This window comes from Roseomonas aeriglobus, assembly GCA_016937575.1.
Lineage (GTDB): Bacteria > Pseudomonadota > Alphaproteobacteria > Sphingomonadales > Sphingomonadaceae > Sphingomonas > Sphingomonas aerigloba.
Genome location: JAFHKN010000002.1, coordinates 2611385 through 2666905 on the forward strand (window position 1 = coordinate 2611385; position 55521 = coordinate 2666905).

At 68.2% G+C, this 55521-nt stretch carries 60 protein-coding genes and 1 pseudogene (2 of these 61 only partly in view); 24 read left to right on the forward strand and 37 right to left on the reverse strand.

Annotation, left to right across the window (positions count from 1 at the left end; translation table 11 throughout):
• Both cobS and JW805_12920 read right to left on the reverse strand, forming a co-directional pair.
• Positions 1–37, reverse strand: partial view of a cobaltochelatase subunit CobS gene (gene cobS / locus JW805_12915; protein MBN2972918.1) — the start only. 968 nt of this gene lie to the left of the window's left edge; the window shows 37 of its 1005 coding nt (coding positions 1–37); it begins with the start codon at positions 35–37; its stop codon lies off the left edge, out of view.
• 45 nt (positions 38–82) lie between these two features.
• On the reverse strand, positions 83–757 hold the full coding sequence (locus tag JW805_12920; protein MBN2972919.1) for a helix-turn-helix transcriptional regulator: 675 nt from the start codon (positions 755–757) through the stop codon (positions 83–85).
• A gap of 90 nt (positions 758–847) precedes the next feature.
• Between JW805_12920 and JW805_12925 the strand changes: the two genes are divergently transcribed.
• From JW805_12925 to JW805_12955, 7 genes and pseudogenes are all read left to right on the forward strand, one after another.
• On the forward strand, positions 848–1270 hold the full coding sequence (locus JW805_12925; GenBank protein MBN2972920.1) for a hypothetical protein: 423 nt from the start codon (positions 848–850) through the stop codon (positions 1268–1270).
• Positions 1271–1277: 7 nt separating this feature from the next.
• Positions 1278–1982, forward strand: a complete 705-nt coding sequence (locus JW805_12930; protein ID MBN2972921.1) for a glutathione S-transferase family protein — start codon at positions 1278–1280, stop codon at positions 1980–1982.
• Positions 1979–2326: pseudogene (locus tag JW805_12935) on the forward strand (DUF1428 domain-containing protein). Before JW805_12930 ends, JW805_12935 begins: the two are co-directional and overlap by 4 nt.
• On the forward strand, positions 2300–2692 hold the full coding sequence (locus JW805_12940; GenBank protein MBN2972922.1) for a DUF1428 domain-containing protein: 393 nt from the start codon (positions 2300–2302) through the stop codon (positions 2690–2692). Before JW805_12935 ends, JW805_12940 begins: the two are co-directional and overlap by 27 nt.
• A 14-nt stretch (positions 2693–2706) precedes the next feature.
• Positions 2707–3525 carry a VOC family protein gene (locus JW805_12945; protein MBN2972923.1) on the forward strand — a complete coding sequence of 273 codons (819 nt, stop codon included), beginning with the start codon at positions 2707–2709 and terminating at the stop codon, positions 3523–3525.
• Position 3526: 1 nt separating this feature from the next.
• Positions 3527–4012, forward strand: coding sequence for a VOC family protein (locus tag JW805_12950; GenBank protein MBN2972924.1), 486 nt, complete (start codon positions 3527–3529; stop codon positions 4010–4012).
• Positions 4009–4479, forward strand: coding sequence for an SRPBCC family protein (locus JW805_12955; protein MBN2972925.1), 471 nt, complete (start codon positions 4009–4011; stop codon positions 4477–4479). Before JW805_12950 ends, JW805_12955 begins: the two co-directional genes overlap by 4 nt.
• Before the next feature lie 83 nt (positions 4480–4562).
• Here the strand turns inward: JW805_12955 and pyrC are convergent, their stop codons facing one another.
• Positions 4563–5600, reverse strand: coding sequence for a dihydroorotase (pyrC, locus tag JW805_12960; GenBank protein MBN2972926.1), 1038 nt, complete (start codon positions 5598–5600; stop codon positions 4563–4565).
• A 48-nt stretch (positions 5601–5648) separates the two neighbouring features.
• Between pyrC and JW805_12965 the strand changes: the two genes are divergently transcribed.
• Positions 5649–6374: a folate-binding protein gene (locus JW805_12965; GenBank protein MBN2972927.1), complete on the forward strand. Its 726-nt coding sequence runs from the start codon at positions 5649–5651 to the stop codon at positions 6372–6374.
• A gap of 471 nt (positions 6375–6845) precedes the next feature.
• On the opposite strand, the gene JW805_12970 is transcribed toward JW805_12965, so the two are convergent.
• From JW805_12970 to JW805_13070, 21 genes are all read right to left on the reverse strand, one after another.
• Positions 6846–7994 (reverse strand): OmpA family protein, encoded by a 1149-nt coding sequence (locus JW805_12970; protein MBN2972928.1) that lies wholly within the window; start codon positions 7992–7994, stop codon positions 6846–6848.
• A 107-nt stretch (positions 7995–8101) separates the two neighbouring features.
• On the reverse strand, positions 8102–8554 hold the full coding sequence (locus JW805_12975) for a DUF2793 domain-containing protein (protein ID MBN2972929.1): 453 nt from the start codon (positions 8552–8554) through the stop codon (positions 8102–8104).
• 17 nt (positions 8555–8571) lie between these two features.
• Positions 8572–10695, reverse strand: coding sequence for a hypothetical protein (locus JW805_12980; GenBank protein MBN2972930.1), 2124 nt, complete (start codon positions 10693–10695; stop codon positions 8572–8574).
• Between the two features lies 1 nt (position 10696).
• Entirely contained in the window at positions 10697–11056 is a 360-nt protein-coding gene (locus tag JW805_12985; GenBank protein MBN2972931.1) for a hypothetical protein, read from the reverse strand.
• Positions 11057–11073: 17 nt separating this feature from the next.
• Positions 11074–11883, reverse strand: a complete 810-nt coding sequence (locus tag JW805_12990) for a DUF2163 domain-containing protein (protein MBN2972932.1) — start codon at positions 11881–11883, stop codon at positions 11074–11076.
• Positions 11880–14156: a DUF2460 domain-containing protein gene (locus JW805_12995; protein MBN2972933.1), complete on the reverse strand. Its 2277-nt coding sequence runs from the start codon at positions 14154–14156 to the stop codon at positions 11880–11882. Before JW805_12995 ends, JW805_12990 begins: the two co-directional genes overlap by 4 nt.
• Entirely contained in the window at positions 14156–14728 is a 573-nt protein-coding gene (locus JW805_13000) for a hypothetical protein (GenBank protein ID MBN2972934.1), read from the reverse strand. Before JW805_13000 ends, JW805_12995 begins: the two co-directional genes overlap by 1 nt.
• Complete coding sequence (locus tag JW805_13005) at positions 14721–14888, reverse strand: phage tail assembly chaperone (GenBank protein MBN2972935.1); 168 nt, start codon at positions 14886–14888, stop codon at positions 14721–14723. Before JW805_13005 ends, JW805_13000 begins: the two co-directional genes overlap by 8 nt.
• Before the next feature lie 152 nt (positions 14889–15040).
• On the reverse strand, positions 15041–15364 hold the full coding sequence (locus tag JW805_13010; protein MBN2972936.1) for a gene transfer agent family protein: 324 nt from the start codon (positions 15362–15364) through the stop codon (positions 15041–15043).
• Positions 15361–15768, reverse strand: coding sequence for a phage major tail protein, TP901-1 family (locus JW805_13015; protein ID MBN2972937.1), 408 nt, complete (start codon positions 15766–15768; stop codon positions 15361–15363). Before JW805_13015 ends, JW805_13010 begins: the two co-directional genes overlap by 4 nt.
• A gap of 99 nt (positions 15769–15867) precedes the next feature.
• Positions 15868–16269, reverse strand: a complete 402-nt coding sequence (locus JW805_13020) for a DUF3168 domain-containing protein (protein ID MBN2972938.1) — start codon at positions 16267–16269, stop codon at positions 15868–15870.
• Positions 16266–16442 carry a hypothetical protein gene (locus tag JW805_13025; GenBank protein MBN2972939.1) on the reverse strand — a complete coding sequence of 59 codons (177 nt, stop codon included), beginning with the start codon at positions 16440–16442 and terminating at the stop codon, positions 16266–16268. The genes JW805_13020 and JW805_13025 overlap by 4 nt, the downstream gene beginning before the upstream one ends.
• On the reverse strand, positions 16439–16924 hold the full coding sequence (locus JW805_13030) for a phage gp6-like head-tail connector protein (protein MBN2972940.1): 486 nt from the start codon (positions 16922–16924) through the stop codon (positions 16439–16441). Before JW805_13030 ends, JW805_13025 begins: the two co-directional genes overlap by 4 nt.
• Before the next feature lie 11 nt (positions 16925–16935).
• Positions 16936–17460 (reverse strand): hypothetical protein, encoded by a 525-nt coding sequence (locus JW805_13035; GenBank protein MBN2972941.1) that lies wholly within the window; start codon positions 17458–17460, stop codon positions 16936–16938.
• Positions 17460–17723, reverse strand: coding sequence for a hypothetical protein (locus JW805_13040; protein MBN2972942.1), 264 nt, complete (start codon positions 17721–17723; stop codon positions 17460–17462). Before JW805_13040 ends, JW805_13035 begins: the two co-directional genes overlap by 1 nt.
• A gap of 126 nt (positions 17724–17849) precedes the next feature.
• Positions 17850–18893 (reverse strand): phage major capsid protein, encoded by a 1044-nt coding sequence (locus JW805_13045; GenBank protein MBN2972943.1) that lies wholly within the window; start codon positions 18891–18893, stop codon positions 17850–17852.
• Positions 18894–18963: 70 nt separating this feature from the next.
• Positions 18964–19335, reverse strand: coding sequence for an HK97 family phage prohead protease (locus JW805_13050; protein ID MBN2972944.1), 372 nt, complete (start codon positions 19333–19335; stop codon positions 18964–18966).
• Positions 19323–19583 carry a hypothetical protein gene (locus JW805_13055; protein MBN2972945.1) on the reverse strand — a complete coding sequence of 87 codons (261 nt, stop codon included), beginning with the start codon at positions 19581–19583 and terminating at the stop codon, positions 19323–19325. The genes JW805_13050 and JW805_13055 overlap by 13 nt, the downstream gene beginning before the upstream one ends.
• Entirely contained in the window at positions 19580–20671 is a 1092-nt protein-coding gene (locus JW805_13060; protein MBN2972946.1) for a phage portal protein, read from the reverse strand. Before JW805_13060 ends, JW805_13055 begins: the two co-directional genes overlap by 4 nt.
• A gap of 148 nt (positions 20672–20819) precedes the next feature.
• Positions 20820–22151, reverse strand: a complete 1332-nt coding sequence (locus JW805_13065; protein ID MBN2972947.1) for a DNA-packaging protein — start codon at positions 22149–22151, stop codon at positions 20820–20822.
• Positions 22148–22627: a hypothetical protein gene (locus JW805_13070; GenBank protein MBN2972948.1), complete on the reverse strand. Its 480-nt coding sequence runs from the start codon at positions 22625–22627 to the stop codon at positions 22148–22150. Before JW805_13070 ends, JW805_13065 begins: the two co-directional genes overlap by 4 nt.
• Before the next feature lie 242 nt (positions 22628–22869).
• Between JW805_13070 and JW805_13075 the strand changes: the two genes are divergently transcribed.
• Positions 22870–23487 (forward strand): DUF4375 domain-containing protein, encoded by a 618-nt coding sequence (locus JW805_13075; GenBank protein MBN2972949.1) that lies wholly within the window; start codon positions 22870–22872, stop codon positions 23485–23487.
• Between the two features lie 27 nt (positions 23488–23514).
• On the opposite strand, the gene dapF is transcribed toward JW805_13075, so the two are convergent.
• A complete protein-coding gene (gene dapF / locus JW805_13080) occupies positions 23515–24471 on the reverse strand; it encodes a diaminopimelate epimerase (protein MBN2972950.1) in 957 nt (318 codons plus the stop codon).
• A 254-nt stretch (positions 24472–24725) separates the two neighbouring features.
• On the opposite strand from dapF, the gene JW805_13085 reads away from it, so the two are divergent.
• Positions 24726–27233 (forward strand): DUF2339 domain-containing protein, encoded by a 2508-nt coding sequence (locus JW805_13085; GenBank protein MBN2972951.1) that lies wholly within the window; start codon positions 24726–24728, stop codon positions 27231–27233.
• Here the strand turns inward: JW805_13085 and JW805_13090 are convergent.
• Positions 27218–27679, reverse strand: coding sequence for a hypothetical protein (locus JW805_13090; protein MBN2972952.1), 462 nt, complete (start codon positions 27677–27679; stop codon positions 27218–27220). The genes JW805_13085 and JW805_13090 overlap by 16 nt on opposite strands.
• Positions 27680–27770: 91 nt before the next feature.
• Here JW805_13090 and JW805_13095 point away from each other — a divergent pair, with 91 nt between their 5' ends.
• Together JW805_13095 and JW805_13100 are read left to right on the forward strand one after the other, a co-directional pair.
• Positions 27771–28334 carry a helix-turn-helix transcriptional regulator gene (locus JW805_13095; protein MBN2972953.1) on the forward strand — a complete coding sequence of 188 codons (564 nt, stop codon included), beginning with the start codon at positions 27771–27773 and terminating at the stop codon, positions 28332–28334.
• A 2-nt stretch (positions 28335–28336) separates the two neighbouring features.
• Positions 28337–29179 carry an endonuclease/exonuclease/phosphatase family protein gene (locus JW805_13100; protein MBN2972954.1) on the forward strand — a complete coding sequence of 281 codons (843 nt, stop codon included), beginning with the start codon at positions 28337–28339 and terminating at the stop codon, positions 29177–29179.
• A 213-nt stretch (positions 29180–29392) separates the two neighbouring features.
• Here JW805_13100 and bglX read toward each other — a convergent pair whose 3' ends face one another.
• Positions 29393–31741, reverse strand: coding sequence for a beta-glucosidase BglX (gene bglX / locus JW805_13105; protein ID MBN2972955.1), 2349 nt, complete (start codon positions 31739–31741; stop codon positions 29393–29395).
• Between the two features lie 174 nt (positions 31742–31915).
• Here bglX and JW805_13110 point away from each other — a divergent pair, with 174 nt between their 5' ends.
• Together JW805_13110 and JW805_13115 are read left to right on the forward strand one after the other, a co-directional pair.
• Positions 31916–34972 carry a TonB-dependent receptor gene (locus JW805_13110; GenBank protein MBN2972956.1) on the forward strand — a complete coding sequence of 1019 codons (3057 nt, stop codon included), beginning with the start codon at positions 31916–31918 and terminating at the stop codon, positions 34970–34972.
• Positions 34973–35037: 65 nt separating this feature from the next.
• Positions 35038–36516: a Tat pathway signal protein gene (locus JW805_13115; protein ID MBN2972957.1), complete on the forward strand. Its 1479-nt coding sequence runs from the start codon at positions 35038–35040 to the stop codon at positions 36514–36516.
• Positions 36517–36626: 110 nt separating this feature from the next.
• On the opposite strand, the gene JW805_13120 is transcribed toward JW805_13115, so the two are convergent.
• The 7 genes from JW805_13120 to JW805_13150 all read right to left on the reverse strand — a co-directional run bounded on the left by JW805_13120 (position 36627) and on the right by JW805_13150 (position 44432).
• Entirely contained in the window at positions 36627–37973 is a 1347-nt protein-coding gene (locus tag JW805_13120; protein ID MBN2972958.1) for a beta-glucosidase, read from the reverse strand.
• A 36-nt stretch (positions 37974–38009) separates the two neighbouring features.
• Positions 38010–38810, reverse strand: a complete 801-nt coding sequence (locus tag JW805_13125; GenBank protein MBN2972959.1) for a carbohydrate ABC transporter permease — start codon at positions 38808–38810, stop codon at positions 38010–38012.
• A 5-nt stretch (positions 38811–38815) separates the two neighbouring features.
• Complete coding sequence (locus JW805_13130; GenBank protein MBN2972960.1) at positions 38816–39697, reverse strand: sugar ABC transporter permease; 882 nt, start codon at positions 39695–39697, stop codon at positions 38816–38818.
• Positions 39698–39857: 160 nt separating this feature from the next.
• Positions 39858–41123, reverse strand: coding sequence for an extracellular solute-binding protein (locus JW805_13135; GenBank protein ID MBN2972961.1), 1266 nt, complete (start codon positions 41121–41123; stop codon positions 39858–39860).
• Positions 41123–42133, reverse strand: coding sequence for a LacI family DNA-binding transcriptional regulator (locus JW805_13140; GenBank protein ID MBN2972962.1), 1011 nt, complete (start codon positions 42131–42133; stop codon positions 41123–41125). Before JW805_13140 ends, JW805_13135 begins: the two co-directional genes overlap by 1 nt.
• A 63-nt stretch (positions 42134–42196) precedes the next feature.
• Complete coding sequence (gene ugpC, locus JW805_13145; protein ID MBN2972963.1) at positions 42197–43300, reverse strand: sn-glycerol-3-phosphate ABC transporter ATP-binding protein UgpC; 1104 nt, start codon at positions 43298–43300, stop codon at positions 42197–42199.
• 37 nt (positions 43301–43337) lie between these two features.
• Positions 43338–44432 carry a GNAT family N-acetyltransferase gene (locus JW805_13150; GenBank protein ID MBN2972964.1) on the reverse strand — a complete coding sequence of 365 codons (1095 nt, stop codon included), beginning with the start codon at positions 44430–44432 and terminating at the stop codon, positions 43338–43340.
• An 81-nt stretch (positions 44433–44513) separates the two neighbouring features.
• On the opposite strand from JW805_13150, the gene JW805_13155 reads away from it, so the two are divergent.
• The 3 genes from JW805_13155 (at position 44514) to JW805_13165 (ending at position 46005) form a co-directional block, all read left to right on the forward strand.
• A complete protein-coding gene (locus tag JW805_13155) occupies positions 44514–44975 on the forward strand; it encodes a DUF2721 domain-containing protein (GenBank protein MBN2972965.1) in 462 nt (153 codons plus the stop codon).
• On the forward strand, positions 44972–45406 hold the full coding sequence (locus JW805_13160) for a DUF4345 domain-containing protein (GenBank protein MBN2972966.1): 435 nt from the start codon (positions 44972–44974) through the stop codon (positions 45404–45406). Before JW805_13155 ends, JW805_13160 begins: the two co-directional genes overlap by 4 nt.
• A gap of 74 nt (positions 45407–45480) precedes the next feature.
• Positions 45481–46005, forward strand: a complete 525-nt coding sequence (locus tag JW805_13165) for a methylated-DNA--[protein]-cysteine S-methyltransferase (protein ID MBN2972967.1) — start codon at positions 45481–45483, stop codon at positions 46003–46005.
• Here JW805_13165 and JW805_13170 read toward each other — a convergent pair.
• The gene (locus JW805_13170) at positions 45933–47507 is read right to left on the reverse strand and encodes an amidase (protein MBN2972968.1); all 1575 of its coding nucleotides are present in this window, start codon (positions 47505–47507) and stop codon (positions 45933–45935) included. The genes JW805_13165 and JW805_13170 overlap by 73 nt on opposite strands.
• 459 nt (positions 47508–47966) lie before the next feature.
• Here JW805_13170 and JW805_13175 point away from each other — a divergent pair, with 459 nt between their 5' ends.
• Together JW805_13175 and JW805_13180 are read left to right on the forward strand one after the other, a co-directional pair.
• On the forward strand, positions 47967–49889 hold the full coding sequence (locus JW805_13175) for a ribonucleoside-diphosphate reductase subunit alpha (protein MBN2972969.1): 1923 nt from the start codon (positions 47967–47969) through the stop codon (positions 49887–49889).
• A gap of 148 nt (positions 49890–50037) precedes the next feature.
• On the forward strand, positions 50038–50373 hold the full coding sequence (locus JW805_13180; GenBank protein MBN2972970.1) for a DUF559 domain-containing protein: 336 nt from the start codon (positions 50038–50040) through the stop codon (positions 50371–50373).
• A 69-nt stretch (positions 50374–50442) separates the two neighbouring features.
• On the opposite strand, the gene JW805_13185 is transcribed toward JW805_13180, so the two are convergent.
• Positions 50443–50712 (reverse strand): DUF2171 domain-containing protein, encoded by a 270-nt coding sequence (locus JW805_13185; protein MBN2972971.1) that lies wholly within the window; start codon positions 50710–50712, stop codon positions 50443–50445.
• A 56-nt stretch (positions 50713–50768) separates the two neighbouring features.
• Here JW805_13185 and JW805_13190 point away from each other — a divergent pair, with 56 nt between their 5' ends.
• The 3 genes from JW805_13190 (at position 50769) to JW805_13200 (ending at position 52672) form a co-directional block, all read left to right on the forward strand.
• A complete protein-coding gene (locus tag JW805_13190; protein MBN2972972.1) occupies positions 50769–51068 on the forward strand; it encodes a hypothetical protein in 300 nt (99 codons plus the stop codon).
• A gap of 136 nt (positions 51069–51204) precedes the next feature.
• Complete coding sequence (locus tag JW805_13195) at positions 51205–51405, forward strand: hypothetical protein (protein ID MBN2972973.1); 201 nt, start codon at positions 51205–51207, stop codon at positions 51403–51405.
• Positions 51406–51610: 205 nt separating this feature from the next.
• Entirely contained in the window at positions 51611–52672 is a 1062-nt protein-coding gene (locus tag JW805_13200; GenBank protein ID MBN2972974.1) for a ribonucleotide-diphosphate reductase subunit beta, read from the forward strand.
• 664 nt (positions 52673–53336) lie between these two features.
• Here the strand turns inward: JW805_13200 and JW805_13205 are convergent.
• Positions 53337–54125, reverse strand: a complete 789-nt coding sequence (locus tag JW805_13205) for an SDR family oxidoreductase (GenBank protein MBN2972975.1) — start codon at positions 54123–54125, stop codon at positions 53337–53339.
• A 52-nt stretch (positions 54126–54177) separates the two neighbouring features.
• Here JW805_13205 and JW805_13210 point away from each other — a divergent pair, with 52 nt between their 5' ends.
• Both JW805_13210 and JW805_13215 read left to right on the forward strand, forming a co-directional pair.
• Entirely contained in the window at positions 54178–54933 is a 756-nt protein-coding gene (locus JW805_13210; GenBank protein MBN2972976.1) for an ATP-binding cassette domain-containing protein, read from the forward strand.
• Positions 54930–55521, forward strand: partial view of an ABC transporter permease subunit gene (locus JW805_13215; GenBank protein ID MBN2972977.1) — the beginning only. 917 nt of this gene lie beyond the right edge of the window; only the first 592 of its 1509 coding nucleotides appear in the window; it begins with the start codon at positions 54930–54932; the stop codon falls past the right edge of the window. Before JW805_13210 ends, JW805_13215 begins: the two co-directional genes overlap by 4 nt.

Below are 55521 nucleotides of genomic sequence, written 5' to 3' on the forward strand. Positions count from 1 at the left end.
CGCGGCTGTCGGGCTGGGTATTGGGAATGTCGGTCATGGGAAGCCTTTCGCGCACGGCCCTACAGGAAGCGCTAGAACGCGTTCAAGTGATCCTGGCCTTCTGAGGCATCGGAAAAAATTGCCCGAGCCGCGCGGCAAGCGCGCGATCGCCCTCGACGGTGATCAGGCCGTCGGCTTCCAACGCCTCCAGCGGCACGCCGGCATAGATCAGCGCGGCGACGCCGCCCGTCTCTCCACCGAAGACGATGTGTGGATCGATCGGCAGTCCGCGGCCGAGCGACACCACGCCGTGGTCGATCGTCCAGTGAAAGGCTTCCTCGCCATAGCGAAAGCCCAGCCGCGCGACCAGGTCACCCGCTGCCGCGGTATCGACCATCGTTCGGAGCGACAGCATCAGCGACACGGGGCTGAACGGCTTGGTCGGATCATGCAGCGGCGAGCGTGCCGCCCAGCGCCCCAGTACCTGGAACACCGGCCCCGCCTGCTGCCCCCATTCGGTCAGGCCATAGACCTGGACGCTGGCCGGCGGCGGCAGCTTCTCGCGCCGGACGATTCCTGCCGCCTCCAGATCGCCCAGACGTTGGGTGAGGACGTTGGCGCTGATCGCCGGCAGGCTCTTGCGCAATTCCCCGAACCGCCGCGGCCCCAGCATCAGCTCGCGCATGATCGGCAACGCCCAGCGTTCGCCGATGATGTCCATGCCGTGGGTTGCGGCACAGGCATCGTCGTAGCGGCGTTTGGCAGCGTCTTGTCGCATGTTAGTTACTATTCCTAACTGCGCAGTTGCATTTTCTAACCATAACGTTCAGCTAGGTTGTCAACGAGTCGGGATCAAGGGAGAGGACCTGTGCCGAAGACGATTTTCGTAAACCTGCCGGTGGCCGACGCGGCGAAGGCGACCGCCTTCTACGAAGCGATCGGTTTCACGAAGAACGAGATGTTCTCGAACGCGAAGGGGTCCGCGATGGTGTGGTCGGACACGATCACCGTCATGCTGCTGGAGCGCGATTTCTACGCGACCTTCACGACCAAGCCGATCATCGATGCGAAGACGATGAGCGGAGTTCTGCTCGCGCTCAATTTCGACAGCCGCGCGGATGTGGATGCGACCACCGAAGCCGCGCTCGCGGCCGGCGGGCGCGAACTGCACGATCCGGAGGACGAGGGCTTCATGTACAGCCGCGCGTTCGAGGATCTCGACGGCCATGGCTGGGGTCCGTTCACCATGGACATGGCGGCGGCGCAGGCGCAGTTTTCGGATTCGGAGTAGGCCTGCCATGCGACCGATCATCACCGCGTTCGACTGGGTACCCGATTTCGCGCGAGGCCAGGTCCGCGATTTGCGCGTGCGCTGGGCGCTCGAGGAGGTCGGCCAGGCCTATGACGTCGTCTTCCTGTCGCAGGGCGAGCAGAAGGCCGCACCCCACCGCAGTCGCCAGCCGTTCGGACAGGTGCCGACCTATGAAGTCGGCGACCTCGTCCTGTTCGAATCCGGCGCGATCGTCCAGCATATCGCCGACACGCACGACGGGCTGTTCCCCGCCGACCCGAACGGCCGCGCCCGCGCGATCGAATGGATGTACGCCGCGCTCAACACGGTCGAACCGCCGATCATGGATCATGCCATCGCGACCCTGTTCGAAGCCGACAGGCCATGGTCGAAACCGCGCCTGCCGTCGGTGATGCAGCGCATCGACGCGCGCTTCGGGGAGCTCAGCGATCGGCTCGGCGACAGGCGCTGGCTCGATGGCGACGTCTTCACCGCCGGCGACCTGCTGATGATCGCGGTGCTGCGGATCATGGAGGGCGACGCCGTGCTCGCCGCCTATCCGAACCTCGTCGCCTATGTCGCGCGCGGGACCAACCGCCCGGCATTCGCCCGCGCGCTGGAGGCGCAGATGGCGGGCTTCACCGGCACCCCGCCGCCCGCCGTGCTTGCATGGCTCGAAAGGCAAAAGGCTCAGCAGGGAGAGACGGCATGACCTATATCGAAGGCTTTCTGACGCCGGTGCCGACCGCGAACCGCGACCGCTATCTGGAGCACGCTCGCACCGCGGTCCCGATGTTCAAGGACTTCGGCGCCGTGCGCATGGTCGAAAGCTGGGGCGACGACGTGCCGCGCGGCAAGGTCAACGATCTGTGGGCGGCGGTCGCCGCGAGCGAGGACGAGACGGTCGTCTTCTCCTGGTTCGAATATCCCGACAAGGCGACGCGCGATGCGGCGAACGCGAAGATGATGGCCGACCCGCGCCTGGCCGACATGATGCAGGACATGCCGTTCGACGGCAGCCGCATGGTGATGGGCGGGTTCGAGAGCGTCAGCGACGCTGGCGACGGCAGCGGCAGCGGGTACGTCGACGGCATCGTCCTGCCGCTGAAAACAGCCGACCGCGAGGCGTTCGGCACCTTCGCGCGATCGGTCGCTGCCCCGTTCCTGGAACATGGTGCGCTCAGGGTCATCGACACGGTCGCCGACGACGTACATCCCGGCAAGCAGACCGACTTCTTCCGCGCCATCCTGGCCGGAGATGACGAGCAGCCCTCGTTCGGCTTCGTCGAATGGCCCGACAAGGCGACCCGCGACGCCGGCTGGGCGGCGGTCATGGCCGACCCGCGCATGCAGGGTGACGATGCGCCCTTCGATGGCAAGCGCATGATCTTCGGCGGGTTCACGATCATCATCGACGCCTGAGCGGGAGAAAGACGATGGCCAATCGCAACGGCACGCCGATCTGGTTCGAACTCAACACGCCCGATGCCGCGGCGGCGGCCGACTTCTACGCCGCGGTGACCGGATGGCGGGTCACCCCCTCCCCCATGGCAGAGCACGGCGGCTATCGCCTCGCCAGCACGGCGGGAGGAGACGCGATCGCCGGCATCATGACTCCGCCGCCCCAGGCTCCGGCCCATGGCGGCTGGTCGATCTATTTCGCGGTCGACGACGTCGATGCCCATGCCGCACGCATTCGGGCGTTGGGCGGGTCGGTCAGCTTCGGCCCGATGGACATCCCGCACGTCGGCCGCTTCGCCGTCGTCGCCGATCCCCAGGGCGTCGTGTTCTTCATCATGAAGGGCGCCAGCCCCGATGACAGCCAGGCCTTCCGCCAGTCGGGCAGCGGCGACACGATGGGGCACGGCGTATGGATCGAACTCGCGACCCCCGATCCGGACGCGGCCTTCGCCTTTTACGGCGCGCTGTTCGGTTGGGAAAAGTCGGGTGCGATGCCGATGGGCCCGATGGGCGACTATGCCTTTATCGGCGGTACCGCGGCCGGCCCCGAATGCGCGGCCGGAGAGACGACGGCACCGGGCGCGATCATGTCGAGCGCCCTGACCGGTGCTCCGCCGCGTTGGAACTGGTACGTCCACGTGCCCGACATCGACGCCGCCATTGCGACAACGCAGAACCACGGCGGCACCCTGCTGCACGGTCCGAACCAGGTCCCCGGCGGCGACTATACCGCCACCATCGCCGACCCGCACGGCAGCCAGATCGGCCTGGTCGGCCCGCGCCAGGAGCGTTGAGATGGACAAGCTGACGACCGTGCTGTGGTTCGACCACGGCGAAGCGCGCAAGGCGGCGGAATTCTATGCCGCGACCTTTCCCGACAGCCATGTCGGCCCGGCCGCCGACGCCCCGACCGACTTCCCCGGCGGCTCTGCCGGCGCGGAGATCACCGTCGCCTTCACCGTGCTCGGCCGATCCTTTTCGGGGCTGAACGGCGGGCCGAACTTCACGCCCAACGAAGCGGTCAGCTTCATGGTGGTGACCGAGGATCAGGCGGAGACCGATCGGTATTGGGACGCGATCGTCGGCAACGGCGGGCAGGAGAGCGCCTGCGGGTGGTGCAAGGATCGCTGGGGCTTTTCCTGGCAGATCACACCCCGCACTCTGCTCGATGCGCTGCAGGCCGGCGGGGCGGAGGCCCAGCGCGCCTTTACCGCCATGATGACCATGCACCGGATCGACGTCGCCGCGATCGATGCCGCCCGACGGGGAGGCGTCGCTTGACCGACACACACGAACTCCGCATCGACCGCACGATCGACGCCCCCGTCGAGGCGGTCTGGCGCGCCTGGACCGACCATAGCGGCGAATGGTTCTGCCCCCACCCCTGGCGTGCGGAGGTCGTCGAACAGACTCTGCGCCCCGGCGGTCGATCGGCCATGGTGATGCGCGGACCCAACGGCGAAGAGAACGCGATCGAGGGCATCATCCTCGACGTCGTGCCTGGGCGCCGGATCGTCTCGACCGACGCCTTCACCGCCGGTTGGGTGCCGGCCGGCCCGTTCATGGTGCGAATCGACCTGTTCGAACCCGATCCATCCGATCCGGGCCGCACCCGCTACAGCGCCATCGCGCGGCACTGGACGGCCGAGGCTGCCGAGCAGCACAAGGCGATGGGTTTCGAAGCGGGTTGGTCAGCGTCGGCCGATCAGCTGGAAGCGGTCGCCAAGCGGTTGGCAGCCAGCGCGTAAAGCGACCATGTGGTAGCAGACAGTCGCTATCACTGCTCTCCCCTCCCCTTCAGGGGAGGGACTAAGCTCGCGTCTAGCTCAGCCTAGTCCACCATCCGCCAGCGCAGCGTCTCGCCCGCGCGGAACGGGACGACGTGGCTCTCACCCGCTGAAAACACCGGAGGCACCGGCAGGTCCACCCGTTCAAGCGTCACGCTACCCTCGTTGAGCGGCAGGCCGTAGAAGCGCGGGCCGTTCTCGCTGGCGAAGGCTTCGAACCGGTCGATCGCGCCATCCTCGTCGAACACTTCGAGATAGAGTTCGAGTGCGGTCAGCGCGCTGAAGATGCCCGCGCATCCACAGGACGATTCCTTCGCCTCGACCATGTGCGGCGCAGTGTCGGTACCCAGGAAGATGTTGGGCGCTCCACCCGTCACGGCCCTGCGCACGGCCACGCGGTGCGTTTCGCGCTTGGCGACCGGCAGGCAATAGGCGTGCGGGCGCAGCCCCCCGGCGAAGATGGCGTTGCGATTGATGACCAGATGCTGCGGCGTCACCGTCGCACCGATTCGCTCCGGATGACTGACGACGAAGGCCGCGGCTTCCGCGGTCGTGATATGCTCCAGAACGACCTTGAGCGCCGGAAAATCGGCCAGCAGCGGGATCAGGACACGGTCGATGAACACCGCCTCCCGGTCGAAGATATCGATTGCGGGGTCGGTGACTTCGCCGTGGACCAGCAAGGGCATGCCGATCGCCTGCATCGCCTCCAGCACCGGGGCGATATGCGCAATGCTGGTGACCCCGTGCGCCGAATTGGTCGTGGCGTGGGCGGGGTAGAGCTTGCAGGCGGTGAACACGCCCTGCTCGAACCCGCGCCGCACCTCGGTCGGGTCGGTCGCATCCGTCAGATAGCAGGTCATCAGCGGCGTGAAGTCGCCGCCCTCGGGCAAGGCCGCCATGATGCGGGTGCGATAGGCTTCCGCCGCGGCGACATCGGTCACCGGGGGCGACAGGTTCGGCATGACGATCGCGCGCGCGAACTGACGCGCGGTCGGCGGAGCGACTGCGGCCAGCATCGCGCCGTCGCGCAAATGGACGTGCCAATCGTCGGGGCGGCGGATGGTCAGACGGTCGCGCATCGGTCAGGTCCCGCTTGGAAATGATCGTGGGCCGCTTACCTAGATCGCATGACCGACACCACCCTTGCCGACCGTCGTGTGTTTCGCGTGGCGGGAGACGATCCGCGCGGCTTCCTCCAGGGTCTGGTGACGCAGGATGTCGCTACCGTGACCACGGACGCACCGCGCTGGAGCGGGCTGTTGACCCCGCAGGGGAAGGCGCTGTTCGATTTTCTGCTGTGGGATGATGGCGAGGGTGGGGTCCTGATCGATTGCGAAGCGTCCCAGAGCGATGCGCTGATGCGGCGCCTGACGCTGTATCGACTGCGCCGTGCGATCGAGATCGCGCCGGTCGACACGGCCGTTCATTGGTCGATCGATAGCGATACTGGCGCCCCGGATCCGCGCCTGGCCGAACTCGGGCGCCGTTGGCTGGGTCCCGCGACGCCCGGCGATGCCGCCGCGCGGTGGCGCGCGCACCGATTGTCGCTGGGCGTGACCGAGGGGGTCGGCGAGCTCGGCAGCGAAGCCACTCTCTGGCTGGAATGCAATGCGCGTGAACTGAACGGCGTCAGCTTCACCAAAGGCTGCTATGTCGGGCAGGAGAACACCGCCCGCATGCACCACCGCTCCAAGGTCAACCGCCGACTGGTCGTAGCGCCCCTTGGTGACGATGGCGATCGCGTGCGGGCGCGCTATCCCGAATTGAATGTGATGGTCGAGCTGCGCCGCGTCGAGGCGTTGGGCGACGCACTCCGTCCGGCATGGCTGGAAGCGGCGCTGGCCGACGCCTGAGGCGCACCTGACGAGGCGTATACGCTGCAATTCGAGCGTTGCGCCCGCGTCGCGTCCTTGTCGCACACAAGACCTCTTCAGAGGCCTTGTCGCCGCGGCGTCGATGAGAAACAGCAAGGCCTGGACGCACTCGATCCCGGCCACCCGGCGCGGCGAGGATGATACCGCGTGCGAGTTTTTCCAGAGGCTTGGCGTGGGAAGCGACCGGCAGGCTAGCCCCACTGGAACGATTAAACCTCGGTACGCGGAACGACCACGCAACCGGTACGAACCACGCCGGCGGTACAACCGGTATGTTGCAAGCGCGTCCCGACCGCGACGCCAACCAGACAGCGCGTCTTGCGAGCCTCGCCGATGCCCCGACGGAGCACTGCGTAGCATCACGCCGTGCTTCTTACCGATCGTCAAAAGAAAAGGGAGGTCGGACTACTCCGACCTCCCCGATCTTTGTCCGAAAACCGGACGAGTGGATTACATCCCGGCGCCAGGGCCGTAGGTGATTTCCACACGACGGTTCTGGAGCTCGCGGACGCCATCGGCAGTCTCGACGCGCGGGCGGCTTTCGCCGAACGCTTCGGTCGAGATCACGCCATCGCTGATCCCGCGGCCGGTCATGTACGCACGGACCGAGTCCGCACGGCGCTGCGACAGGCCGACGTTGTAGCTCGCCGATCCCGAACGGTCGGCGTGGCCGGCCAGCATGACGCGTGCGTTGCCGCAGGTCGAGTAGGCCGAGATGGCGTTGTCCAGAATGCCCGCTGCTTCCGGCGTGATGTCCGAGCGATCCCACTCGAAGAACACGATGTACGGCCCAGGCGTGCACACCGGCGCCGGCGGAGGCGGCGGCGGGGGCGGCGGGGGCGGCGGCGGCGGGGGAGGCGGCGGCGGCGGCGGCGGCGGCGGCGGAGCTTCCGCACCACCGAAGTTGTAGGTCAGACCGCCGAGCAGGCTGTGCGACCGGAACCGGCCGTCAAAGCTGCGACCCGACACGTCGACCAGACGCACGTCGTCCGCGTTGAAGAAGCGATACTTCAGCGTCGCATCCAGACGGTCGCCGAGCGGAGCGCGAACGCCCGCCAGAGCCTGCCACGCGAACACGGTGTCCGAGTCGTCGAGGAACGCGCCACGCGTGTTCAGCGCATAGCTGTCCGCCTTGACGCGAGCGACACCGACGCCGCCGCCGACGAAGCCCTGAACGCCATCGTCTTCACCGAAGTCGAGCAGGCCGTTGACCATGAAGCTCAGCGCCGACGTGCGGCCACCGGCATAGTCGAAGTTGCCCGCAGCAGCCGAGCCGAGCGCACCGGTCGGACCGTAGACCGGAGTGGTCACGCTCGAGCGGTAGCCATCGACGTTCGCCTGGCGATAGCCGACTTCGGCTTCGGCACGGAACATACCGAAGTCGTAACCGATGACGCCATCGACGTCCCAGCCATATTTGTGGTCGACGGTAGCAGCGTTGGTGGTGGTCACACCAGCAGCGGTTCGAATGTCGAAGTCAATGTCTTCGACGATCATCGCACCGCCCTCAACACCCACGTACCACGAATCATCGCGGGCGAGGGCGGGAGTGGCCAGCGCGGTAGATGCAAGCGCCAATACGACGGCAAGCTTCCGCATAAGTTCCCCTTTCTTGGTTGTCACTACGGACAGCGCAAACTCACTAAACTGCGGATAGTTTCCACGCAAGCCGACAAAAAGCGCGGGTAGTTGCAGAAACGTCACATTTATTCGGGGAGCAGGCGAAGACCCCGAAGCGCCGCCAGCAATTGGCCGATCGCGGTTCTGGCTTGCGTATCAATGACATCCCCGCCGGACGGCATGGCGATGGCGGTCGCGGGCAGCTCGACGTGCCAGCCTGTATCCAGAAAGACGGCTCGGCGGCCGGTTTCACCGATGGTGACGGCGAAGCCCGGATGCGGCGCAACGAATCGCCAGCCGCCGATGGTCCAGCCGGCGACCGCATCGGCATGCCCGGTCCAGGCGCCGGTCGGCGTGGCGCCGACCACCCAGCAGTCGCCAAGGGCCGGATCGGTCGGCGGTGTGTTCACGCCGACAGCGGTGACGCTTGCCTGCACCGCCATCGCCAGCAGTGCGAGCGCTTCGTTGTGCGTCATTTCCTTCTGCGCCTGCCCGGGTACGAGCATCGGCAGCGCGAGGCGCGCGGTCGTATCGTTCATCAGCTGTCCTTTCGGTTTCAGAGTGTCCGTCGTGCGGCGCGGGAGCGGGCGACGGTGCCGATCTGCCGGACCTCGGCCGTCGGCGTGCCGCGTGGCCCGAGGGCTTCCGGCTGCGAGACGACCTGCGCCCCGCGTGCGTCATCGCCCAAGGTGACGAGATACATCTCGCTTTCCTCGGCGAGCGGCGTCGCGATGCCATCCGTCCAGTGCCAGCCGGCACGGCTGCGGCGGACCCAGGTGAGGCGTGCCACATCGCCGTCGTGCCGGACCGCGAGATGCACCGGCGCCGGCGGGGCGACCGATGCGCCGCCGATCGGCGCCGACGCGCCTATCGCCGCACCGACATCGCCGACCCCGCTTGCCATCACCTGCACTTCCGTACCGATCGTCGTGACCGGCAGGTCGAGCGTCACAAGAGTATCGGGTTCGAGGAGCACGAAGCGGTCGCCGGCCACTGACCGCCCGATCGCGCCTTCGGTACCTCGGCGGCCGCGCCACAAGGTCGTCAGGCGCCACCGCGTCGCGTCGATCCGCTCCGCCGACCCGAACTGCACGAGTTCGTCGCCGACCAGCGCGAGGTTGGCCCCTCGGGCCAGGCTCGTCGTATCGGCATCGGCAAGTGTCATCTCGGCATGAGCCAGAGCCACGACGACCGCGCCGGCCCGGTCCTCGAGCGTCGATGCCCCCGCCCCCGGCGGAGTGACGACCGTGCCCAGAACGGCGGGACCGGCCGTCATGCCCTGCGGCAACCAGCTCGTCCCGCCGTCCAGGCTCAGCTGGAGTGCCGCGCTGCGCCAGCCGGGGCTTGCGCCCGCCGCGGCAATTGTCAGTCGAGGCGTGGTCAGCACCGCGTCGTCGAACGGCGGAATCTCGAAGGCATGAACGATCGTCGGACCGACGACCCGATCGGGCGCCGCCGCCACGCTGCCCGAGGTTGCCGGAGCGGCGACGGGGCGGCGGACGACGCGGATGAGCTCCACCGTCAGTACCATCGCCTCCAGCGTCGCCTCGACCACCCGCCACAGGCCCGGTTCGCCGGCGATCGTCACGCGGTCGCCGGGCACCAGCGCAAGCGACCGCCAGTCGAGCGACACCGTCCGGCGCTCGCGCTCGATGTCGATCCGGGAGAGTGCCGCCGCCGCCAGCCTCTTCGCCGCTGCGGCATCGATCGCAGCGGGCAGCTCGATCGCCAGCTCCCGCGCCCCGGCGCCCGCCCGGCGGATGCGCTGCAGCCCGACCTGATAGTCGCGCGCGGGGTCGTGGTGCTGTAGCGTGATCGCGCGCGGCGCGCTGTCGGCCGCGGCAAAACTGCGCGCCCGCCGTGCCCCCCGCCCGGCGCCGGTGTCGCCGATCGTCACGCTCGTCCCCGGCCCCGATCGCGCCTCCAGTCGCGCGCCATCGCTCCGCAGCCACGCGCCGCTCACCTGGAGCATCGCGTCGCTCGGCCCGCGCACGGTGTCGCCATAGCCGGAATAGCCCGACAGCAGCGTGCCCGTCGCCCCGTCGATGACACCCCCGGACAATCCGCGCAGGATCTCGGCGGCATCGACCGGCCCGGCGTCGGCGGTCACTTCGAAGGTCAGCGACGGGATGCGATTGCCGAAATCCGCCAGCGCCAGATCCTCGAACACCGCATAGGCCAGCCCGCGGAACGCCGGCGTCGTCCCGGCCCCTTGCGCCGACACGATCAGCGGATCGACCGCCTGCGCCTCGCCGCCCGGATGCCACCGGAACTGCGTCGCCGATTTGAAGTCCCCCGCCGTCCCGCGCAGCAGCTTGCCGTCCGCCCAGATCCGCCCGATCGACAGGATCGGCCGCGCCGACAAGGCGACGGCGAAGGAGGCGGAATAGGAATAGCGCGTGCTTCCCGCCCTTCCCTTGCCGCCGCCGTCGCGCGCGACATGTTCGATCAGCTCGGTCGACCAGATGACGGTCCCAGCGACGCGCATCGTCCCGAAGATCCTGGGGATCGGCGTGCCGTAGGACGAGCTCTGCACGGCCAGGTCGGTCAGCCGCGGCCCGTCGCGCCCCGTGCCGCGGAACACCCGCTGGTCGATCGCCTGCCCCGCCATCGCGCCCAGCGCCCCGCCGATCGGCCCGCCCAGCGCCGTGCCGACCGCGGTCAGAATTACCGTCGCCATGTCACTTCTCCCCTCGCCAGCGCGCCAGCACCGGCCACGGCGGCACGCCGGGCCGCTCGACGACGCGGCGCAGGCCAGCGTCGGCGTGGATCAGCCCCGCCCCGCTATCGATCCCCAGATGCAGCTGGCCGGGCCCGGTCGCGACCAGCACGACGTCGCCCGCCCGCGCCACATCGACCGCAACCAGGCCCAGCGCTGCCGCTCCCCGCACCACCACCGCCGGGTCGCCCGTCCGCAGCCGGTATCCGGTCGGCACCGGCAGCCCCCATGCCAGCGCCACGAGCCCCACGCAGTCGAGCCCGCGCGCGTCGCGCCCGTGCAGCCGGAACGGCGTCCCCACCGCCGCCCGCGCCCGGGCCACGGCGTCGTCCCCCGCGCTCATGCCGAGGGATAGCGCGTCAGCAGGTCGATCCCCGGCAGGAACGGCTCGCCGCGAAAGTTCACCGCATTGCCGAACCGCCCCGCACAGGTTGCCAGGCTCTTGTCGCACCCTTCGATCATCTCGCACCGGTCCCCCGGCACGATCGGATAGCGCGCCACGCCGGCGATCCGCACGACCGCGCCCTCCGCGGTCGCCACGACATCCTCCAGCCCGCTGTTCGCCCCGTCGAGACAGCGCAGCCGCCCGCCGGCCCAGCCACCCGCGACCGCCGGCCCGGCATCGAGCGTCACCGCATCGTCGACGACTCCCAGAACCCGCGCGATCCGCCGCCGCCCCGCCATCGCCACGCGGCAGCGCCGATCGCCCAGCTCGGCGCGACATTCGGGCGAGGTCGTCTCGCTGGCCGGCGCATCGAGCGCCGCGCCGCGACCGCGCAATTCGGCGGTGAAACGCCCGTCCGCGGTCTCGATCGCGCCCAGCACGCCGTCGCCCAGCGCGACGCGGTTCGCCGGATCGGTCCAGTCCACCGCAAAGATCGCGACCGCTGCGCCGTCCCACCGCCCGCCGAGCAGGTCGTCCTCGGTGATCGCCCCGCTCGTCAGCGCCCCCGCCACGTCCATCGTGTCGGCCCGCCCCGGATCGCGCCGCCGGATCGCCGAGGGCGTCATGCCCGGCGCCGCGCGATAGACGTTGCCGTCGATCACCAGGTCGCGATCATGCGCGGTCAGCCCGATCGCGATCCCGTCGCGCCGCTCGATCCGCCAGCACAAGGCAAGCGTGGTCAGCGGCCCCTCCAGCCAACTCATGCCTCGCGCACCTCGACCAGCGGCACCGATGGCGCCTCGCCTGCCAGAAACGTCGCCCGGTTCACGCTCAGGCTGTCCTCGGCAAAACGCACCGGTACATCGAAGTCGAAACTCGCCGTCACCACTGCTCCCGCGGCGGGCGGCGCATCGAACGCGACCTGCCCACCGGCCTCCAGCGTAAAGGCTGACGTTGCCGCACCGTTCACGAAGACGCTGAGCGTCCCCGGCGTCGGCCGCGTGATCCGCCGCACGATGCCCTCGTACCGCTTTACGAGGGCGAACCGCATCCGCGCCCCGTCGCCGGTTCCCAGCCGCTCGCCGACCACGCGCCAGTCGAACGGATCACGAAGGCGGAACGCCCGCGCCGGTCCCAGCCGCGCACGGTAGAAGGCAAGCAGCTGCGCGATATCCGCCTCGCTGCGCACGCCCGGCCCGACATCATATCGCGCCCGCGCCTGTTCCCAGGCGGCGTTGCGCGCCTCATGCCCGCCGGCACTGGCGACGATCGCGGTCGAATGTTCCGCCACCACCGCGACCTCCTGACCCAGCGCCAGCGGAAAGCGCACGTCGTCGAAAGCGATCACATCGTCCTCCCCGTCGAAATGGACAAATCCGTCACGCATCACCTGCGGCAGCGCCCAGATGAAGGTCCGCGCCACCCCGCGGCTTTGCGCCCGCACCGCCGCGGCATCGATCGCCGCCCATTGCGCGCGGTCCTCCGGCTTCAGCACGAAACCGGCGAAATAATGCTGTTCCTCGACTGGATAGCCGAGCCGGTCCCCCGCCGCCGCGATCCCGCGCGCGGTCGCCGCCGGATTGTCGAGCGCACACCAGTCATAATCCTCGAGTTGCAGTACATCGAATGCCGGCTTGGCCCAGCCGACCGGCAGGTTCGCGCGCTTCGCCTCGGGCGCCAGCGGGTCGAGGATCGTCGGCAGATAGGCGAGCAGCAACGTCTCCGCGTCCGGTGCCACTGCCCGTACCGCCGCGGTCAGCGCCGCGGTCGACGCCGCCAGCATCGCACCCGCCGCATCGAGCAGCGCGGTCTGCTGCGCATCCATCGGTGCGCGCATCGACGGGATCTCCACCGCCAGCGGCCCGAACGCCGCCCGCGCCGCCGTATCGTACAGGCACGGTCGCCCATCGGGCATCGTCCACCACCACGGCTCGCCGACCTGGAAGCGCACTGTCATCCCGGCGTCTTGGGCAAGTCCGGCGAACGCCACCGCGACCGCCTGAAGATACGCCATCGCCGTGGCGTTGGCTGGAGACAGCAACGCCGACGGCGGCGCCCACCCCGTCCGCCCCGGCGCTCCGTCCCACGCGCATTGCTGCCACGCTGCCGGCGCATGGGCGGCGAACAGTTCGTAGGACAGCGACCAGATCAGCTCAAAGCCCAGCGCCTTCGCGCGACTGGCGAAATCGCGGTGCCATGCCTGCGCCGCGACGTTCAGCGCACCGCCCGTCAACGTCGCGATCAACGCCGTTCCACTGTACGCGAGCCGGAAATAATGGCTCATCCCGACATAATGGTTGATCGCCCCGCGATACCCCAGGTGCAGCGCGTTGCGCAGCAGCCGCTCGGGCGTCAGGTGATAGCTGTCGTCATAACCGCTCGCGATCTCCAGCCCGTGCGCCGGCACGATCGTGTCGGCCAGCGACAGCACCGCGCCGGGGCCGTCACAGGCGATGTCGCTCAGTTCGACCCACCCCTCCTGCGGTTGCGCCAGCATCGCGTCGCTGGCGTCGTACGCCGGCGGGACCAGCGACACGAACATTCGGTCGACATCGCCCGCGAACACCGGATCGGCCTCGCCCGGCAAGGTGAAGCCGCCCGACACCGCCGCGAAATCGATCGCGATCGTCGCATCCTCCGGCGTGCCCTGCGCGTAATTCCACAGCCGCACATACCAGGCGCGCGGCGCCCCATCGGCGTCGCGCCCCTCGATCGTCAGCGTGGGCCCGTGGATCGCATCCAGCGCCTTGACCCCGTCCGACCGCCAGCGAAACCGCAGCCGACAGTCGCGGAAATCGCGCACGGTTTCATAGGCGAGCAGCGGATGGTCGTGGCGATCCTCCGCGTCCCAGATCAGCCCGGCCAGGTCGTCCTTGCGATAGAAGACGGCATCGACGCGCAGCGCGGTCTCGCTGGTCGTCACCACGCTCGCCATCATCGGCCGCGGAAAATTGACCGTCCAGAACCGCGGGTCGAAGCGGTGGATATAGCTCTCGATCCCGTCCTTCGGCCGGGCGGTGGCAAGCCAATGCGCCATCAGTCCATCCCCTCCAGTGCCGCGCGCACCGCTCGCGCGACCTGGCGTGCCGATCGCGCGAGCATCGCAGGCGCTTCGCCGCTGCCAGCACCCGACGGCGCAGCGATGGTGATCGACACCCGCACGTCGCGCGCGCCGCCCCGTCCCCCCGCATCGGCCACAACCCGCCCGCTGCTCGTCGGCACGAACAGCTCCGGCCCGCGCTCCCCGACCAGATAGGCCGCCCCCGGCGACACCGGCCCGCCGGTCGCGCGTCCCGGCAGGCCGAACGCGCCCGCCAGCACCGCCGCCAACCCGCCGCCACGGCCACCGCCGACTGCGGCGATGCCGGCCTTCAGCGCGGTCTCGGCGATCTCGCCCAGCACCGACAGCGCGACGCGGCGCAGATCCTCGAACCCCAGCTTGCCGGTCTGCACCGCACGCAACAGCCCTGCCTCCACCGCCCGCCCGGCGCGCGCGGCACCGGCCTCCATCGGGCCGTCCAGGCTGGCGCGCATGTCGGCGACATCGCGCGCAAACGCCGCCGTATCGGCGCGGACGCTGACGATCAGCCGTTCGATTTCCTCATCCATCGGGATGGGCCTCCATCAATGTCGTGAGATCGGCGGACGTGAGGGTCGGCACGGTGTCGGCCGGATCGCCGAACAGTGCGGCGACCTCGGCCGGGGTGGCCGACCAGAACGTGTCGGGCGCCCATCCGACGCCAGCGCAGACGCGCCCGGCGAGCCGCAAGGCAGCCCCCTGAAAATCCTCCCCGGCACGGGGAGGGGGACCAGCCGAAGGCTGGTGGAGGGGGGGCTCCACAGGCGACGTACTCGCGGCACGCCCCCTCCACCAAGCTGCGCTTGGTCCCCCTCCCCATTCTGGAGAGGATCTGACAGTCCTCACCGCCCCGCCAACACTTGTCGCAACACCTCGCGCAGCACCGGCGTCGCCGCCGCCAGTCCCCCCGCCACGATCGCCTCGCCGAACGCGTCGCGCGTCAGCCCCTCCGGCCGATCGCGCAGGCAATGCCAGAACAGCACGACCATCTCGCCGATCGCCAGTCGCCCGTCGGCCGCCCGCTCGACCAGAGCGAACAGCGGCCCCAATTCCCCCTCCGCCGCCACCAGCGCGGCAAAGGTCGGCCGCACCACCAGCACCTCGCCGCTCACGCGCAGCGCCGCTTCCCCCCGCGCGGGGTTCGCCCCAGGATCGACCGGCGTCATGCCGCCACCACCGCGCCCGAGCTTTCGAGCGCCAGCGTGTAGGTCCGCTCCCCGTTGAAGTCGCCGGCATAGTCCAGCCGGGTCAGCAGGAACCGCCCGGTCATCGTCTCGCCGCTTTCGAACGCCAGCCGATAATCGTCGATGCGCCCCGACAGCGCGGACGTCTTCAACCGCGCCTCCGCCGCGCTGCCGGTGAACACGCCGGCGCCCGACACGCTGACCGACCGCACCCCCGCCCCGGACAGCAATTCGCGCCAGCCGCCCGAATCCTTGCTGGTGATCGCCACCATCTCGCCGTTGATGCTCAGCTGCGTCGTCCGCAGCCCCGCCACCGTCGCGAACGCGGGCGGGCTCGCCCCGTCGCCGACCTTCAACAGGAACGCACTTCCCTTCTCCGCCGCCATGTCCTTGTCCTCCTTCGTGATTGGTCGCCCTCACCCTTCCGGCGCTTCGCGCCTCCCTCCCTCTCCCGATGGGAGAGGGAAAGGTGAGGACGATGGGACTCACCCAGTCGCCAGCATCCGCACCCGAAACTCGACCGCCGCGATCCACCGCCCTGGTCCATCCCCGGCGATGCGGCTGCGCAGGAAGGCGATGCTCGCCACCCGCCATCCGGGCAGATCGCGCGACAGCCCCGGCACCGCCGCCTCGACCGCGGTGACCAGCGTGCCGATCCGCGTGCTCGTCTCGGCCGCGTCGCGCAGGATCACCGCCAGTCGCAGCTCGCGGCCGGCGCGGTCCTTCGTTCCCCAGTCGCCTGCGACCGCCTCGCCAATCTCGGCATAGGGTGTGGAAGCGCGCACCGCGGGCCCCTCGACTACGCCGTTCAGCGTCGCCGCGAGCACCGGATCGGCGCGCAGCAGTGTCGCCAGCGCGGTCCGCGCCGCCGCCGTCGCCCCGCTCACAACCCGTCTCGCAGGTTGCGCAGCCGCGCATCGGTCAACCACCGCGCGCGCAATCGGCGGCCGCTGACCGCCACGCCGTCTGCCGTCTCCTCGGCCCGCAGACCGGGAACGCTTGCCAGATACGCCGCCACCCGCCGACGCCACCGCGCTGCGGCCCGCTCGGCCGCGGTCATGCCCGCACCGTCGCGGACAGGCGCAGCCGCCGGAACGGCCGCCACAGCGCCGCGACCGCCGCGGGCGGGGCGCTCGCATCCGCGCGGTCGACATAGAGGTGCGCCGCCAGTCGCACGACACCTTGCGCGATCGCCGCCGGCACGCCGGCCTCATCCTCGGCGATCCCCGCGCGGTACGTGACCGGCACCGCCCCGCCGCCGGTCACCCGCACCCACCCCTCGCCTACCGGATCGATGTCGATCGCATAGACGCCCAGCGGCAGCGCCGGCGCGCCGACCTGTGTGATCGTCGCAACCGGTGCCGCCGCCAACCGGTGCCAGACGCCATCGGCCGGAACCGTTTCGGTCAACTCGCTGCGGATCAGCCGCTGGCCCAGGAACGCCTCGCACAGCCCCCGCGCACTCGCGACCAGCCCGGCGATCAGCGCGTCGTCCTGCGTCGTCTCCAGGCGCAGATACGCTTTCGTCTCGTCGACGGTCATGATGTGTCCTTTCAAAATGCCAGCGACAGCCGCGTGCGCGGCCGGACCAGATCCCAGCCCGCGCGGTCGAAGCGCACGTCGACCGCGCATCCCGGCGTGACGAGCGAACTGTCGAAGAACAGCGGCCCGGCGACGCCCGCGACCGTCCGGATCACCGCCGCGGTCCGGCGGCTGGGGCCGGTCAGATAGCGCAGCGTCGTCCCCACCCGTTCGATCCAGACGAAGTCGGCGACGTCGAACGAATAGGCGCGATACTCGCCGCGTTCGAACACCTCGACCGCGCCGCCGCGGTAGGCGATGGCATAGTCGATCCCGACATAGCCGGTGTCCTCGTCCGGGTTCGCGGTGACGCCGATCATCAGGCGATCGGTGTTTCCGACGCGCTTCGCCCGCAGCACGACGTCGCCGGTGATCGCCGCCACCGACTTGGCCGGCGCATCGAAACTGTCGTCGAACCCGCCGGTCTTGGTGATCCGCCACACCCCGCCGCCGCGCGAGGCGACCGTCGTGTTCTGGACCGCGACGATGGCGACCATCAGTACAGGCCCACGATCGCTTGCGCGGTCGTGCCGCTCGCGCGCACGAACCGCGCGCGGATCGGCAGGATGGTGCCATCGGGCACGTTGAGCAGCGTCGCATCGCCGCCCGAGACACCCGCCAGCACGATCGTGCCCCCGGCGCCGACGTACAATGCCTTGGGCACATCGCTCAGCGGACTGGTGTCATGCGGCACGATCGCCACGAGCCGCGTCGCCGGCGCGGACGGCGCGTCCGCGACGTTAAGAAAGGGATCGGTCATTTCGAATGTCCTAGACAAAGCCCCTCCCCTTCAGGGGAGGGGTTGGGGTGGGGCGGTGCGGCAAGCCCGTCGGACGGAGACGGCTACGCCGCTCCGCCGCCCGGCCTTGCCGAGTCCGCTGGCGGCTCAGTTGGCGGAGAACCGCAAAACCTTGATCGCCTCGCTGTTGCTGACGGCCCCGCCCACCCGCTTCGTCGCATAGAAATGCACGAACGGCTTGTTGCTGTACGGATCGCGCAGGATCTGCGTCTCGGTGCGCTCGGCGATCAGATAGCCCGCCTTGAAGTTGCCGAACGCGATCGACAGGCTGTTGGCGGCAATGTCGGGCATGTCCTCGGCCTCGACCACCGGATAGCCGAGCAGAGTCGCCGGCTGCCCCGCCGCCAGGCTCGGCGCCCACAGGAACTGGCCGTCGCTCGTCTTGAACTTGCGGAGGCGCGCCAGCGTCGCCGAATTCATCACGAAGCTCGCCCCCTGCCGGTACGGCGCACGCAAGGATTGGACGAGATCGATGAGCCGTTCCTCCGGGTTCGCCGCAAACGCCCCCGCCGCTCCGGTCGGCAGATATTGCAGCGTCCCGAATGCCCGCGCGGCATCGCCCGTCGTCGCGACCGCGCTGCTCAGGAAGCCCTTCGGCCGGTTCGCCCCGTTACCCGACACGAATGCCGCCCCTTCGGCGCGCGCGAATTCGGTCGCGATCTCGCCTGCCAGCCACTCCTCGACGTCGAAGCTCGCGTCATCGAGCATCGCCTGGCTCGCCGCCGGATTGGCGTAGAGCTCGCCCATCGGCGGTGCGATCTCGTTGAAGGTCGGCGTCGCCGTTTCCGGCCGGCCGCCCGTCTCCCCCGACCAGCCCGACGGCGTGCCGCCGCTGGTCACCAGCTTGCGATATCCGGCGCTGCCGACCTTAACGATGTTCGCAATGGCGCGGATCGGCGAGATGCTCGCCAAGGTCGCGTCGATCGCCGCATCGATCTCGCGCGGCACCGCATAGCCGCCTGCAGCATCGCTGGTCCCGGACAGCGCCTTCATCTCGACGACGCTGCCCGACCGCACGAAGCTCGCAAAACCGCCGCGCGGCGCACTTCCCCCGCTCAACAGCGGCCGCGCGCCCGCCACGCCCAGCCCTTCCACCGCGGCAAAGCTCGCCGCCAGATCGGTCCCACTCATTCCCATCTCCCACCAAAAAAGGGCGCCGAACCGACCGGTCCGACGCCCACCAAAAGCCCTGTAAAATCCGTCAGTCCGACACGGCATGCACCCGTGCGAGCGGCTGCATCGGCTGCGCGACCAGGCTCACCTCGAGGAGCGCCACACGCCTGAGTTCCCGCCGCACGCCATGCCGCGCCTCCAGCGTGCGGTATCCGATCGACAGCCCGTCCACCGCGCCCGCCGCGACCAGCCGGGCAAGCTCGGGATCGTCGACCGACCCGATCGCCCGCAGCCCCCGCGCATCCTCCGCGACCGTCACCGACCCGACCGGGCGCCCGCGATGCTGCCACAGCAAGGGCACCGTCCCCGCCCCCGCGAACGCCCCCCGTCGAATGACATCGCCCCCGCGATCCGGCGCATCGAACACCGCCGCGTAGCCCGCGAACCCTACCGCAGCCATTCGCCGAACCCGGTCTTCACCGCGATCCCGACCAGCAGCAGCGCCAACACCAGCCGCACCACCCAGCCCAGCGCCGCGCGCACCGCCGATCGCTTGGCATCGCGCCACGCCCTGAGCAGCTCGCGCAGTTCCGCCAGGTCGCCATGCGCCGCATCGTCGGCCAGCCCCAACCGGGCCAGCGCGCGCGCCGTACCCAGCTCGACCGCTTCCTCGACGACCAGCCGCAACTCGTCGCGCCCCGCACTCATGCCCCGATCCCCAGCATCGCGCGCTTCTCCTCCACGCTCAGAAAGTCCGCCGCGGTCACCGACGCCCAGGCGCTCGCCCGGTCCTCCGCCAGCGCCGGCACCTTGTCGACGTCGACCGCCACCGCGGCATCGGCGAACCATGGCCGCAGCCCCTGACCCAGGCCCGACAGGATCGTCCCCGCCAGCGGCAGCACCGCCAGCCGCCACAACGCCCGGTTCGCCTCGCGGTAATTGGCGTAGGTCGCGTCACCGGGCAGCCCCAGCAGCATCGGCGGCACGCCGAACGCCAGCGCGATTTCCCGCGCCGCCGCCGCCTTCAGCCCGACGAAGTCCATGTCGGCGGGCGTCAGGCTCATCGCCTGCCATTTCAGGCCGCCCTCCAGCAGCATCGGCCGCCCGGCATTGGCCGCGCCTGCGAACCCTGCATCCATCTCGGCGCGCAACCGGTCGAACTGCTCCGCCGACAGCGCGGCGCCATCGCCGGGCTCATAGACCAGCGCACCGGACGGCCGCGCGGCATTGTCGAGCAGCGCCTTGTTCCACCGCGTCGCCGCATTGTGGATCGCGACCGCGCCGGCCGCCGCGCCCAGACACCCAAGGCCATAATGGTCGTCGAGCGGGTGGAACGCCTTCAGGTGCACCACCTCCTCGACCGACAACCGCACGGCGCGTTCGCCGACGCGGTAGCGGAACGCGACCGGCCAGCCGCTGGCGTCCGCCTCGATCGTCACCCGCTCGGGGCGCAACGCATAGAGCTCGCCGACGCCCCCCTGCCCGTCCCCGATCAGCTGGACATACGCATTGCCGTGCAACAGCAATTGCGCCGCCACCACCTCCAGCAACGCCTGCCCGCCCGATCGCGCGGTGACGAGCGTCGCCAGCGCGGGGTCGGACGCGGTCAGGGGCGCCCATCCGACGCTCTCCGCCACCAGCCGCACCGCCCGCTGCGCCACCGGGTTCGCCGCATAGCCGCTGCGCACCTGCGCCTCGTAACTCGTCGGCCATTCACCGATCGCGCCGCCCGAAGCCCCACGCGCCAACGCCGGACGCGACGCATCGCGCCCGGACTTTCGCCCGAACAATTTCATGTTGATCGCTCCCAAAACAATTCCTCCCCTGCAAGGGGAGGTGGCAGCCCGCAGGGCTGACGGAGGGGTGTCGAGCTATCCGGACAAGGTGACACCTCTCCGTCGCGCTAACGCGCGCCACCTCCCCTTCCAGGGGAGGATAGGCCCGCTACAACCCCCGCACCCCCGCGACCGCACGCCGCCCGAGCATCAGCTCCGTCACCGCCCACACCAGCGCGTCCGCGCGATCCGGCGACCGACCCGGCCCTTCATACGCCCCGCCGGCCAGCAGACCGCACAGTTCGTCCTCCAGCGCCGGAAACGCGCCGACATGCCGCATCCGCCCGCGTTCGTAGAGCGTCGCGACCGGCTCGGCGCGCGTCACCTTGCCGCGGCTGGCGTGGACCAGCTTCAGCGGCAGGCGCGTATCGGCGGCCAGCAGCACGCTCTTCACCATGTCGCCGCCCTGGTTCTTCTCGGCGACGACGCGGTCGGCCTTGTGTCGCAGGGCGCAGCCTGCCACTGCCGCGGCCCAGCCCTCGGGCGACGCGCCGGCCACGCTCGCATCCTCGACGACATACCCGATGCCGTCCGCCCCCAGCGCCACCGCGACGATCCCGCAGGCATCGCCCTCCGACCCCGCCGGCGGATCGACCCCGACGACGACACGCACGACCCGCGCCCGCCGCCGCTTGACCCGACACGCCTCCAGCCGCCCCCGCGACCACAACGCCCCCTCGACATCGTCGATCAGTTCGCCGTCCAGCTCCTGCCGCCCCAGCCGCGTGCCGCCATATTCGCTGAGCATCGCCGCGACGAAACTTGGCGGCAGGTGTACGTTGTCCCGCGTCGTCCCCCGCATGACGCTTTTCGTCGCCGCCGCCTCCCGCTCGATCGCGCGCAGCAGCGCCCCCGGTTTCGGCGTCGTCGTCACCAGCACCTGGGGGTGGTCGCCCAGCCGCAGACCCATCCGAAGATTGTCCCACGCCGCCTTGGCCGTGCCATGCCGCCATTTCGCCAGCTCGTCGCACCACGCCAGATGATGCTCCGGCCCGCGCAGGCTTTCGGGCGCAGCGGCGGAATAGACGAAGGCCTTGGCGCCGGAGGCGAATTCGATTTCGCCGCGATCACGGCGCCAGATGACGGCTTCGTCATCGCGGGCGACCGACAACAGGCCGGCCGCGCCTTCGATCATGACGCGGCACACATCGTCTCCGGTGCCGCCAACCAGCGCGAACCGCCCCTCGGGCATCGTGCGCGCCTTCTCGCTCAACCATTCCGCGCCCGCCCGCGTCTTGCCAAAGCCGCGACCGGCCATGATCAGCCAGATCCGCCAATCGCCATCCGGCGCGACCTGCCCGGTGTGACCGTGCCGCTCCCAGCGTTCCGTCAGTTCCCGCTTCTCCGGCCAGGGCATCTTGCTCAGGACCCAGGCCTGCTCCTCGGGTGTCCGCCCGACCAACAGGTCCAGCGCATCGCCGGCTCGCGCGCCAGCGGTCACGCTTGCTCCTGCGACGCCCGCCGCGCAAGCGCGGCAAGCTGCTTCAGGATCGTCGCATCGGTTTCCGCCTGCGTGGCGCGCCGCACCTTTGGCCCGCCACGCCCCCTGGGCTCTGTGCGACGGGCATCCCGCATCTTCAGAAGCGTGATGGCAAGGGTCGGATCGACCGCCGTTCCCGCCGCGTCGCCAGCTTCCTGCGCGATCAGCGCTTTCGACGCCAGATCGATCAGGGAGAGTTCGATCCGGTCGTACCCGGCCTGCAACGCTGCGTCCCATTGCGCCGCGAAGGCCGGATCGCGTCGCCGCAACTGATAGGCGCCGCGCGTCGACATGCCGACGGCGGCGCAGGATTTCGTGACATTGCACGACGTCATCAGCAGATCGAAAAATGCCTCGCGCTTGTCCGGCGTCCAGCCATCGCAGCGCCAGGTCCATCGCCCCGCCGTGTCCCCCGTCGCCCCATCCATGTCCGCCATGATCCACTCCCCCGGAAACGCGAACGGGCCGGCCGCGGCTTTGGTGAAGCCGCGCCAGCCCGTTCGCTTTGCAAAGCCGGGCCCCGCCGCCCCGACTCGCAATTCTTCAGCGTTCCTGTTATGTACCTAATGAGCGTGACGATGTCAAGCGCAAAGTACCAGATGGGTTAGCATGGTGTGGATACGGATGACCGTGTCGCGCCGCTCTTTCCGAACGACCCATGATACGCCAGCATGCCTGCATGACGAAGATACCCTGTGCTGGCTGTGGTGCGCTGATTCTGCCGACGACGGCCGAAAGCACCGGCGGCCTCTGCATGGCCTGTAAGAAGGGTATCAGGGGATCTATGGCTGACGCCCGCGCCTATCATCAGCGCCGGAAGGTCTATGATCCGATGCGGGCTCTTTGGGAGTCGCTGGTTGCACGTAGCGAAGCCGATTCCGATCTTCGCTCCTGGCAAGACCACGAAAAAATCTATTTCGCCGTGTCTCTGCTTGAAGGGGAAGTCTACAACGGCGGCTTCGACCAGTATTTTCACAACAGTGCATCAGATTATTATCCGCTCGCCGTCCAAGGCCTCAAAACAGTTGGCGCGCTGCAATCGCTGCAGATCGTTCAGGCCGCTGCCGATGTGCTATTCGGCCTAGATAGACCACCAACGGATCAGGCATTGCGTTGGCGAGTCCTTAATTCACGGACGCAAAACGTGTCCGAGATCGTGTCACGGCATCTCATCACTGCGCGACTGGAACATTTGGATCAGCAGTTCTGCCGGGACCCGGACCATTTGCCCGATCGCCTGACCGCTTTTGCGAATGCGACCGGGCTGGTCGCGCCGTTTGAGCTTGATCCGGGCTGACATCGCGCAGCTTCGATACCACGCTCTCTATTCCGAGGTCGCTCCTTCATCCAGAACCCGCGCCCAAGCCGCCACTTCATCCTCTCGCCGCCGCGTCACGACCAACCCCGACGCCACTCCACTCGCCAGGTCGACATCGACCGCGCCGTCCCACTCGAACGTCGCATTGCCCTGGATCGTCACCATCGCGCCATCCGCCGGCGCCTCCGCTCGCGCACGCACCCGGCCGCCGGGGTTGAACACCGTCGTCCACGTCCCGAACGGCACCCGCCCCGTCAGCCCGGCGGCAAAGGTCGATGCCGCCATCGCGCTGCCGCACGCATCGGTCAGCCCGACGCCGCGCTCGTGCGTGCGCACGAACAGGTCGTCTCCGCGCACCTCGACGAACGACACGTTCGCGCGGTCGACCAGCAGCTCCGGCCGCGCTTCGCACCAGCTGCCCAGCGCCACCAGCTCCGCCTCGTCGATCCGCTCCACGAACGTCACCAGATGCGGGTTCGGCATCGCGACCGCGGTAAAGGCACGCGAACTCGGCAGGCCCGGAATAAACGCGTCGATCGCCGGCATCGCGATGCGCACGCCGACCGCCGCCGGGTCGGTCGCCGCCGGCCCCGCACGCGTCTCGACACCGTAAACGCCGGGCAGGATGTCCGCGACATGCGCGACTTCGGCCCGCGACACCTTCAGTCGTACCCGCGCCGCCTCGATCCCCAGCGCCTCGAAGCCTGCGCGCGCGGTACAGCGCAGCCCGTTCAGGCAGGTCTCCGCCTCGCTGCCGTCCGAATTGAACATCCGCATGCCGAAATCGGTGTCGCCCGCGCCGGCGGTCAGCAACAGGATTCCGTCGCCCCCGACCGGCCCGTCGCGGTTCGCCAGTGCAATCGCAACCCGCGCCCATTCGGCATCGCTCAGATCGATCACGCGCGCGTCGATCAACGGGAAGTCGTTGCCGCTGCCGTGGCATTTGGTGAAGGCGAAGCGCATAAGCGTGTCTCGTATTGCGGTGAGGGTCGGCAACGCGTTGAACCGTTTCGACGCCCGCGGCAATGACGCCCCACCCGATCCTCCCCTGCAAGGGGAGGTGGCATCGCGTAGCGATGACGCAGCGGTGTAACCGGATCGAGAGGGGACACCTCTCCGACGCGCGTACCGCGCGCCGCCTCCCTTCGCAGGGAAGGGGTTGATCTTTCTACGCTTTCCGGGATGACGCCGCCCGTACATCCCTCTACCCTGTACCGGTGGACGTCACCGCCCTCCTTGCCATCGCTATGATCGCGATCGTCGCCGCCGGCTGGCAGCGGCTGCGGCGGCTGGAGGGGGAAGTCGCCCGTCTCCGCGAGCGGCTCGACGGCGCGCCGCCCGAACCCGCGCTGCGCCCGGATTACGCTGCCGACGTGGCAGCCTACACTGCGCCCGAGCGCCGTCCACCGGCGGTCGCGGTGCATGCGACACCACCGGATAGCCTGCCCCCGCCGGCCGACCCCGACTATTGGTCGCCCCCACCCGAACCGGCGCCCGAACCCGCCCCCGACCGCCCGACCTTCGAAAGCCTCGTCGGCGGGCGCCTGCCGATCTGGGTCGGTGGCGCGGCCCTGGTCGTCGCGGGCTTCTTCCTGGTGCGGTATTCGATCGAAAGCGGCTTGCTTGGCCCGACGGTCCGCGTCGTCCTCGCCGCGCTGTTCTCGATCCTGCTGGTCGCGGGCGGAGAACTCGCCGGGCGTCTGCCCGCCGTCCGCGACGACGCCCGCGTCGGCCAGGCGCTGACCGGGGCGGGGATCGCCAGCGCTTACGGCACGCTCTACATCGCGGTCGCGCAATATGCACTGGTCGGGCCCGTCGCCGGCTTCGCGCTGACGGTGATCGTCACCGCGCTCGCGCTTGGCCTGTCGCTCCGTCAGGGGCCGCCGACCGCGGTGATGGCGCTCATCGGCGGATTCGCCGCGCCCCTCGTCGCCGGCGTGTCGGAGGGCCAGCTGGGCGCGCTGCTCGGCTATCTCGGCGTGTTCATCGCCGCGCTGTTCGCGCTTGCGGCCTATCGCGGCTGGGCGTGGCTGGCGCTGGCAGCGATCGGCGCAGGGTTCGCCTGGGCCAATCTGCTCGTCGTGCTGCTGTGGGGCACCCATGTCGCGGGCGTGGCGGCGTTCGTCGTCGCGCTTGCGGTCGCCGGCACGATGGCGTTGCCGCGCACCGGGATCGCGAGCGCATGGCTGCGTGTCCTGCCGCTCGTCGCCGGGCTGGTCCAGCTGATCCTGTTCGCGCCGTCGCTCGATTACGACGCGACCGCCTGGAGCTTCTACCTCGTCCTCGCCGCCGCCGCCGTCGTGCTGGCGTGGCGCGAGGCGGTTCTGCTTCCCGCCGCCATCGCCGCCGCAGCGCTCGTCGCCGTGCTGATCGCCGCCGGCCTGTCCGCGCCCGAGCGTAGCGCGACGCCGGTCGCGGCGATCGTTGCGACGCTGCTGTTCGGCGCGAGCGGCCTTGCCCTGTCGCGACGCGCGCGCGGGTGGAGCGCCGTCGCCCTGCTCGGCCTTGGGGCGCCGGTACTCCTGACCCACGCGCTTGCCCCGGCCCTGCTGCCGGATATCGGCTGGACCGGCCTCGAGCTCGTGCTGGCCGCGGCGAGCGCGGTCCTCGCCTGGCGACACCGCGACCGCGTGGACGCACGCGACCTGGGGCTGGTCGGCGGCACCGCACTCGCCACGACGCTTGCCGCGACCGGTCTGGCAACGCTGGTCGGGCCGAGCTGGGCACCGACCGCGCTTGCCGTGGTGCTCGCCGCGCTCGGCGTGTGGGCGCAGCGGCTGGGCGACCGCGATGTGGTGCGCCTGCCGATCCTGCTGCTCGCGGCGATCGCGCTGCTCGCCGTCGCCACGCTCGGGCAATGGGCGCTGCTCCTCGCGCAGAGCCTGATCGGGGAGGAGCTGACCCATCCCCTGTTGCCGCCGCTCGTCGATGTCATGACGATGGCCGCGCTGCCGGTGCTCGTCGCCGCCGCGCTGTTCCGGCTGCCCGCGGTCTATGCCCCGCACCGGGCGACGGTGGCCGCGGCGCTGGCCGTGGTCGCGACGTTCGTCCTCTACAGCCTCGCCAAACAGCCGCTCGCCATCGCCGATGCGTCGGACTTCGCGCGCCTGGGCTTCCACGAACGCGCCGCCATCACTCTCGCAATCGCCGCCGCCGGGGTCGCAGTTCGCCTCAAGACCCCGTTGCAGCGCACCGGCGCGACGCTCGTCGTCCTGGCCATCGGCCGCTTCGTCTGGTTCGACCTCTTCCTGCTGAGCCCGCTGCACACTCCCCAGAGCGTCGGCGCCATCCCGCTGCTCAACACCGCGGTTCTCCTCCCCGCGCTGCTTGCCTTCGCTGCCCGCATGATGGCGTGGCGCAAGACGATGCTCGCACTCACCCTGGTCGCGGTCGTCGCCGCGGTCCGCCAGGCGACCCATGGCGCCCTCCTGACCGGTCCGCTCGGCAGCGGTGAAAACTGGCTTTATTCCGCCGCCCTCTTGGGCCTCGCGATCGTCTGGCTGTGGCGCGGTCTGGCCACCCACGACCGCACCACCCGTATCGCCGCGCTCGGCTTGCTGACCGCCGCCACCGTCAAGGTCTTCCTGATCGACGTCGCGGCGCTGGGCGGCCTGCTGCGCATCCTCAGCTTCCTCGGCCTCGGCCTCGCGCTGATCGGCATAGGCTGGACGTACAACCGCGTGATCGCCCAACCCAAAGCCGAACCGCCTCAGCCCAGCTCATAGTGATCCGCCAGCCGGTCGAGCGCCAGGCCCAGCACCAGCTTGCCCGCGCGCGCCGGCCAGCCGAGCCCCTTCTCCGCCGCCGCCAGCCCCTCGTTCGCGCACACCACGCGCCACAGCACGTCGCGCAAGCCCGGCCCGACCGCCGCGGCTGCCGCATCGAACCGCCGCTTCGCCGCGATCTGCGCGAGCGTCGGATCGACCGCCTCGCCCCGTCCCCCGCGCGGGCTGGCGTCCCAGCGCATCGTCACGCGGGCCCCGAGCGACGCCGTCTCGAAATCCGCCCGCAGCCGCTCCCCCGCCTCATATTGCCGCGCATCGACATGCCCGCGCGACCTCAGCCATGTCAGCGGCGACTCCCGCAGATTCACCGTAACGCTCCGCCCCCCCCGCACCGCGTCCGCCTGCACCCGCCCGTCCGCAAAGCTCCGCTCGACCAGTTCCCGCATGCCCGCCTCCTTTCGATTCGCAAGACGGGTTGCCACAGACGCATGTTTGTAGGAAAGTGATTTTACCAGATCGGTTATTTAAGGATCGCCCATGATCACCGCCATCCGCGAAGTCCGCCGTGCCAAGGGCATGACGCTCGACGATGTCGCCCGCGCCTGCGTGCCGCCGACGACTGCGCAGACGATCGGCCGGCTGGAGACGGGCACGCGCACCGTCTCGGTCGGGTGGCTGAACCGCATCGCCGCGGCGCTGGGTGTAACGGCCAGCGACCTCGTCACCCTGCCCGACCGACCCGACGTCGCGGTCGCTGCGCTGCTCGGACCCGATGGCGCGACCGCGCCGAAAAGGCCCGCGACCGCCGCCGCCCCCGTGCCGGCCGGATCGATGGTTGCAGTGCGCGTGACCGGGGGGGTCGGCGATTACCGCACCGGCGACGAGATCTGGTGCGACCGCCTCGACCCGCAAGCCTTCGCCCGCGCCCTCAACCGCGACGTGCTGGTCCCGCGCCCGGCGGGCCGCTATCTGTTCGCCCGGCTGATCGGTCGCGAGGGCGATAAGCTTCATCTGCTCCCGCTGGGGGCGGGTACTCGACAACAGGTGGTCAGCGATCCGCCGTGGATCGCTGCCGCCGTCACCTTGATTCGAAAGCTCTGACCATGATCCGCCGCTGCCTTGCCCCGCTGCTCGCGTCCCTCCTCGCATTCGCGGCCATGCCCGCCGCCGCGCAGGCGCTGAAGGTGATGACCTTCAACGTCCGACTGCCGATGGAATCGGACGGCGCCAACCGCTGGGAAGCCCGCCGCGATCTTGCCGCGCGTACCATCGCGCGCAGTGGCGCCGCGGTGATCGGGACACAGGAGCTGTTTCAGCGCCAGGGCGACGACCTGATCGCGCGCCTGCCCGGATACAGATGGTTCGGCATCGACCGCCGCGGCGGACATGCCGACGAACATATGGGCGTCCTCTACGACACCCGGCGACTGACGCTGGTCGACAGCGGCGACTTCTGGCTGTCCGACACGCCCGACGTGTCCGGATCGATCAGCTGGGGCCACCCATTGCCGCGGATGGTCACCTGGGGCATTTTCGAACGCAAGCGCGACAAGCGTCGCTTCCGCCTGCTCAACACGCATTTTCCCTATCGCGCGGAGGACGAGGCGGCGCGCGAAAAGGGGGCGAAGCTGATCGTCGCGAAGCTTGACACGCTGCCGGGCGCCGACCTGCCGACCGTTCTGACGGGCGACTTCAACACAGTCCCCGAAAGTGCCACGCACCGCGCCCTCGCTGCCCGGCTGAGCGATGCCTGGACGGCAGCCAAACGGCGCGCCGGACCGGACAAGACCTTCCACGGTTTCAAGGGCACGCCCGATCGACGGATCGACTGGATCTTCACGCGGGGGTTCACGGTAACGCGGGTGCAGACGCTGACCGATCACCAGGGCGTGGTCTGGGCGTCGGATCACTTCCCGGTGGTCACGGATTTGCGGTTCGCGAAATAACGATCCTCCCCCGCACGGGGAAGGGGACCGCCCCCTCAGCGGGTGGTGGAGGGGGCGGGCCGCACACGAGTCATTCGTGGAGAACCCCCTCCACCACGCTGCGCGTGGTCCCCCTCCCCGTGCCGGGGAGGATCCTGCACGCTACTCCGCCAAAGTAGCCCCAATCCTCCCCTGCAAGGGGAGGTGGCAGGCACGCGCCAGCCGCCGGTGCCCTCACTCCGCCAGCGTGAACTTCACCCCCGTCGGCAAATCCGACGTACCGCCCACGAACAGCTCGAACTCACCCGGCTCCGCGCCCCAGCTCATGTCCTGCCGATAGAAGGCCAGGTCCTTGTCGGTGATCCTGAACGTCACGCGCCGCGATTCACCCGGCCTCAGCACGATCTTCTGAAACCCCTTCAGCTCCTTGACCGGCCGCGTCACCGACCCCACCAGGTCGCGGGTGTAGAGCTGGACGATCTCCGTTCCACTGCGCTTGCCCGCATTCGTTAGTGTGACGCTCGCTGTCAGCGTCTCGCCCGGTCGGATCGACGTCTTGTCGATCGTCACCGGCGAATAGGTGAAGCGCGTGTAGCTGAGGCCATGCCCGAACGGCCACTGCGGGCTGTTCGGTGAATCCAGATAGCGCGACAGATACTTCTGCCCCTGCTTCTCCGCGGTATAGGGCCGCCCCGTATTCTTCATCGAATAGAAGATCGGCACCTGCCCGACCGAGCGCGGGAAGGTCATCGGCAGTTTGCCGCTCGGGTTGTAATCGCCGAACAGCACATCGGCGACGGCGGTGCCGGCCATGGTGCCGGGATACCACGCCTCCAGGATCGCATCGACATTGTCCGCCGCCCAGGGAATCGTGTTCGGCCGGCCCGACAGCAGCACCAGCACGATCGGTTTGCCGAGCGTCTTCAGTTGCTTGAGCAGAGCTTCCTGATTGCCCGGCAGGTTCAGGTCGGTGCGGCTGGCCGCTTCGCCGGTCATGTCCCAATATTCGCCCATCGCCGCGACGATGACGTCGGCGTTTTTCGCCGCTTCCATTGCCTCCGCAAAGCCGTCGGTCTTGCCGGCGTCGGCGAACTGGTAACTCGCGCCCTTGGCATAATTCACCGTGACGCCCTTGCCGGCTCGCGCGCGGATCCCTTCCAGCAGCGATACCGGGCGTGTCCGGCTGCCCTGGCCCGCCCAACTGCCGATCATGTCGGCCTTGCTGTCGGCCAGCGGCCCGATCAGCGCGATCGTCTTGGCCGTGGCGGCGAGCGGCAGCACGTCGTTCTGGTTCTTCAGCAGCACCATCGACTTGCGCGCGACGTCGCGGGCGGCCTCCAGGAACGCGGGCGTCATCACATTCGCCTTCTCGCGGCTGGCATCGCTGTAGCGATACGGATCCTGGAACAGGCCCAGCCGATACTTCATCTCCAGCACGCGCCGTACGGCGTCGTCGATCGTCGCCAGGCTGACCCGCCCTTCCGCGACCGACTTGGCGAGGTGGTTGAGGTAGACCGCACCCTGCATGTCCATGTCGACGCCGGCGTTGATCGCCTGTTCGCCGGCTTGTTTTTCATCCTTCGAGAAGCCGTGCGGGATCATTTCGTTGATCGACGTATAGTCGGTCACGACAAAACCCTTGAACCCCCACTCCTTGCGCAGCACGTCGCTCAGCAGGAAGCTGTTGCCCGATGCCGGCACGCCATCGACCTCGTTGAAGCTGGTCATGACGGTCGCCGCTCCGGCATCGACCGCGGCCTTGTACGGCGGCAGATAGGTTTCGCGCAGCTCGCGCATCGACATATCGACCGTCGAATAGTCACGCCCGGCTTGTGGTGCGCCATAAGCGGCGAAATGCTTCACGGTCGCGAGCAGTGAGTCGGTGTCGCCAATCTTCTTCCCCTGGAAGCCCTTCACCCGCGCTTCGGCGATGCGGCTGCCGAGGTAGGTGTCCTCGCCCGCGCCTTCGGACACGCGGCCCCAACGTGGGTCGCGGCTGATGTCGACCATCGGCGCATAGGTCCAGTGGAGCCCTTCGGCCGCACCTTCGGTCGCCGAGATACGGGCCGATTTCTCGATTGCCTCCATATCCCACGACGCCGCTTCGCCGAGCGAGATCGGGAACATCGTGCGGTGGCCGTGGATCACGTCGTAACCGAACAACAGCGGAATCTTCAGCCGCGTCCCCTCGACTGCCAGCTTCTGCAGTTCGCGCGTATAAGCGACCGAATGCGCGTTGAAGATCGCGCCGACCTTTCCCGCGGCAATGTCTTCCTTGTAGCCCGCCCGCAGCGTCGGCCCGGTCGACACCCAGTCGCTGGTCAGCAGGGTCAGCTGACCGATCTTCTCGGCCAGCGTCATCTGCGCCATCAACTTGTCGATGAAGGCGCGCATTTCCGGCCGGTCGCCCCACACCGCGGGCGTCGGGCCGGAGGGCGTCTCGACCAGCGGCGCCGCATTCGCGCCGGCCGCGGCGGTCGCGGCGGGCTTTGCCGCATCGCGCGCGACAAGCGGCGTGGCGCCCAGCCCGGCGATCAGGCTCGCGCCCAGCAACAATCGGGTGGCGGGACGGGTGGTGGTCAAACTGGCTCTCCCTGTACGCGTCGAACTTGGTTCCGCCGATCCGGGCACGCCCGGCAGAAAGCCGGCCGACTGTGACCAAATTGCCTCTTGACGACAGGCGCCCCGCGGATCGATTAGGGGGGATGTAACCGTTTCCAAATCCGGTGACAAGGAAACAGGGGAGGATTTGATTCGATGGCTAAGGGGTTTAGCGCGGGCACGGCCCGCCGTTCGCGTATGGCACTGGCCGGCGCACTGATGCTCGGCACGGCACTGTCGGCCGTCGCGGTGGCGACGCCGGCGGCAGCACAGGTCGACAACGCGTCGCTGCGCGGGCGCATCACGGCACCGGCGGGCGGCGCGCCGAGCGAGGTCGTCGCGATCGAGGTCAACACCGGTTATCGCCGCACCTCGAACGTCGCCGCAGACGGCACCTACAACTTCCCGGCACTTCGTGCAGGCAGCTATCGCCTCGAAGTGACGACGCCGACCGGCACCCGCTCGACCGACACGTTCACGCTGACCGTCGGCCAGGGCGCGGTGTTCGACTTCGACCTGACGCCTGCCGCCGGCACCCCGGCGCCGGGTGCGACGGGTACGGAGACGGCCGGCAGCGAGGGCGACATCATCGTCACCGGCAGCCGCATCCAGACGATGCAGGGTGGCGAAGTCGGCACGACCATCACGCAGCGGCTGATCCAGCAGCTGCCGCAGATCAACCGCAACTTTCTCGCCTTCGCCGACTTGGCGCCAGGCGTGGTGTTCAACACCAACAGCGCCGACCAGTCGAACCTTCAGGGTGGTGCGCAGCGCTCGAACGGCGTCAACGTCTTCATCGATGGCGTCGGGCAGAAGGACTATGTCCTGAAGAACGGTATCACCGGCCAGGATTCGACGACGGGCAACCCGTTCCCGCAGCTCGCGATCGGCGAATACAAGGTCATCAGCTCCAACTATAAGGCGGAGTTCGACCAGGTCAGCTCGGTCGCAATTACCGCGACGACCAAGTCGGGCACGAACAAGTTCGAGGCATCGGGCTTCTTCGACTATACCGACCAGACCCTGCGCGATGCACGCCCGAACGAGCTGTTTCCGGCGAACGCACGCAAGATCATCAGCAAAGAAAAGCAGTTCGGCGGCTCGCTCGGCGGTCCGATCGTCAAGGATCTGCTGCACTTCTTTGCGACCTACGAAGGCAAGCGCATCGTCCGGCCGCGCGACATCACCATCCCGGCGAACCTCGCCAGCGCGATTACCCTGTTGCCGGCCAGCCTCGCGGCCAATTACGGCACCGCCAACGAAACATTCAACGAGAACCTCTACTTCGGCAAGCTGAACTTCGCGCCGACGCAGGCGGATCTGTTCGAATTCTCGGTCAAATACCGGGATGAAGACGGCGAACAGTTCAATAGCGGCATCAATGCCTTCGAAACGCGCACTATCGCCAGCGTCAAGGAACTCCGCGGCCTCGCCCGCTGGCAGCACAGCGCCGATACGTGGGTAAACGACTTCAAGGTCGGCTACGAAGACGTGAAGTGGAACCCGCGCCCGTTCAACAACGCGATCCGCAGCGTGTACAATGTTCAAATCGTCAATCCGAACAACGCCGCCCAGCTGATCCGTGGCGACATCCTGACGGTCGGCGGCGGTCGCAACTTCCAGGACAAGGGTCAGAAGGGCTGGCAGATCTCCGACGACTTCACCTTCACGGGGTTGGCCGGCCACACGATCAAGGTCGGCGTGAAAACCAAGTGGGTGACGCTCAACACGCTGGAGCTGAACAGCTTCAACCCGGAAATCCGTTACTTCACGCCCGTCGGTGCGACGACGCTGAACACGACGATCCCTTACACGATCAACTTCCAGGCGCTGGCCGGCGGCTTCGCCGATCGCCAGATCAGCTCGAAGAACTTCCAGCTCGGCATCTACGCGCAGGATGACTGGGACGTCACCGACCGCCTGACACTGAACCTCGGCATCCGCTGGGACTACGAACGCACGCCGGCGTTCCTCAACTACGTCCACCCCGCCGCCCAGGTTGCCGCCGTCCAGCCCGCAAACTACCCCAACCTCAACGGCGCCAACTATAACATCAACGACTATATCTCGACCGGCAACAACCGTCGCGCGTTCAAGGGCGCCTTCCAGCCGCGTCTGGGCTTCAGCTACACGCTCGACGATGCTCAGCGCTTCACCGTGTTCGGCGGCTACGGCCGATCCTACGACCGAACCCAATTTGATTTCATTCAACAAGAACTTACCCAGGGTTCCGGGGCCAGCCGTACGTTCAACTTCCTGAACAGCGGCCTGCCGGCGAGCGACCAGTGCACCGCGAGCGCAACCTGTATAGCATTCAATCCTGCCTATCTGACCGAAGCCGGTCGAAACGCGCTGATCGCCGGCCTGCCGGCCGGGGCCGGTCGCGAACTGCGCTTCATCAAGAACGACCTGCGCATGCCCTATTCGGACCAGTTCAGCCTGGGTCTGCGCGGCAACTTCGGCGCGCTTGAAACCGAAGTCGGCTATTCGCACGTGCTCAGCCGCGACGGGTTCGCCTATCTGCTCGGCAACCGTCGTCCGGGCGGGCTGTTCTTCCCGGCGACCGGCAACCCGGATTCACCGTTCGGCTTCCCGCCGTCGCCGTTCGGGTCGATCATCATCGGCGACCAGGGCCTCGCGACCAACGCCGACTCAGCTTACGCCAAGCTGGTCAAGCGCTACACCGCGGCCTCGCCGTGGAGCCTCGATGCGACCTACACCTACACCGAGGCGACGGAAAATCGGCAGTTCAACGAGACGTTCAGCCTCGATTACTCCAGCATTGGCGAATATCCGTTCCGCCGCTCGGCCGGGGTGCGCAGTCACCGCTTCGTGATGGCCGGCACCGCCGACATCCCGTTCGGCTTGGTGCTGTCAGGCAAGTTCCAGATCGCATCCCCGGCGTGGCTGAAATCGTTCGTGACCACCCCCGGGACGACCGGCCCCGGAACGAAGGATATCGTCGCTGTCGAAGCCGACGGCAACGGCGACCGCTGGGGCTATCGCCAGATGGACTTGGCGGTTCAGAAAAACATCGGCCTGAACTTCCTGCGGGAGGGCACGCAGATCTGGGTCCGCGCCGACATCATCAATCTGTTCAACGACCGAAACTATAACGGATTCAATTCGACGACCGGTCGTCGCGACCTGAACAACTTCAACACCGACGGCCCGCCGCGAACCGTAAAGGTGTCGACCGGCTTCAACTTCTAAGCTTTCCTCCCCTCCCCGCGCGACGTTCCGGCGTTGCGCGGGGATTTTTACATCCGGAGACATGCATGTTCCTGCGTACCGCAGCCGCCGCCCTTGCCCTGCTGACCGGCGCCTGCGCCACGCCCCCGCTGCCGTCGACGGCTACGCCCGCCCCGGCGTGGCGCGCGTCACCCGATCAGGCCGCGTTCGTCGACGACCTGTCGCAGCGCACCTTCCGTTATTTCTGGGATACCACCGATCCCCGGACCTGCTTGGCGCCGGACCGCTGGCCGTCCACACCCTTCTCCAGCGTTGCGGCGATCGGTTTTGCGCTGACCGCGTACGGCATCGGCGCCGAACACGGATGGGTGTCTCGTGAGGAGGCGGCCAAGCGCACCGCCGACTGCCTCGACTTCCTCTACGCCCTGCCCCAAGGCCCCGAAGCTTCGGGCGTCGCCGGGCACAAGGGCTTCTTCTACCATTTCCTCGATTTTCAGCGCGGCCACCGCTACCGCACGGTCGAACTCTCCAGCGTCGATACCACGCTGATGCTGGGCGGCGCGCTGTTCGCGCAAAGCTATTTCGACCGCGCCACCGCCGATGAGCGCCGCATCCGCGACATGGCGGAAAAACTCTATAGGCGCGTCGACTGGACCTTCATGCAGCGTGGCCCCGCCGACAAGCCCGCCACCAACCTGCCAGGCTCCAAGGGCCTGTCGATGGGCTGGCGGCCCGAGCGCGGGTACGAACCGCACGACTGGGTCGGGTATAACGAAGGGATGCTGGTCTACATCCTGGCGCTCGGATCGCCGACGCATCCGGTCGGCAAGGAGGCGTGGGACGACGGCTGGGCGCGGAAGCTGCCGGAGGACTGGGGCCAATATATGGGCCAGACCTATCTGACGTTCGAGCCGCTGTTCGGCCACCAGTACAGCCATGTCTGGGTCGACTTCCGCGGCATCACCGAGCCCTTCATCGCATCGAAGGGCATCGATTATTTCGAGAACAGCCGCCGCGCGACGCTGGCGCAGCAGGAATATGGCCGCCGTAACCCGAACGCCTGGGTCGGCTATGGCGACCATATGTGGGGCTGGACCGCCTCCGATGGGCCGGAAAATTCCTCCGGCAAGCGGATCGTCAACGGTCGCGCGCGTACGTTCCAGACCTATTCGGCGCGCGGCGTCAGTCCGAGTGTGGTACGCGACGACGGCACGCTGGTCCCGACCGCACCGGGCGGGTCGATACCCTTTGCCCCTGAGGCGACGATCCCCACGCTGATGGCGATGAAGGACCGCTACCCGCGCGCCTGGGATCGTTACGGCTTCCGCGACGCGTTCAACCCCAGCTTCACCTTCACCGATCCGCCGAGCCGGTCGGGGACGGTCGATGCGCGGGACGGCTGGGTGGCGAACGACTATCTGGGCATCGACCAGGGCCCGATCCTAGCGATGGCGGAGAATTGGCGCAGCGGCCTCGTCTGGAAAACGATGCGCAAGAACCCGCACATCCGCCGCGGGCTGACGCGGATCGGTTTCTCGGGCGGCTGGCTCAGCGAGAAACGCTAGACCAGTGCCCCGGCGAAGGCCGGGGCCCAGTCACGTCGGTCAAGCGACGGCGGAATCAAGTCGATAAACCATTGCAGTTGGGCCCGGCCTTCGCCGGGGCGCATGCCGGTTCAATCGTTCAGCACCGCACCATTCGTCGCGATGACCTGCGAATAGAGCTTAGCACTGTCCTTCGGCGTCCGTTCCTGTGTCGCAAAGTTGACGTGAACCATGCCGAACCGCTTCGTATAGCCGAGCGACCATTCGAGATTGTCGAACAACGACCACAGCATGTAACCGCGCACGTCGACTCCGGCGGCGATCGCGTCGCTGACCGCCGCCCAATGCTTTTTCAGGTACGAGACGCGCAGCGGATCGTGGACCGCGCCGTCCTCCGCTTGAGGCGGATCGTAGAACGCGGCGCCGTTCTCCGTGATGTAGAGCGGCAGGTCGCCGTAGCGATCCTTGAACCACAGCAGCAGGTCGGTCAGGCCGCGTGGGTACACTTCCCACCCCGTCTCCGTGTAGGTCGCATCCTGCTTCACTGTGGCAGTGCGCAGCAGGAAGCTGTCGCCATCCGCTACGACGTTGCGGGTGTAGTAATTGATCCCGACGAAATCGAGCGACTGGCGGATCAGCGTCAGATCCTCCGCCGGGAAGTCCGGCCAAGCCTCGCCGAAGATTCCCCGCATCTCGTCCGGGTAGCGGCCAAGCATCGCAGGATCGAGATACTGGCGGTTCATATACGCGTCCGCCCGCTTTGTCGCCGCATGGTCCTCGGCACTGCCCGAAGCCGGGTATTTCGGCTCGATGTTCACCACCAGTCCGATCTGGTGCGCGCCGATTTCGCGGTACAGCTTCACCGCTGCGCCGTGGGCGCGCATCATATTGTGGCTGGCGATCGGCGCCTCGAACATGTTCTTGTGGCCGGGCGCGAGCGCGCCGTGGAGGTAGCCGCCATCGCTGACCACCCAAGGCTCGTTGAGCGTCACCCATTTCTTCACGCGCCCGTCGAGCCGTTCGAACAGGACGCGGGCATAATCGGCGAACCAGTCGGCAATGTCGCGGTTGAGCCACCCGCCGCGGTCGTCGAGCGCTGCGGGCAGGTCCCAGTGAAATAGCGTGCAGATCGGCTCGATGCCGTTCGCGAGCAGCGTGTCGACCAGTCGCTCGTAGAAGGCCAGCCCCGCCTCGTTCACACGCCCCGTCCCTTGCGGCAGCACCCGGCCCCAGGCGACCGAGAAGCGATAGGCCTGGAGGCCTAGCCGCTTCATCAGTGCGACGTCTTCCTCCATCCGGTTGTAATGGTCGCAGGCGACATCGCCGCTGTGGCCCGGTGCCGCCATCAACCGCGGGTCGTGGCAGAAGCGTTGCCAGATGCTCGGCCCTGCGCCATCGGCGAGCGGCGAGCCTTCCACCTGATAGGCAGCGGTGGCGGCGCCCCAGAGGAAGCCGTCGGGAAACGATACGCGCGTCATGCTATATCCTGTGCAATGAATCTGTGGGAGGCAGGCTCATCCCTTCACGCTCCCGGCGAGCAGGCCGCGCATGTAGAAGCGTTGGAGGACGAGGAAGAGGATCAGGACCGGAAGGGTGGTGACGACGGACCCGGCCATCATCAGCTCGACGTCCTGCACCCGCTCGCGACTGAGGGCCGCCAGCGCGACGGGGAGCGTGTACAAGCGGTCGTCGCTCAGCACGATCAGCGGCCAGAGAAAGTCGTTCCAGCTGCCGAGGAAAACGAACAGCGCCAGCGTCACGATGATCGGCTGGAGCGCGGGAAGGACGATGCGCGTCAGGATTTGTCCTTCGCTTGCGCCATCGACACGGGCAGCCTCCAGCATCTCGGTCGGGATCGACAGCGCATATTGGCGAACCAGGAAAATGCCGAAGATGCCCGCCAGCCACGGTACCAATACGCCGGCATAGCTGTTGACCAGACCCAGGGCCTTCAGCTCCAGAAACAGCGGCAGCATCCCGATCTGGCCGGGAATGACGAGCGCGGCGACGAGCGTCTGGAACACGGCGTCGCGCCCACGAAAGCGCAGCTTGGCGAAGGCATAGCCCGCCGGCACCACGAACAGCAACGCCAGGCCCGTCGCGGTCGCCGAGACGAACGCACTGTTGGCGAGATAGCGGCCGACGCCATAGCTCTCGAACAGCGCGCGGTAATTCGCGAGCGTCGGCGCGGCGGGCACCAAGGGCGGCGGGAATTGCGCGGCCTCGCCCGGCGCCATGAAGGATACCGACACCATCCAGGCGAGCGGCAGCAGCACCAGCGCGGCGATCACCGCGGCGCCGAAGGTGGCGACCATCCCCCTCATCCCCGCACCCAGCGCCGGCTCACCGTGATCTGGAGCAGCGTCACGGCCAGAATCAGGACGAACAGGATAAAGGCGACCGCCGACCCGGCGCCAAGGTTCCACCATTTGAACCCTTCCTCGTACATGAAATAGAGGATGGTCACGGTCGACTGCGCCGGTCCGCCTTGCGTCATGACATAGGGTTCGGCGAACAGCTGGAAGAAGCCGGCGATCGACAGGATCGATACCAGCAGCAGGGTCGGTCCGATGGCCGGCAGCGTAACGTGCCGGAACCGCGTCCACGCCCCCGCCCCGTCGATCCTCGCCGCCTCGTGCAACTCCTGCGGCACCGTCTGCAACGCTGCCAAGAAGATCACCATGTTGTAGCCGAACGTCTTCCACGCGACGAAGATCAGGATCGCGGGCAGCGAGGCGGTGGGGCTGCCGAGCCAGTCGATCGGCGCGATTCCCACCTGCGCCAGCGCGGCGTTGACGAGGCCGTAGCGAGTATGGAGAAGGTATCGCCAGACGACGGCCGTCGCGACCAATGTGGTGACGTAGGGCGCGAACAACGCCACGCGCCACACCGGCTTCCAGCGCAGCGTCTTCGCATCGAGAAAGATCGCCGCGGCGAGCGACAGCGCGACCGTCAGTGGCACGCCGAAGACGACGAACCACAGGCTGTTGAGCGTCGCGCGCCAGAACAGCGGATCGCCGAGCAGTCGCGCATAGTTGGCGAGGCCGACGAAGCGCAGGTTCGACAGGTCGGCAAGCGCGTAGATGTCGAAATCGGTCAGGCTCAGCAGCAGCGACGCGGCGGCCGGCAGGGCGAAGAAAAGCACGATGGCAGCAAGCGCGGGGCCGCTCATCCACCAGCCGGCGCGAGCTTCGCGGGTCATCGTGCGAACCCCGCCTGCGCGAAAGCGTTATGCTGGCTGGGAACGCGTATCCCGGCGAAGGCCGGGGTCGAGGTCCGGCGGACAAGCGAAGGCGCCGTGCCGTTGCGATTCCATTGCGAGTGGGCGCCGGCCTTCGCCGGGGTACGGGACAGGACGAAAGTCACGCCGCCCGCCCCTTGTCGCGCATCCACCGCCGCTTTGCGAGCAACCGGTCCGCACGCCGGTCGATCTCCGCCGCTGCCGCAGGGATCGTCAGCGTGCCTGCCACCGCCAGTTCGGCGACGCGCTGCATCTCCGTGACGATCCGCTCCCATTCCGGCACCTTGGGCACCGGCCGCGCGCGGGCGAGCTGTGCGGCGTACGGCGCCATCCGCGGGTCGTTGGTCAGTCCTTCCGCCGCCCAGGCGCTCGGCCGTGCGGGCAGGTCGTCGGACAGCGCATGGAAACGCGCCTGCACCGCCGGCGTGGCCAGATAGCGCACCAGCGCCGCCGCATCCGCCCGATCGCGCGCGTGATCGAAAAGGACGAGGCTCGACCCGCCCGGCGCCGATGCCCCCGGCCCGTCCGGCCCCGGCATCGTCATCGTCGCCCATCGATCGGCAAACGCCGCCCCTCGTCGCACGGTCAGCTCGCGCACCGTCCACGGCCCCGACAGGAAGACCGCGAAGCTACCGCGGGCGAATTCATTCCAGATGTTGGCGATCGTCGTCGACGAGACTTGCGGCGCAAGGCCATCACGGAACAGCGACACATAGAAGTCGAGCGCGCTCTGGAAGCCGACCGATGCAAAATTCCCGCGCGTGCCCTCGTCGCGTAGCAATGGATCGGGCTGTTGCAGGGCAAAGGTCAGCAACTGTTCGAATTCGTTGAGCGGCAGCAGGATAGCATGGTCGCCGCGCCCCGCCCGGCGCTGGAGGGCGACGAGCGCGCGCTTCCAGTTCGTCCAATCGCTCGGCATCGTCGGATACCCCGCCTGCGTGACGAGATCGGTACGCACGAACTGCAATCGCGTGTCGACATACCAGGGCACGGCCATCAGCCGCCCATCGATTCGATTGGTCTCGGTGACCGCCGGAAAGGCATCCTGCGTCAGCCAGCGCGTGTCGCCCTGAAGCGGTGCCAGCGCCCCGATCGCGGCAAGCTCCGCCAGCCAGGTATTCCCGACCTGCGCGATATGCGGCAGCGACCCGCCGGCGAAGCCCGTCAGTAGTTTCTCATGCGCCGCCGACCAGGGCAGCGCCTGCAGCCGCACATGCGTCCCGGGATTCGCTTCTTCGAACGCGCGCAACAGCGGTTCGACCGCTGCGGCCTCGTTACCCATCGCCCAGAAATCGATCGTTGCCGCCGTCCGCCCCGCGCCGCACCCGCCGAGCGCCAGCGCGCCCCCTGCGGCGAGGCTTAGCAGCTGGCGGCGGCCGACAGGCATCAGCCGGGCGCGCGCGTCGACAGGCGGACGACCAATTCGGGCTCCAGCGTCTGCGGGGCGGGCGCCGACCCATCGGCGTTGGCGATCAGCGCCTTCAGGGTCTCGAACGCCCGCGACCCCATCTCCGCGATATGGACGCGCATCGTCGTCAGCGGTGGCTGGACGTAGCGGGCGATCGGCACATCGTCGAAGCCGGCGACCGCGATCTGGTCGGGGACCACGATCCCCGCTGCCGACAGTGCCGCCATACAGCCGACCGCCATCATGTCATTGGCCGCGAACACCGCGTCGATCCCGCGCCGATCGGCCAGGATCGCAGCACCGGCGGCGTGGCCGGCCTCTTCGGTGAAGTCCCCCGGCAGGACGACCGGATGCTGGTCGCCCAGCAATTCCGCCACGGCAGACCGAAAGCCCGCACAGCGCCCCTCGGAATCGCTGTTGCCGGCGGGGCCGGAGATCATCGCGACGCGGCGGTATCCGCACGCCGCCAGATGCGCGACCATCGCCCGCGCACCGCCTTCGTTATCGATCGCGATCGAGCTGTGCGCCTCGCCCTCGATCCGGCTGCCGAGGACCACGGTCGGCAGACCGGCGGGAAGGTGCGCGGCCAGGAAATCGGCGTCGATCCCCGGCGACATGACCAGCAGCCCATCGACCCGCCCGCGCATTGCCCGGATCGCCTGGGTCGTCTCGCTGGCATCGCCGTGCATGTTCGACAGCAGCAGCTGCAGCCCCTCGGCATGCGCTGCACGATCGATCCCGCGGATGACTTCGGAAAAGAATTCGCCGAACAGGTCGGGCAGCACGACCCCGATCGTGTTCGTCCGCGCCATCGTCAGGCTGCGCGCGCCCAGGTGGGGCACGTAGGACAGCTTCTCCGCCGCGGCAATGACACGTTCGCGGGTCTTGGCGGTGACATTGCTATGCCCGTTGAGCGCGCGCGAGGCGGAGGCGACCGACACATCGGCTTCCCGCGCGACATCGCGAATAGTGGCCGTTGCCCGCTTCATCCCCGCTCCCATGGATCGACCGTAACCGGTTACAAAGTTGCTGTTCAAGTGATTTCGACAGGTTCAGGCAGCCGCCTGTGCTGGCGCAATCCGGGGAAAGGCGCGGCCGTCGGCATCGAACAGATGGACGTGCTCCGGCGCAACCGACAGCGCCACGACATCGCCCACCGCGACGTCCGCATTGCCAGTGATCTGCCGGACGAGCGGCTCCGCATCGACCCCGTCGAGATCGTAATGGACGATGCTCGACCCGCCGAGCATCTCGACGAAGCGAACGCGGGCGCGCAGCCCGTCCGCACCGGCGTCGAGCCGTTCGGGGCGCACCCCCAATGTCACGGCGCTGCCCGGCGGCGCACCGCGGGCATCGACGGCTGCCTCGATCGTCCGCGTTCCGACCTGAACCGTCGCCCGGGCCGTCGCCGCCGACACCAGGGTGCCCGCCAGCCGGTTCATCGCCGGCGACCCGATGAAGCCCGCGACGAAGAGGTTCGCCGGCGCCTCGTACAGCTCCATCGGCGTGCCGACCTGCTCGACCTGCCCGCCGTTCAGGACCACGATCCGATCGGCCAGCGTCATCGCCTCCGCCTGATCGTGCGTGACGTAGATCATCGTCGTGCCGAGCGCGCGGTGGAGTCCGGCAAATTCATACCGCATCTTGACCCGGAGCGCGGCGTCGAGGTTCGACAGCGGCTCGTCGAACAGGAACACTTTGGGCGCGCGGACGATCGCGCGTCCGATCGCGACTCGCTGGCGCTGCCCGCCCGACAGCGCCGCGGGTTTGCGGTCGAGCAGATGCGCGATCCCCAGCGTCTCGGCCGCTTGCGCGACCGCCGCATCGACCTCAGCACGCGGCACCTTCGCCAGCTTCAGCGCAAAGCCCATGTTCTCGGCGACCGTCATGTGCGGGTAGAGCGCGTAGGACTGGAACACCATCGCGATGCCGCGGTCGCTGGGCGAGCGGTCGTTGACCCGCTCCCCGCCGATCAGCACGTCGCCGGCGTCGAGATCCTCCAGGCCCGCGATCGCACGCAGCAACGTCGACTTGCCGCAGCCCGACGGGCCGACCAGCACCAGAAACTCGCCGTCGCGCGTCTCCAGGTCGATGCCTCGCAAAACCTCGGTCGCGCCGAACGCCTTGGCGGCGCCGCGCAGGCTGACGATCGTCATCGCATCCTCCCGGCCGGACTGGCGGCCAGCGGATAGCTTAAGCGCGATTGCCGCTCCGGCGCCAGACCCCGGCGAACAGCTTGCCGATCGTGGCGGGCAGGCCGGGGCGCAACAGTAGCCAGTCGCGAATCGTCGCCCCCTGCTCGGCGCCGATCGTCGCTTTGTACCCGCCGTCGCCCGCGCCCCAGTCGACGGTCGTGATGCCATCGTCGGCCGCGCGGCTCAGGTTGCGATAATATAGCAATTTGCCCGGCGAATGTTTGCCCGCCCAGGTCGCATAGCTGTTGGCGATCGCGTATTTCCGCGTGCCGGTATTGATATCGAAGGAGAAGGCGACCGGCCGGTGATCGACCCGCAGCACTGCCGCCCACATCATGTCGGCGAGCACCGGATCGGCTGCCGCCGCGCGCCAGAACGCTCCATGCCCCGTCTTCAGGAACTTCGCATCGCGACCGTCGGTATCGCTGTCGACCCAGCTCGCGCGCTCGACGTCGGCCAGCGCATCGAACAGCCTGGGCGTCCAATCCTCGCCGCTGTGAAAGTCCCAGTCGAGCCGGCCATAGGCACCCAGATGCTTCTCGTGAAAGCGGTTCTTCTTTAGCGTCGACGTGCGCGGCCAGGGTCCGGCCGCCCGTGCGGCCACGATGTCGAGCAAGAAGCTCGTCGCGATGTAGCGCGGCAGGACGGTCCAACCGGCCGCCCGCGCGGCGGCGAGCAGCGGCGCTGTACTCGCATCGTCGTCATAGACGGGCCCGATCCGCAGGGCGTTGGCGTGGGCGGCGATTTCGTCGAGTGCCAGCGTATAGATGCTCGCCGGGGTCGCTTCGCGCACGGGAAAGCTTCGGAACGGCCAATAGGCGCCCGGCACCTGGACGAGCTTCAGCGACCGCGGTCCGGCGGGGACGATCGGCACGGCGAGCAGCGGCGTGCCGTCACGCTCGACCAACACCGTGCGCGGGTCGCCGCCATAGCTTTCGATCGCGGCACGAAACCATTGCCGGCGCAGGAAGCGGTGGGTCTCCGCCGCCCGCTCCGCCACCCGGTCGATCGCAAACGGCAGCCCCTCGTCCGTCCGCGCACGGCAAACGGCCGGCTGACGCGTGAATTCGGCGATCGGCACGGGTTTGGTCATCGCACAGGCCCTAGTCGTCCAACGGTTACCAAGGCGTGAGGGACGTTGCCCCTTTCGCACGATCAATCTAGGTTTGCGCCCATGACCTTCGCCCCCGGCCTGTCGACCGTCGCCGCGACCATACAGACCGCGATCGCGCCCGTGTTCCTGCTGGCCGGCATCGGCGCGATCCTGAACGTCCTGGCCGGCCGTCTGGCGCGCATCATCGATCGCACGCGCGCGTTGGAGGCGTTGCACCCCCGCTCGACCGGGCCGGAGCACGACCGCCACGTCTGGGAACTCAGGATTCTCGACCGCCGGATCGGCGTCATCAGCGCCGCGATCAGCCTGTGCGTTGCCAGCGCGGTCGCGGTCTGCATGGTCGTCGCGCTGCTGTTCGTCGCGCGGATCGTCAACCTGCACATCGGCCAGGCGGTGGCGCTGCTGTTCATCGGCACGATGATCCTGCTGACCCTGGGGTTGCTGCTGTTCCTGATCGAGGTCCACATTTCGCTGAAGGCGATCCACGTCCGCGCCGAGTTGCTCGAACGCGAACGTCGATGACGCCGACTGTCGAGAAGCGCGCGCTGCAGGTCGCTGTGGCCGTGGTGCTGATCCTACCGTTCACCGCCGCTATCGCAGGCGTAGTGGGCGGCCCGAAGTTCCTGGGCCGTCCACCGGTCATCCCGACCGATCTCGACAGCCATTTCCGATATGTCTCCGGCATCTTTCTTGCGATGCTGATCGCCTATGCCAGCTGTATTCCCGCCATCGAGCGCAAGACCGATCGGCTCCGCCTGCTCGGTTTCCTGACCGTCATCGGCGGGCTGGCGCGGCTTTGGTCGCTGCTGCGCATCGGCGTTCCGTCGACCGGGCATCAGGTCGGGCTGCTGATCGAACTCGGTATCGCGCCGGCGATCCTGTTGTGGCAGGCGCGCGTCGCAAGACGGTTTGAAAGCAAGGCGTGGGAAGCCGGATCTCAAAAGAAACGCTAACCCGACCGTGCTCCCGCGTGCGCGCGCCTCCGAGAGGCTCACGGGAAGACGCTTGCCGCGAAAGGACTTCGCAGATGCCGCTCTACGCCACCACCATGCCCTCGCCCGTCGGCACGCTGACGCTGGTCGCCAGTGACGCGGGACTAGCCGCGGTGCTGTGGGAAGACGACCGCCCCGGCCGCGTGGTGCTGGAAGACGCGGAATCGAACCCCGACCACCCGGTTCTGGCCGCCGCCAGCAGCCAGCTCGCCGAATATTTCGCGGGCATCCGTACCCGCTTCGACCTGCCGCTCGACCCGCGCGGCACGCCCTTCCAGCGTCAGGTGTGGGCAGCCCTCGACACGATCCCGTTCGGCGAGACGCGCAGCTATGCCCAGATCGCCGCCCAGGTCGGCCGCCCGACCGCGGCGCGCGCGGTCGGTGCCGCGAACGGGCGTAACCCGGTGTCGATCGTCACGCCCTGCCACCGCGTCGTCGGTACGAACGGCATGCTGACCGGCTTTGCCGGCGGCCTTGCCGCGAAGGATTACCTTCTGACGCTCGAACGCGGCGCAACAGCGCCCTCCAGGCCGGGTCCCGCCTCCGCACTCGGCAGGTAGCGCGGCGCCTGGCGTGCCATCGCCCGCGCCTCATAGGCATAGCCCGCCGCGAGCAGCGTCTGCTCGCTCCAGGCCGGTCCGATGAAGCTCAGCCCGACCGGCAGCGAGCGGACGAGACCCATCGGTACCGTGAGATGGGGGTAGCCTGACACCGCCGGCAACTGGCTGGCGCTGGCGTCGCTCGATTGGTCGCCATGCACCGGGTCGCTGGGCCAGGCGGCGCCATAGCTGGGCGTCACGATCAGCCGCGCGTCGGCCGCCTTCAGCATCGCGTCGATCGCGCCCGCAGCCTGCGCCCGACCCTTCTCCCGCGCGGTACGATAGGCGGGATCGGCCAGGCCCTTGGTCTTCGCCGCGGCCACGAAGGTTTCCTGTCCGAAGAACGGCATTTCGGCGCCCGAATTGGCATCGTTGAACGCAATGACCTGGTCGAGCGTGCGCGTCCGGACGGCGGCCGGCGTCGTCGCGAGATAGGCGTCGAGGTCTGCCTTCAGCTCCGTGTAGAGCACCAGTTGCTCGGCCGCGCCAAGGCCGGGCGTCGGCGGGCGCTGGACGTCGACCAGGGTCGCGCCGGCGGCCCGCAAGACGGCGAGTGCCGCATCGAACCGCGCGGTCAGGTCGGGCGTCATGTCGGGCCGCAGTACCGCAACGCGGACACCCTTCAGCGCCCCCTCCGACAGACCGGCGGCATAGTCGACACGGTGGGCGTCGGCGTCCTTCGTCGCGACGTCCGCCGCGTCGCTGCCGATCATCGCCGTATAGAGCATCGCGGCATCGCGCACGCTGCGCGCCATCGGCCCGGGCGTATCCTGACTGTGGCTGATCGGCACGACGTGCGTCCGGCTGACCGCGCCCACCGTCGGCTTCAACCCGACGAGGCCGTTGATCGCCGAGGGACAGACGACCGACCCGTCGGTTTCGGTGCCCAAGGCCGCCGCGGCGAAGCTCGCCGCTACCGCTGCCCCCGATCCAGACGACGATCCGCACGCCGTGCGGTCGAGCGCATAAGGATTGCGCACCAGTCCGCCGACCGCGCTCCACCCGCTCATCGACCGGTTGGAGCGGATGTTCGCCCATTCGCTGAGGTTGGCCTTGCCCAGGATCACCGCCCCGGCCGCCCGCAGGCGCGCGACGACCGGCGCATCGCGGCGCGTGACATTGTCCTTCAACGCCAGGCTGCCCGCGGTCGTCGCCACCGGGTCGAGCGTTTCGATATTGTCCTTGACCAGAATCGGCACCCCGTCGAGGGGGCCCAGCCGCCGTTTGGCCTTCGCCCGCGCATCGGCGGCGCGCGCCTGGGCGATCGCATCGGGATTGACCGCGATGACACTGCGCAGCGTCGGGCCGGTGCGGTCCATCGCGGCAATACGGGCAAGGTAGGCGCGCGTCGCGGCCTCCGACGTCAATTGCCCACTGGCGATCCGCGCCGACAGGTCCGACAAGGGCATCTCGACGATCACCGGCGCGCGGGCCTGCGCCTGCACTGCCACCGGCGCGGTCATCGCCATGATCCCGATCAATGCCGTCCGCATACCGCTGTCTCCCCTGTCTTCGGACGGATGCTAGGATCGGAACCGGCAGGCCACAATCGATAGCTGTGCACAGCTGATCCACAGCAAAATTTTTTTCGTTCCGGCTGCGCACTCTTGCGTTTCCAGAAGGCTAGGAAAGTCCACGCGTCGCGCGATGAGGCATCCGCGAAACGAGTCATTTGAGCGACGAACCGTTACGTCAAATCCGCACGCACCGGCTTGCCTTGCAACGCAATTAGCCACAATCTGTTGTGGTTGTGTCAGGGGGCTGGCCCAAGCCTTGGTGATTTCGTCGCGTGACCTTATATCACGTGGACACCATTTCATGCCCTTTGCCACCAAAATGGTCCCGTTTTGTTCTGGGGCCATCCGATGATAGAAGACCGGGGATGACGAGTCGTCTCCGGCAGCTGAGTAAGGGACGGCGCGATGGATTTCAGAGACACTGCGGAGAGCGATGTGACGGACGCGACGACCATCGAAACCCCGGCCGAGACGAATGCCACGGCCACTGCGACCAATCGCGATTCGCGCCATATCGCGACGCCCTATCCGGTCGAGGTCGATCACAGCCGCGACGCGCTGCTGACCGAATTCGGCAAGGATACGCTCAAGGACCGCTACCTGCTGCCGGGCGAAAGCTTCCAGGATCTGTTCGTCCGCGTCGCCTCGGCCTATGCCGACGACGCGGCGCACGCCCAGCGCATCTATGATTATATCAGCCGCCTGTGGTTCATGCCGGCGACGCCCGTGCTGTCGAACGGCGGCACCGGCCGCGGCCTGCCGATCAGCTGCTTCCTCAACTCGGTCCCCGACAGCCTGAACGGCATCGTCGACACCTGGAACGAGAATGTCTGGCTCGCCTCGCGCGGTGGCGGCATCGGCACCTATTGGGGCAACGTCCGCGGGATCGGCGAGCCGGTCGGCCTCAACGGCAAGACCAGCGGCATCATCCCGTTCGTCCGCGTGATGGATTCGCTGACGCTCGCGATCAGCCAGGGCTCGCTGCGTCGCGGGTCGGCCGCCTGCTACCTCGACATCTCGCACCCGGAGATCGAGGAGTTCCTCGAGATCCGCAAGCCTTCGGGCGACTTCAACCGCAAGGCACTGAACCTGCACCACGGCGTGCTGATTCCCGACGCCTTCATGGAAGCGGTGCGCGACGGCGCCGAATGGGAGCTGACGTCGCCGAAGGACGGCAGCGTTCGCGGCAAGGTCGATGCGCGCAGCCTGTTCCAGAAGCTGGTCGAAACGCGCCTCGCCACGGGTGAGCCCTACATCGTGTTCTCCGACACCGTGAACAACACGATGCCCAAGCATCATCGCGACCTCGGGCTCAAGGTTTCGACGTCGAACCTCTGCTCGGAAATCACGCTGCCGACCGGCAAGGATCACCTGGGCAACGAGCGTACTGCGGTGTGCTGCCTCTCGTCGCTGAATCTCGAAACCTGGGATCAGTGGAAGGACGAGAAGGGCTTCATCGAGGATGTGATGCGCTTCCTCGACAACGTGCTGCAGGACTATATCGACCGGGCCGAGCCGGGCATGGAAAAGGCCGCCTATTCCGCCGCGCGCGAACGCTCGGTGGGCCTGGGCGTGATGGGCTTCCACAGCTTCCTCCAGGCGCGCGGCCTGCCGATGGAAGGCGCGATGGCCAAGTCGTGGAACCTGCGCATCTTCAAGCATGTCCGCAGCGCAGTCGACCAGGCGTCGATGCAGCTCGCGGTCGAGCGCGGCGCGTGCCCGGACGCGGCCGACATGGGCGTGATGGAGCGCTTCAGCTGCAAGATGGCGATCGCGCCGACCGCGTCGATCAGCATCATCTGCGGTGGCACCAGCGCCTGCATCGAACCGATTCCGGCGAACATCTACACGCACAAGACGCTGTCGGGTTCGACCAGCGTCAAGAACGTTCACCTCGAAAAGCTGCTCAAGGAAAAGTCCAAGAACAGCGATGCGATCTGGAACTCGATCCTGGAGCATGGCGGGTCGGTCCAGCACCTCGATTTCCTGTCGGACGACGAGAAGGCGACGTTCAAGACCAGCTTCGAGATCGACCAGCGCTGGCTGCTCGAACTCGCCGGCGACCGCACGCCCTACATCGACCAGGCGCAGTCGCTGAACCTGTTCATCCCCGCCGACGTCGAGAAGTGGGACCTGCTGATGCTCCACTTCCGCGCCTGGGAGCTGGGCATCAAGTCGCTCTATTACCTGCGTTCGAAGTCGATCCAGCGTGCGGGCTTCGCGGGTAGCGAGGGCCAGGGCGGCGTGGAGGCGGACAACACGCTCGCCAAGCCGCAGTTCAATCTGGGCGAGAGCACGGATTACGACGAGTGTCTGGCGTGTCAGTAAGGTGAACCGGCTAGTCGCCCTCACCCTTCCGGCGCTTCGCGCCTCCCTCCCTCTCCCGATGGGAGAGAGGGAAGGGGCCCGCGTTGCGCAGCGACGTGGGAAGGGTGAGGGCGACGTGCGGCTATACGAAGGTCGCCCGAGCGGCACCGTGGATCGTGCGCGGCAGCTTCGTCGTGATGCGCCCGAACCGGAACGTCGGCTACTGCGTGCCCTGAGAACCGCCTTCCCAATACTCAAATGGCGGCATCAGGCGCCGATCGGCCGCTTCTACGCCGATATATTGTGTTTCTCGGAGCGACTGGTGATCGAAGTCGATGGCGATACCCATGCAGACGCGGGGCCACGTGACGACGGACGCTCGACGTTCATCGGACGTGAGGGCTTTCGTGTGGTTCGCTATGCGAACGACGACGTGATGGAAAACCTGGACGGCGTCGTTGCTGACATCGCCGTTGCGCTTAAGGAAAAGGGCAGCATGGCATGACCCACACTGCCCTCACCCTTCCGCCGCTACGCGGCTCCCTCCCTCTCCCGATGGGAGAGGGAGGGAGCCTCAGCCGGCGTTCTCTTCTTCCTCGAACGTCACCGCGACGTCGGCGTTGGCGCTCAGCCGCACCTTGTCGCCCTCGACGTCGGCGACCAGGCCGAGCGAGATGAAGTGGTGATGCCCTTCATGGCTTCCCTCGGCGCCTTCGATCTGCGCGCCCGAATCCTTCTTGGTCAGCTTGATGCGGTCGCCCTCGACGCGGTCGACGGTGCCGACGTGGACGCCATCGGCGCCGATGACTTCCATATGTTCCTTGATCGCGCTTGCATCGGCCATGTCAGATCTCCTGTGTTGGGTTCGAGCGGCAAACGCGCGGGGCGGGCGTTGGCTGCATGACCCGCATCAGGCACCTCGCCCCGCTCGCACTGCTCAGCCTGTCGGCCTGCGCGACGCAGGTGGCGTCGGCCGTGAGCACGGCGCCCGACACGCCCGGCTTCCTGCTCGGGCTGTGGCACGGGTTCATCTTCCCGGTCGCCTGGGTGTTGTCGCTCTTCCTGCCCGATGTCGCTGTCTATGCCGTGCCCAACAACGGCGGCTGGTACGACTTCGGCTATTTCCTCGGCATCGTCGTGTTCGGCGTCGGCGCGCGCCAGACGAAGACGGTCTATGTCACCCGGCGGGAGCGGTGGTGATGCCGCTCCAGAGCATCATCATGTTCGGTGCGGGCGCCCTCGGTTTGCGTCAGCAAAGCGAGGAGACGCCACGTCGGGCAGCGGGGCCGGCAACGCCGGTCTCGTCTGACGGCGTGGCAAGGGGCGGAGTGCGCTGATGCCGCTACAGAGCATCATCATGTTTGCCGTCGCCGCCGTCTTCGCGCTGCTCGGCATCGGCCTGCTCCTAGCGCTCACCCGTCCGCGGACGGCGGGCCAGGTCTACGCCTTCCGCATGGTCGGCATCATGGCGCTGTCCGGCGGCGTCGTGCTGGCCATGAGCGCCGCCGCCATGTGGCAGTGGAGCGTGGAGGGATGAGCAGCGAAATTGCAATGTCGATATTCTTCCTGGTCATCGGCATTGGCCTGTTGACGCTGGGCATGCATGACTTGCGGAGCCGACAGCCCCGGTGGTGGAACCGCGGATGGCCCATCTTGTACGGCATCGGCTCTCTATTTTTTGGCCTGATAATCACAGGCAGCATGATCTTTCACCTTAACGAACTTCTTCCGGAGTAACCCCCATGTCCCTCACCTCCGCCCGCAAGACCTACAAGCCCTTCGAATATCCTTGGGCCTATGAATTCTGGAAGCGCCAGCAGCAGATCCACTGGATGCCCGAAGAAGTGCCGCTGGGTGAGGACTGCCGCGACTGGGCGCAGAAGCTGACCGATCACGAGCGCAACCTGCTGACGCAAATCTTCCGCTTCTTCACCCAGGCCGACGTCGAGGTGCAGGACTGCTACCACGAGAAATACGGCCGGGTGTTCAAGCCGACCGAGATCAAGATGATGCTCGCCGCCTTCTCGAACATGGAGACGGTGCATATCGCGGCGTACAGCCACCTGCTCGACACGATCGGCATGCCCGAGAGCGAATATGGCATGTTCCTCGAATATGCCGAGATGAAGGACAAGCACGACTATCTGCAGAACTTCGGCGTCGATACCGACGAGGACATCGCCAAGACGCTCGCCATGTTCGGCGGCTTCACCGAAGGGCTGCAGCTGTTCGCGTCGTTCGCGATGCTGATGAACTTCCCGCGCTTCAACAAGATGAAAGGCATGGGCCAGATCGTCAGCTGGTCGGTGCGCGACGAAAGCCTGCACTGCGAAGGCATCATCAAGCTGTTCCACACCTTCGTGAAGGAGCGCGACTGCCTGACCGCGTCCGTCAAGAAGGACATCCGCGACATGTGCCACACGACGGTCGACCTGGAGGACGCCTTCATCGACCTGGCGTTCGAGGCGGGTCCGGTGAACGGCATGACCGCGGAGGAGATCAAGCGCTACATCCGCTACATCGCCGACTGGCGCCTCGGGCAGTTGGGCCTGAAGCCGATGTACATGATCAAGGAACACCCGCTGCCCTGGCTCGCCCCGCTGCTGAACGGCGTGGAGCATGCGAACTTCTTCGAACAGCGCGCGACCGAATATTCGAAGGGCGCGACGCGCGGCCAGTGGAACGACGTGTGGTCGAGCTTCGACAAGCGCCAGAAGGCGAAGGCGTCGGCGCCGGCGGCGAACGAGGACGTCGGGGATCAAGGAGGGGATATGTTCAGCCGGGCTGGAGTCGCAGCCGAATAACGGCTGCGACCGGCGTCGGCAGCGCCGACGCCGCCAGCCCGGCCGGCCGGCGGCGCCCCTTAGGGCGCCGTCCGACGGCATGAGCTTTGCTCATGCTGGGGCCAATCCTTCCTGAGTTCCCGTGCTCCGGGGCAGGCCGGAGCACGAGACGTCCAGTCTCGCGGCGAAGGTCACGAAGTTCACGCCAAAAGCGGGTTTTCGCGCGTGCAGGTGGCGGTACCGTTTCTCGCCATGACGAGAGGGTCAAAGTTGCGCGCACAGATGTGCTCGGCAACGTCAAAGAGCGTGAGCGAGCAAGTCCCGTCCGAGCCGCAGTCAAGCAAACGAATTCCCAACATTGCAACCCACCGTGCCCCGGCGGAGGCCGGGGCCCAGGCGCAGACCGGCACTGGTTCGTGCCATCGCTCTGTCAGTGCAACTGGGCCCCGGCCTCCGCCGGGGCACCGGGTAATGGAAGCGGCCTTGATAGAGCAGCGACGCAGGACGACAGTGCCGCCACCCGCCCCGTGCTCCCGCGCAGGCGGGAGCCCAAGGTTGCCGAGCGGCGCCCTTCGTGGCTCTGGGCTCCCGCCGGCGGGGAGCATGGGCAAGATGGCTTTTCTTGCGCCACGCCGTCAGACGGGGCCGCTCCGCGCCCCCGCTGCCCGCCGTGGCGAGTCCGGGATCAGCTATCGCTGATCCCCGGCCGCCCGCGCCGCATCATCTTCCGCAACCGTCCCGGCATCCACCGCGCCGCAAACCGCAGCCGATGCGCGGTCTTTCCCACATAGACGAACAGCGCGTCGCCATGGACGGCCGCCCAGGCCGCCTTGGCCACATCCTCGACCGGGGACAGTTCCAGTCCCGCCCCCGTAACCGTCTCGCGGATCGATCGGTTCGAGCCTGAGGTCGGATGCGCCAGCAGCGGCGTATCGATGAACGCCGGCACCAGCCCCCGCACACGAATGCCGTCGGCGGCCCATTCACCGTCCAGCGCTTCGGTCAGCGCGCGCACGCCGAATTTGGTCGCGGAATAGGTGGCCAGACCCGCCGAACCGTAGATCGCCGAGGCCGACGCGGTGTTGAGCAGGCACGATCCCGGCGTGCGCTTCAGATACGCATGGCCGATCCGCGCGCCGTTGAGGACGCCGGTCAGGTTGATCGCGACCGTCCGGTCGATCTCGTCGAACGGCGCCTCCGCCAGAGGGCCGCCCAGCGGAATGCCGGCATTGTTCGCCAACACGTCGAGCCGCCCGGCCTTGGCCGTGAAATCGTCGAGCGCGGCCACCCAGGCATCGCGGTCGCGGACGTCCATGACATAGGTGTCCGCACCCGCCGGCAGCATCGCGGCCGTTGCCGCCAGCCCGGACACATCGACGTCGGCCAGGCCGATCCGCCAGCCCTCGGCGGCGAACCGCTTGGCGATCGCCTGGCCGATGCCCGACGCCCCGCCGGTGATGAAGATCGCCTGCACGCCCGCACCTCTCCCTTTGCCTTCACGCCCAGCATCGCGCACTCTGCCCCCGATGCCCAGCGTAATTGCCTTCGACGGTGTGACCGTCGCCTATCCCGGCGGGACGGTCGCGGTCGATGCCGTCACGCTCGACATCGCGGCGGGCAGCTTCGTCGCGCTGGTCGGGCGATCGGGGTCGGGCAAGTCGACGCTGCTCAAGACCGTCAACCGGCTGGTGACACCGACCGCCGGCCGGGTGCTGATCGACGGCCAGCTGGTCGACGCCGAGCCTGCGCACGGGCTGCGGCGGCGAATCGGCTATGTCTTCCAGGGCGTCGGACTGTTCCCGCATCTGACCGTTGCCGAGAATATCGCGATCCCGCTGCGCCTCGCCGGCCGGACCGATGCTGCGCGCGTCGACGCCTTGCTCGATCTGGTCGAGCTGCCGCGCGAGATCGGCCGCCGCCGCCCCGACGCGCTGTCGGGCGGGCAACGCCAGCGCGTCGGGGTCGCGCGCGCGCTGGCGGCCGAGGCGACGCTGCTGCTGATGGACGAACCCTTCGGCGCGCTCGATCCGATGACCCGCGATACGCTGGGCCGCGCGGTGCGGGGGCTGCACGACCGGTTGGGACTGACGACGCTGATAGTGACGCACGACATGGCCGAGGCGCTGTTGCTCAGCGACCGCGTGCTGGTGATGGCGAGCGGCCGGATCGTGGCGGATGAAACCCCGGCCGCGCTGATCGCGGGCGAAGGCGGTGCCGAGGCGCAGGAACTGGTCGATGTTCCCCGCCGCCAGATCCGCGCGCTGGAGGGGTTGAGCGCATGACCGCCGCCTTCGCCCGCGTGCCCGACCTGCTGGCGAGCCACCTGCTGCTGTCGTTCGCCGCGCTGCTGCTCGGCCTCGCGCTCGCGCTGCCGACGATCCTCCTCGCCGCCCGCAGCGCGGCGGTGGCGCGCGTGGCGCTGGGGTTTGCGAGCCTGGTCCAGACGATCCCCGCACTGGCGCTGCTCGCGCTGTTCTTTCCGCTGCTGCTCTGGCTCGGTCTGCCACCGCTTGGCTTCCTGCCCTCGCTGCTCGCGCTGTCGCTCTATGCATTGCTGCCGATCCTGCGGAACGGCGTGACCGGGCTGGCGGGCATCGACCCTGCGGTGATCGAGGCGGCCGACGGGGTCGGCATGACCGCGCGGCAGAAATTGCTGTGGGTGGAGGCGCCTTTGGTGCTGCCGGTGCTGATGGCGGGCATCCGGACGGCGGCGGTGTGGACGATCGGCGCGGCGACGCTCGCGACGACGGTCGGCCAGCCGAGTCTCGGCGACCTGATCTTTTCAGGGCTTCAGACGCAGAGCTGGCCCCTGGTGCTGGCCGGCTGCATCGCGTCGGCCGGGCTGGCGCTGGCGGTCGATGCGCTGCTGG

Excerpts from the sequence above, each read along its gene's own strand:
- JW805_13185 (MBN2972971.1), bottom strand. The coding sequence starts at position 50,712 with ATGGCCGATGCAAGCGCGATCAAGGAACATATGGAAGTCATCGGCGCC.
- JW805_13160 (MBN2972966.1), top strand. The coding sequence starts at position 44,972 with ATGACGCCGACTGTCGAGAAGCGCGCGCTGCAGGTCGCTGTGGCCGTG.
- JW805_13095 (MBN2972953.1), top strand. The coding sequence starts at position 27,771 with ATGATCACCGCCATCCGCGAAGTCCGCCGTGCCAAGGGCATGACGCTC.
- JW805_13055 (MBN2972945.1), bottom strand. The coding sequence starts at position 19,583 with ATGAGTGCGGGGCGCGACGAGTTGCGGCTGGTCGTCGAGGAAGCGGTC.
- JW805_13100 (MBN2972954.1), top strand. The coding sequence starts at position 28,337 with ATGATCCGCCGCTGCCTTGCCCCGCTGCTCGCGTCCCTCCTCGCATTC.
- JW805_13190 (MBN2972972.1), top strand. The coding sequence starts at position 50,769 with ATGACCCGCATCAGGCACCTCGCCCCGCTCGCACTGCTCAGCCTGTCG.
- ugpC (MBN2972963.1), bottom strand. The coding sequence starts at position 43,300 with ATGACGATCGTCAGCCTGCGCGGCGCCGCCAAGGCGTTCGGCGCGACC.
- JW805_12970 (MBN2972928.1), bottom strand. The coding sequence starts at position 7,994 with ATGCGGAAGCTTGCCGTCGTATTGGCGCTTGCATCTACCGCGCTGGCC.
- JW805_13130 (MBN2972960.1), bottom strand. The coding sequence starts at position 39,697 with ATGACCCGCGAAGCTCGCGCCGGCTGGTGGATGAGCGGCCCCGCGCTT.
- JW805_13010 (MBN2972936.1), bottom strand. The coding sequence starts at position 15,364 with ATGACGCCGGTCGATCCTGGGGCGAACCCCGCGCGGGGGGAAGCGGCG.
- JW805_12980 (MBN2972930.1), bottom strand. The coding sequence starts at position 10,695 with ATGGCGACGGTAATTCTGACCGCGGTCGGCACGGCGCTGGGCGGGCCG.
- JW805_13210 (MBN2972976.1), top strand. The coding sequence starts at position 54,178 with ATGCCCAGCGTAATTGCCTTCGACGGTGTGACCGTCGCCTATCCCGGC.
- JW805_13035 (MBN2972941.1), bottom strand. The coding sequence starts at position 17,460 with ATGGTCGCCATCGTCGCGGTCCAGAACACGACGGTCGCCTCGCGCGGC.
- JW805_12965 (MBN2972927.1), top strand. The coding sequence starts at position 5,649 with ATGACCGACACCACCCTTGCCGACCGTCGTGTGTTTCGCGTGGCGGGA.
- JW805_13070 (MBN2972948.1), bottom strand. The coding sequence starts at position 22,627 with ATGGCGGACATGGATGGGGCGACGGGGGACACGGCGGGGCGATGGACC.
- dapF (MBN2972950.1), bottom strand. The coding sequence starts at position 24,471 with ATGCGCTTCGCCTTCACCAAATGCCACGGCAGCGGCAACGACTTCCCG.
- JW805_13150 (MBN2972964.1), bottom strand. The coding sequence starts at position 44,432 with ATGACCAAACCCGTGCCGATCGCCGAATTCACGCGTCAGCCGGCCGTT.
- JW805_13060 (MBN2972946.1), bottom strand. The coding sequence starts at position 20,671 with ATGAAATTGTTCGGGCGAAAGTCCGGGCGCGATGCGTCGCGTCCGGCG.
- JW805_13200 (MBN2972974.1), top strand. The coding sequence starts at position 51,611 with ATGTCCCTCACCTCCGCCCGCAAGACCTACAAGCCCTTCGAATATCCT.
- JW805_13175 (MBN2972969.1), top strand. The coding sequence starts at position 47,967 with ATGGATTTCAGAGACACTGCGGAGAGCGATGTGACGGACGCGACGACC.
- JW805_13075 (MBN2972949.1), top strand. The coding sequence starts at position 22,870 with ATGACGAAGATACCCTGTGCTGGCTGTGGTGCGCTGATTCTGCCGACG.
- JW805_12945 (MBN2972923.1), top strand. The coding sequence starts at position 2,707 with ATGGCCAATCGCAACGGCACGCCGATCTGGTTCGAACTCAACACGCCC.
- JW805_12940 (MBN2972922.1), top strand. The coding sequence starts at position 2,300 with ATGGGCGGGTTCGAGAGCGTCAGCGACGCTGGCGACGGCAGCGGCAGC.
- JW805_13015 (MBN2972937.1), bottom strand. The coding sequence starts at position 15,768 with ATGGCGGCGGAGAAGGGAAGTGCGTTCCTGTTGAAGGTCGGCGACGGG.
- JW805_13170 (MBN2972968.1), bottom strand. The coding sequence starts at position 47,507 with ATGACCGCGCCGGTGGCAGTGCAGGCGCAGGCCCGCGCGCCGGTGATC.
- JW805_13155 (MBN2972965.1), top strand. The coding sequence starts at position 44,514 with ATGACCTTCGCCCCCGGCCTGTCGACCGTCGCCGCGACCATACAGACC.
- JW805_13140 (MBN2972962.1), bottom strand. The coding sequence starts at position 42,133 with ATGAAGCGGGCAACGGCCACTATTCGCGATGTCGCGCGGGAAGCCGAT.
- JW805_13135 (MBN2972961.1), bottom strand. The coding sequence starts at position 41,123 with ATGCCTGTCGGCCGCCGCCAGCTGCTAAGCCTCGCCGCAGGGGGCGCG.
- JW805_13125 (MBN2972959.1), bottom strand. The coding sequence starts at position 38,810 with ATGGTCGCCACCTTCGGCGCCGCGGTGATCGCCGCGCTGGTGCTGCTG.
- pyrC (MBN2972926.1), bottom strand. The coding sequence starts at position 5,600 with ATGCGCGACCGTCTGACCATCCGCCGCCCCGACGATTGGCACGTCCAT.
- JW805_13040 (MBN2972942.1), bottom strand. The coding sequence starts at position 17,723 with ATGACCGATCCCTTTCTTAACGTCGCGGACGCGCCGTCCGCGCCGGCG.
- JW805_13050 (MBN2972944.1), bottom strand. The coding sequence starts at position 19,335 with ATGGCTGCGGTAGGGTTCGCGGGCTACGCGGCGGTGTTCGATGCGCCG.
- JW805_13110 (MBN2972956.1), top strand. The coding sequence starts at position 31,916 with ATGGCTAAGGGGTTTAGCGCGGGCACGGCCCGCCGTTCGCGTATGGCA.
- JW805_12930 (MBN2972921.1), top strand. The coding sequence starts at position 1,278 with ATGCGACCGATCATCACCGCGTTCGACTGGGTACCCGATTTCGCGCGA.
- JW805_13115 (MBN2972957.1), top strand. The coding sequence starts at position 35,038 with ATGTTCCTGCGTACCGCAGCCGCCGCCCTTGCCCTGCTGACCGGCGCC.
- JW805_12950 (MBN2972924.1), top strand. The coding sequence starts at position 3,527 with ATGGACAAGCTGACGACCGTGCTGTGGTTCGACCACGGCGAAGCGCGC.
- JW805_13025 (MBN2972939.1), bottom strand. The coding sequence starts at position 16,442 with ATGACCGCGGCCGAGCGGGCCGCAGCGCGGTGGCGTCGGCGGGTGGCG.
- JW805_13030 (MBN2972940.1), bottom strand. The coding sequence starts at position 16,924 with ATGACCGTCGACGAGACGAAAGCGTATCTGCGCCTGGAGACGACGCAG.
- JW805_12975 (MBN2972929.1), bottom strand. The coding sequence starts at position 8,554 with ATGAACGATACGACCGCGCGCCTCGCGCTGCCGATGCTCGTACCCGGG.
- JW805_12990 (MBN2972932.1), bottom strand. The coding sequence starts at position 11,883 with ATGAGTTGGCTGGAGGGGCCGCTGACCACGCTTGCCTTGTGCTGGCGG.
- JW805_12995 (MBN2972933.1), bottom strand. The coding sequence starts at position 14,156 with ATGGCGCATTGGCTTGCCACCGCCCGGCCGAAGGACGGGATCGAGAGC.
- JW805_13045 (MBN2972943.1), bottom strand. The coding sequence starts at position 18,893 with ATGAGTGGGACCGATCTGGCGGCGAGCTTTGCCGCGGTGGAAGGGCTG.
- JW805_13165 (MBN2972967.1), top strand. The coding sequence starts at position 45,481 with ATGCCGCTCTACGCCACCACCATGCCCTCGCCCGTCGGCACGCTGACG.
- JW805_12920 (MBN2972919.1), bottom strand. The coding sequence starts at position 757 with ATGCGACAAGACGCTGCCAAACGCCGCTACGACGATGCCTGTGCCGCA.
- JW805_13090 (MBN2972952.1), bottom strand. The coding sequence starts at position 27,679 with ATGCGGGAACTGGTCGAGCGGAGCTTTGCGGACGGGCGGGTGCAGGCG.
- JW805_13195 (MBN2972973.1), top strand. The coding sequence starts at position 51,205 with ATGCCGCTACAGAGCATCATCATGTTTGCCGTCGCCGCCGTCTTCGCG.
- JW805_13000 (MBN2972934.1), bottom strand. The coding sequence starts at position 14,728 with ATGGATGAGGAAATCGAACGGCTGATCGTCAGCGTCCGCGCCGATACG.
- JW805_13120 (MBN2972958.1), bottom strand. The coding sequence starts at position 37,973 with ATGACGCGCGTATCGTTTCCCGACGGCTTCCTCTGGGGCGCCGCCACC.